Origin of the sequence: Pseudoalteromonas sp. ECSMB14103, assembly GCF_000813065.1 — a bacterium.
GTDB lineage: Bacteria > Pseudomonadota > Gammaproteobacteria > Enterobacterales > Alteromonadaceae > Pseudoalteromonas > Pseudoalteromonas marina.
This window is the reverse complement of sequence record NZ_JWGY01000003.1, coordinates 346,027-403,697: the sequence shown is the minus strand read 5'-3', so window position 1 is coordinate 403,697 and position 57,671 is coordinate 346,027. Positions and strand designations below refer to the sequence as shown.

The following is a 57,671-nucleotide window of genomic DNA, read 5'->3' as shown; positions in this document are numbered from 1 at the left end:
AGATATTGCCGATAACTACGATCACAAACATCAAGCGTTGTCGCTTGACGATCAAAGTGCCGGTTTGTCTAAAATGTCGATTGATATTACGAAGGCATTATTTAGAAAACTCGCTACCCAAGGGGTGACATTTACTAGCGAAACTATTCGTTCATTAAAAGCAACGTACTACCGAATTGGCTTAGATTTTATTGAAACCTACCACAATGATGCATTAATGAACGGACTAACACTGGATGTTCACCAAGAAGAAAAAGCCGTAGAAATGTTTGCACAAAACATTATGGAAGCAGGCCAACACTTTTTAGATAACCCAATGGAAGCGCCATTTGTGCCAAGTTGGAACCGAGTGGTATCGGCTATGCCTGATGTATTTGAACGTTTAAAAGAGGCGGTAGAGCTCGATAACGAAGAATACAGTTAAGTTAAAAAAATAAATATAAAAACGGTTAAAGGAGTCGCGTGTGAGTACAGTGAATAAATTATTTTTACAGCGAGTAGAGCAGCACCTACACATTATTTACCAAGATGTTGAGCTGCCTATATCGATAGCAGAGTTTGCACAGCAACTCATTAAAATTATTTTAGGTGACAGTCCACTTCGCGACCCAACTCCACACACTAACCGATGGGATGAGCAAGATATTGTACTGATTGCTTATGGTGATTCGATTATAAAGCACGACGACACTGAGTTTGCGGTAGCAAACCCAATCGAAGCACCACTAAAAACCTTGCATCGATTTATAAAAGAGCAGTGCGATATGCAAATTAACGCCCTGCATATTTTACCTTTTTACCCGTATAGCTCTGACGAGGGGTTTGCGGTGATGAACTACGTGCAAGTCAACGAGTCGTTAGGTGATTGGGAAGACATAAAACGCATTGCTAAAGATGTAAAGCTAATGGCTGATTTAGTTATTAACCATTGCTCAAGCCGAAGCGTTTGGTTTGAAAATTTTTTAAATGATTTACACCCCGGCAAAGATTACTTTAAAACTGCAAGCTTAAGCGATGATTTAAGCCAAGTTGTTCGTCCGCGCACATCGTCTTTACTCAATACAGTAAAAACTCCCAGTGGTGAAAAGCATGTATGGTGTACGTTTAGCCATGATCAAGTTGACTTTGATTTTGCAAACCCGGAGGTTTTGAAAGAGTTTGTAGGCATTATTCGTCATTATTTAGATAACGGTGTGAGGCTTTTTAGGCTCGATGCAGTGGCGTTTTTGTGGAAACAACTTAATACAAGTTGTATTAACCTGCCACAAACCCACGAAGCCGTTAGGCTAATGCGCACACTTATTGAACATGTTGAGCCAAGTGTGGTGATCATCACTGAGACAAACATACCAAACCAAGAAAACCTGTCGTATTTTGGTAATGCCAATGAAGCGCATGCTATTTATAACTTTGCTTTACCTCCATTACTACTGCATACCTTATTAAGTGGTGATAGTTCGGCACTCAAGCATTGGATGATGAGCATGCCACCTGCGCAAAACGGTACCGCATACTTTAATTTTATTGCGTCTCATGATGGTATAGGGCTTCGTCCAATTGAGGGATTATTGCAGCCAACTGAAGTGGCGTCGCTGGTCAGTACAACCATGCAATTTGGTGGTCGCGTTTCAATGCGAACCAGTAATGATGGCACCCATACACCATATGAGTTAAATATTGCGTTATTTGATGCAATGCAAGGAACACATAATGGGCCTGACAAATTTGGCTTTGAGCGTTTTATGTGCGCGCATGCCATTATGTTCGCGCTTGAGGGGATACCTGGCTTATATATTCATAGTTTACTTGCCACAACCAATGATTATGAGCGTTTTGAAAACTCGCAACACAACAGGGCAATTAATCGCCATCGTTGGCAAGAATCAAAACTGTTAGCCGCAATTGGCGAAAAATACAGCCATCATCACAAAGTGTTTACTTCAATTAAAAACTTATTAGGTGTGCGTAAAAAACAACGTGCATTTCATCCTAATGCCACTCAGTTTACGTTACATCTTTCTGGTGGATTATTTGGCTTTTGGCGCCAGAGTATAGACCGCAGACAAAGTATTTTTTGTGTATTTAATATTAGCGATAAACCGCAAACACTTTTATTAGCTGACTTAAATTTAATTAATACTCAGCAGTGGTTTGACTTAGTGTCAGGAAAAACAATAGAGGAAGGGCAGTTAACAATTGAACTTGAACCGTATCAATGTGTTTGGCTAAGTAATATAAAATAATAAATAGGCCGGGCAAGCGTTGCCTGGCCTATTATTCACTTTAAATTAAAGCTTGTAAGAAAAGCTTACATAACCAAAGCGGCCAATGTTATCGTAGCTTGCGCTACCGGCGCCTGTACCGCGTGTACCGTATGGTAGTTCACGGTTAAATAGGTTATCTACACCTACTTTAACGCCAACACCGCTATCGAAGCTGTAACCTACAGTCATATCGGTAATAAAGTATTTACCGTAGCTCATGTTGCTATTAGGGTTTGAGTTTTGAGCAAGTTCAACATTTGTATAAAGGTCTACTTCGTCAATAAAGCGTGTTTCAACAGTGCTGAAAAAGCGGTCAATTGAGTAGCTTACAGATAGATTTGCTTGCCATTTAGCTTCGCCAGAAGTACCTGCTGCTTCAATAAAGTTGCTTGGATCATCTTGGAAAGGGTAGTCTTTTCGTTCAATTAAGTAAGTACCAATTAAACGTGTTTTAAAGCTACCTTCTAGGGCTTCAAAATCGTAGCCTAGTTCGAAATCAACACCTGATGCTTTTTGACCCGCCACGTTTAATACAGAGTTTTGGATTAACGAAATTTCGCTGTTTGCATCGCGCGTAATTAAATTACAGTACTGGTTGTTGATGCCAGTAGTGCTGTCTACACAGCGGTCAAGAATATCTTGCGCGCTGATTGTATCAATGGCATCTTCAAGTTCAATTTCCCAGTAATCGATAGTTAATACTGCGTTGTCAATAAACTCTGGTTGGTAAACAATACCTACCGTTGTACTTGTTGACTCTTCACCTTTTACGTCACGGTTACCGCTTGTTAAGCCATTTAAAGACGCTGAATCGTAGTCTGAGTTAAAATCATTTGCTACACCTAATGCGGCACAGTTAGCGCGGCGGGTCGTACTGTTTGACAAGTCATTTAGGTTTTCAGCACGACATGGATCGTCAACACTATAGAAAGTTTGGCTAGGTGCGCCAAAAACTTCACCAATATTAGGCGCTCTAAGGGCAGCAGATTGCGTTACACGCACGCGTAGCTCGTCGTTTACTGTCCAATCAAGGCCTAGTTTCCAGCTAGTTGCTTCGCCAATCGTACTGTAATCGGCATGGCGTACTGCGGTATCAAACACTAAGTCTTGAATAAGCGGTAAATCAGTTAAGATAGGCATTGAAGCTTCAAAAAATACTTCACGCACGTTAAACGAGCCTTTATCTTCGCCTAGTGCGTTAAAAAATGTACCTTCTGCGTTATCTGGCTCGTTCGTTTCGCTTTCTTCTTTACGATACTCTGCGCCAAAAGCAATACCTACATAACCGGCTGGTAGCTCAAAAATAGCGCCGTTTGCAAGCGAAGCTGATACAACAGTTTGCTCAATGGTGGAGTCGCCAATAGACACTGTGTTTATGTAATCAATGGCTTGTTGGCTTGGTGCGCCAAAGCCCATAATATTAACAGGTACACAGCCATCAGCTTGCGCCTCTGCGCTACGACACACAATATTACCATTTGCATCTTCAATGGCATCAAGCGCATTAAAGTAGTTTGCTAAAATCATGTTAGCGCCATTTTCGCGCTCTAATTCTGTTTTACCGTATACGATTGATGTATCTAGTTCCCAATCTTCAAATACAGTGCCTTGTAAGCCTGTAACAAAACGGGTTGTTTCACGGGTGTTGTTTTCAACGCGGCGGCCCAAGTCAGTCATCATGCGGTTAACCATGATTGACTCAACACCTTCTTCTTCCATAAGCGCTTTAATGCTTGGGTCTAGGTATGGGTTATCTAGCTTAATGCTGTTGTCGCTGTCAAAAAAGAAAAACGCAGGTTGGCCTATGCTTTCGCCTTGGCTATTTACATATTTAGCGTCGAAGTAAGCATTTAAATCATCAGTCACATCGTAGTTAACTTTAAAGTTTACGTTGTAACGTTCAAACTCAGGTTGAATTTCTTCAAACTGACCTAGGTTAAAAAAGTCACAGTTAGCACATGAAAGGCCGTCAACATTGTCACCAATGTATAAATCGCGAGCGGTACTATCAGGGTTGAAGCTATTTGTGTAACCATTTTCTAATGCATAAACACCTGCGTTGTTGATCGCGTAGTAACCAGCGTTAGGTGTTAGTATTTTGTCTGGAAAGTCTGCGCTGTCTTTGTTTTCATCGGTTTGCGCCTGATTACGTAGGCTTCTGAACGATGTGCTAGTCCAAGGGTGGTCTAAAGCATTTAACGACTCTTGTGAAGAATACTCTACTGCAAAAGCTGCATTACCACGATCATCATTAAAGTTTGAACCGTATGAAAAAGTCGCTTTTTTGTTGTTATAGCTATTTAGGTCGGCAAAGCCACGGGTTAGGCTTACATCTAAACCTTCAATATTATCTTTTAAAATAAAGTTAACTACACCCGTTACGGCGTCAGCACCATATACAGCAGAGGCGCCACCAGTAATAATTTCAACACGTTCAATCCATACGCTTGGAATTGTATTAGTGTCAACTGATTGAGAGCCCGCAGAGCTTGATACGTGACGTTTACCGTTTACAAGTACAAGTGTGCGGTCTGTTCCCATATTACGTAAATCAAGGATGTTTAAACCTGCAGTACCTATAAAACGACCAGAGTTAGCCATTGAATAAGTGCTACCCAGTGCAGGAAGGTTATTTAATGCCTCACCAATATTAACAGCGCCACTATTTACAAGTTGATCGCCACTGATTACGGTTACGGGTGCCGGTGCAATTGCGCCTTCACGTAATATGCGTGAGCCTGTTACTTCAACGCGTTCTATTTTTTTTGCTACTTGCTCATCTTGAGCTAATATTGTGCTACTCGCTGTTGCAGCAGCGGTTAGTAGTGCACATTTAATGCTGTTGGAAATTAAAGAATAATGTTTCATGAGTTCCCTAATGGGTGTTTGTTATGAAAAAATGCTTAACAAAATTGGCATAGTTAAAGAGCAACATTGTCATCACATTTGGCTAAAGAACTAACGATTATTACACGCTCGTAAATAAGATTAAACCCTCTGAAAGCCTCTATATTGTTGCATTAAGGTTTGAAATTAATTTTATTATATAGTGTTTTAAGTTGTTACTTTTGTTTAAATTATGATGACAATAAGATAGGGTTTTTCTTGGTTGTTTACCTTTTTTGGCCACGTTGTTTACATTGAGTTATTAATATTAAAATTGGCGCGGTATTTTTGATCTATTTGCTGTTTATTTGACTCGTCAAAGTGATAGTTAAATTGCAGATGTAATTAACAGGTGTGTTTGTTAATTGTGCTATTAAGTTACTTAAATGTATATTTTTGCTGATTTAGCGAGCGGGGCGTTCAATGGTGTTATTAAAATAAATGTTTAAATTGAGTAAATTTCATCATCTTTATTAAATGTGTCGTTATTCATTTGTTGATCTAGATATATTCAATGTTAGTAAGATAGGTAGTTATTTGATTTTAACTTAATGCTGACAATTACCAATAATAAGTTGTAAACCCCCTTTACAGCATATAAAGAGTGATTGCTGATTCGTTACTTTATTCTGTTTACTTGATACAATTTGTATTATCAGTTTTTTTAGGGTTTTTCATGAAATACACTTACCTCATTATTGTCATTTTATTTAGCTCGCTCAGTTATGCTAGCGAGACTATTGATCTAGAATTAAACATGAAAAACACAGGGCTTGCTTATAAAAAAGCGGTACAAGCTAGCCAGTTAACAGAGTTTAATACCGCAATTGATGAATTTATTAAGCTGGTTGAAGTAAGCAAAACGGCAAAGTTTTACAAGAAGCCCGAACAGTCGGTTAAGGGGCTTGATAAAGTGCTTACACAAGCAAGGCTTGCTAAACAAGCGGCTAATCAGCAAGGGCTTACTGCTGCTAAAGTACCGCTTAAACGCATTGATGATTTACGAAAAAAATATCATAAACTACATGAGCCACCAGGCTTTTTTGAATTATTGTTTGGAAAGTAAGGAATAGTTATGGAAATTTCGGTTTCATTATTAGAAGGCCAAAAGCAAAGTGCTAAATTTGGTGATTTGGAAGTCATTAGCGATCAGAGTATTTCGGCTGGTGGTGGTGCAGAGCACCCAGAACCATTTGACTACTTTTTAGTGAGTATGGTTTTGTGTGCAGGGTTTTATGCGCGAAAATTTTGTGAGCAACGTGACATTTCTACAGAAGGTATGACACTTACACAAAACAACGAAAATGTAGATGAAAATGGTAAAAAGTTATTTTCAATCGAAATTAATTTGCCTGATGGTTTTCCTCAAAAGTATAAAAAAGCATTAATTGCGGCAGTAAATACATGTACTGTTAAAAAAGTAATTCAAGCTGTGCCTGAGTTTTCTGTTGTTGTAAAATAAATCCACCAATATGTAGGTAACTTTAACGAGTTACCTCTTTCATTTTAATACCCTTGCCTTGCCGCTTACCCTAAAATACGACGTTTTTAGATAGCTATAAACACAACAATTACGAGTTGTAATTTGGTGTATTTTTTATTGGCTTTTCAATATGTGATGCTTTTATAAACACTCCTGATGGCTATTTAAACAAATAAATCAAAAAGTAATCACTTAGTTCAAAAATACTGGCTATTCATGTTTAGGCTGTTATAACTATAAACACAACAATAAAAATAGTTAAACCATATTTACAGTAGGTACTGAGGTATTTTATGAGCGACGCAATACAACAAGAACAAATAGATCAAGGGGTAATGGAGACCTTAAGAGAGCGCGACCATAGTGCCTTAGCACAGCAAGTTAATCATCTTGGCTGCGATAATAACGACATTATTGAGCTACTAGCTCATTATATGGCGTTGAGCGAGCAAGAAAATGATGAACTATTTGATGACTGGTACGATAATCTATCAAAAGACCAACATACTGTTTTAAAAGTATTTGAGGTATATAGAGGCCAATACGAACATCAAAATTAAATCTTTATTTAATTAATAGCTTGTATTGGTTGTGTACTAAGATTTATTGATAAAGATTATACGGCGGTTAATTTGAGTAAGAGTTAATACAAGTTAGCTTTTAACATTTTGTCGATAACATTACTTATATTACAGATAAAGGCGTGCTTTAAAGTGCTAAATTCAGAATCGATAAAAGCGAGAAACAATGTAAAGGTAATTGGTAGCGGCTCTAAAACATTGCTATTTGGACATGGATTTGGATGTGACCAAAACATGTGGCGTTTTTTGACTCCTTATTTAGAAAAGCAGTTTAAAATTGTACTGTTTGATTATGTGGGTTCAGGTAATTCAGACATATCTCAATACAACAAACAACGATACAAAAAACTAGAAGGTTATGTCTTAGATGTAATCGAGGTGTGCACAGAGTTAAATTTATCGGATGTCGTATTTGTTGGCCATTCGGTAAGTGGAATGATAGGCGCGCTTGCGGCAGTTGAAAGGCCTGATTTAATTAGTAAATTAATTATGGTGTGTCCTTCTCCTTGCTTCTTAAATTTTCCGCCAGATTACCAAGGCGGGTTCGACAAAGAAGACCTACAAGAATTGTTAAGCTTAATGGATAAAAATTATATTGGTTGGGCTGACTATTTAGCACCACTGGTTATAGGTAATACTAACTCAGCTGAGTTGATTGGCGAGCTTTCAGGTAGTTTTTGTTCAACAGATCCTGTAATAGCCAAAAATTTTGCAGAGGCGACCTTTTTTTCTGACTATCGTTTTTTACTCACAAAAATTATACAACCTACACTCATTTTACAAAGCGAAGATGATGCACTCGCTGATGTTTCTGTTGGCCAGTACATTGAAAAGGAAATACAATCGAGTTCACTCATTGTTATAAGTGCACAAGGCCATTGCTTGCAAATGACTCATCCAGAGATTGTAAGTCAATATATTATTGATTACGTAAAGCAATAAGCGTGAAATTCATTAAAACAGAAAACAAAAAAGCATCTTATTCAGCTGACTGTTTTCTCAGTGGTGCCTTGATCACAGATTCTAAAAATACGATTATTTATGTAAATAGCTATTTTGAAGAGCATCTTTATTGGAAAAGTGATGAATTAGTGGGTCAAAATATAAATAAAATTTTGACCAAATCATCAAGAATATTTTTTCAAAGTTATCTTATTCCTACTTTGCTTCACGAAAAAACATCCGAAGAAATGCAGCTAATTATTTTTAATGGACAAGGGATAAAAACCCCCATGACCATTAATGCTCAAATAAATGAAGAGGGGACGGTGTTTTGGAGCCTTTTTAATTCATCAAAGCAGGATCAACTTTATGATGAGCTAATAAAAACGCGAGAAAAATTAGAAGAGCAGGCTGAAGAGTTAAAGTCATTAGCTTCTACTGATGAGCTAACTAATTTGTTAAACAGAAGAGAAATGAATTACCGCAGTACTTTACTGTTAGAACAATCGTTAAGATCAAAGCAGTCTGTAGCCTTGCTTGTTATAGATATAGATAATTTTAAATTAATTAATGATACTTTTGGCCACTTAGAAGGCGATCGTGTTTTAAAAGAGCTTGGGCAAGCACTAAAAAGTTTTGGACGACAAACCGATTTAATTTCCCGCTATGGTGGTGAAGAATTTTTAATCATGCTACCAGACACAGATAAAAAAGGGGCCTTACTATTTTGTAATAGATTGCATGCCATTATTGCGGACATATTAGTCGATAGTAAGCCTGTGACTGTGAGTATAGGTATGACCATAAGTAATACAATAAACACATTTATAGATTTATTTACACAAGCAGACAACGCTGTTTACCAAGCAAAATCGCTTGGTAAAAATAGAACTCAGCTGTTTGGGGACGATAACACTATTTAATGATTAGTATCGTTGTTGCATGTATTGTTGAGGAGTGAATTGCTGGGTTGCCAAATTCTATCCCATATTTTATCCATATCATTGAAGCTTGGACGTTGACTTATTTTGTCAAAATTACTGGCTGTGAGTCCCTCAGAATTTATTTCACCTACTTGAAAATTAAACACATACTGACATTCCATTCCCATGCGCAAGTCTGACAAAATCACTTTGTTTTGCTGCTCTCTTACTGAATAGAACCCTTTTGTAAACCATTGCAAGCGTTTTACACCCCATTCATTTTTAATGTTATTTAATAGCGAGGGATTTGTAGGATATGCACTAAGTGTTACCTCGTCGGGTTCATCAAATACAGAGGCATAGCCTTCATAGTAATGATCGTCAGACATAACAACGACTCGCCAAAGCAAGGTAGTAAGTGGCGCTGGTGTGCTTATATACTTCTCATACGTAATGTTTTTGTTGTTTAGCGCCGTTTTTACTTTGCCATCAATCATGACTTTCAATGCAAAAGACGTACATAAATAAAGTGAGCTTAATCCAAGCGCAATACTATTAATTTTGTAGGCGGTGTTTGATGATACTTTAGGAAGTAACGTACACACGACTCCTAGCAATAATGGAAGTGTATAAAGGGGATCAATTATAAACATATTTGATAACGCAAAAGGGTGCTCAGTAAACGGCCACATTAATTGGGTGCCATATACGGTAAAACTATCTAGCAATGCGTGGGTTGATAAGCACAAAAACACTAACCAAAACCATCTCACTTTGTAAGTTTGCATGCCAGAGTGTAATTTTAATATAAGCCATACGATAAGTGGGCTTATTAATAAATGGATAAAGAAGGAATGGCTAAAACCGCGATGATAAGTAAATGACTCTACAGGGCCGCCATAAGGTAAAAAAACATCTAAGTCGGGCAAGGTGCCAAGCGCTGCACCCCAAAATACCGCTTTACGACCAATTTTATTGCCTAGCACGGCGTAGCCAACAGCACTACCCAAAGCAACCTGTGTTAACGAGTCCATATCAATCCTTTATTAATTATAAGTCTGTTTATACTGATTAAAAGCGTAAAAAGGCCACTTATAATGCAAGCTTTGGTTTTATAAAATCTAAAAATGCAACAATGCGAGACGACACCGCACTGTTTTTGTAATAAACGGCTTGTATATCTTCTCGGTGGTTTGGTGTTTTAATACTATTTGGTAAAACATTGACTAACCTACCAGCTTTTAAATCGTTTCCAATCATAAAATGCGAGAGTAAAGCAATGCCTTGGTTTGCTATACATAGTTGTCTAATTGTTTCGCCGCTGCTTGCTGTGATTTCAAACGAAAGCTTTGAGGGAATGTTAAGAGGCCAGTTATTGAGCGCGGGTGAGTCGGTAAAGCCGATAAGTTTATGTTGGCCCAAATCGCTTGCTTGAGTAAGTTCAGGTGCGTTTTTCAAATACTCAGGGCTTGCGACCAAATGCAATTTACTGGCCCCCAACTTTTTTGCATACAGGTTTGAATCTTTTAAATCACCAATACGTATGGCTAGGTCAGTTTTATGCTCTAGTAAATCAATAATGCTGTCGTGAGAGGTAATATCAAGCGTAATGTGGGGGTACTGCATATTAAACTCAGCAATCAAAGGTACCAATTGGTGCAGTACAAAAGGGCTTGCTGCATCAATACGTAACTTTCCACTGGGCGACTGTTTTAATAGTTTGATTGCCTCTTCGCCGGTTTGTAAGGTGTTTAAGCCATCACGAGCATATTTAATAAAGGTATGGCCCTCTTCGGTTAGCTCTAATCGGCGGGTGGTCCTGTTTAGTAACGTACACTGTAGCGTATTTTCAAGACGAGACACGGCACGCGACACTTTTGCTACTTGCTGATTAAGCAAGTTCGCGGCTGCTGAAAAACTCCCGCTATCTACTACCGTTAAAAACATTTCTAAGTCTTCGGTTTTTGCATGCTGAGCCATATTTTAGCACCTTACTTTTGCATTTATTACAAAAGTATTTTGTCACTAATGCTATTTTTTGCAAACACATTTTTAGTCAAACTGTAAGTCTTAACTAATAATGAGGATTTAATTATGCCATTGGCTTTGTGGGCGCTCACCTTAAGCGCATTTGCAATAGGAACAACCGAGTTTGTAATAGTGGGATTAGTGCCTACTATTGCAAACGATTTAGGCGTAAGCCTACCTTCAGCGGGTTTGCTAGTGAGTTTATATGCGGTAGGTGTGGCTATTGGTGCACCGGTACTTACTGCACTCACCGGGAAATGGAATCGTAAAATTGTACTTATAAGCTTAATGGGCTTATTTGTGCTGGGGAATTTATTAGCATGGCAAGCGCCAAGTTATGAAACATTAATACTTGCGCGTATTTTAACAGGCTTAGCCCACGGGGTGTTTTTCTCAATTGGTTCTATGATTGCCACAAGCTTAGTAAGTAAAGATAAAGAGGCCAGCGCTATTGCAATTATGTTTACGGGACTCACGGTTGCACTTGTAACAGGAGTGCCATTAGGAACGTGGATAGGCCAGCATTTTGGCTGGCGTGCAACATTTTTAGTGGTATCAGTGTTGGGCTTAATTGCTTTGGTAGGAAGTGCTATTTTGGTACCCAAAAACTTGAAGCAGTCTATCCCTGCAACCTTTAAAGAACAGCTTCAGGTTATTGTTAAACCGCGCTTATTACTCGTATATTTAATGACTATTTTAGGTTATGGCGGCACGTTTACAGCATTTACTTATTTAGCGCCGATTTTAGAGCAGGAAACTGGCTTTGCACCCTCAGCTATTGGTTTAATTATGCTGGTTTATGGTGCATCTGTAGCGGTAGGCAATATTTGGGGTGGAAAACTTGCGGATAAACGGGGCCCAATAAGTGCACTCAGTATTATATTTAGTGCTCTTAGCATTATTTTATTGGCACTTACATTTACCATGGATAATAAAGTAGCTGCCGTACTTACAATTTTAGTTTGGGGCGCCTTTGCGTTTGGTAACGTGCCAGGCTTACAGCTTTACGTTGTAAAACAAGCACAAAAACATACACCTAATGCTGTGGATGTTGCATCTGGATTAAATATAGCCGCTTTTAATATTGGTATTGCACTTGGCTCAATCATTGGTGGAAGCGTAGTGGAAAGTATGACTCTGCGAGACACAGCATGGATAGGCGCCGTCATTTCTGTATTGGCACTTATAGTGACTCGTTACAGTGGCTTGCTTGATAAGCGTGAAATTCAGCGAGCATAAAGTGTAAACTTTGTATCATTAAACCCTTGAAACGCATTTTTATAACCTCATAGCTACTGTGAGGTTATTTTTTGAGAAAGTAAAAGGTGTATTTTTTAACGCTATTCAATAGCTGTATTTTAAACCAACGTATAAGGACAGATTCATGACACAACGTGTAATTGAAATGCCGAATTTAGGTGTTGGAACATTTCGTTTAGAAGGCGATACTGCATACAACTCGGTAAAAATGGCATTAGATGTCGGGTTTCGCCATATAGACACAGCGCAAATTTATGGTAACGAAGAGCAAGTAGGCCAAGCTATAAAAGATAGTAACATTCCGCGCAGCGAAATATTTTTAACGACTAAAGTGTGGAATAACAAACTCAATAAAACTGATTTTATTGCAAGCGTAGAAAAGTCTTTAGAAAAGCTGCAAGTAGACTCTGTTGATTTATTGCTTATTCATTGGCCTGCGCCATCAAACGATGAGCCAATGAGTGAGTACCTAACTGAGCTTTTAAAAGCTAAACAGCTTGGTTTAACAAAACATATTGGCGTGTCTAATTTCACTATTGCAAACTTAAACGAAGCAATGCAAACGCTAGACTCGCGTGAAATATTTACTAACCAAGTTGAGGTACATCCGTACTTAACCAATACAAAATTACGTGCGTTTTGCGCTCAGCACGGTATACACGTAACGGCTTATATGCCGTTTGTGGTCGGTAAAGTACTAAAAGATGAAACGATTCTTGATATAGCGAATAAGCATAACGCTTCACCTGCGCAAATTGTAATTGCTTGGGAAAACGCAAATGATATGACTACTATTCCATCGTCAACCAAGCGTAAAAATTTGGAAGATAACTTTAACGACCATGTTAAGTTAGACGATGAAGACATTGCCCGTATTGATGCACTTGATTGTGGCGACCGCCAAGCAACGCCTGATTTTGCGCCGCAGTGGGATCAGTAATAAAATACGCAAAACAACATTAGGTGTAGCAAAACTGCACCTTTGTTTTTAAAAAGGACTGATCATGTTAACAGTAATCGCCACAATCGCGAGCAAAAATATTGATGCAGATGTTGTATTAACTGCACTCGAAAACCTGCAAAAGTACTCGCGCCAAGAAGTTGGCTGTCTACGTTATGAGCTATCGGTAAAAAGTGATGCGCAGCAAACGACTTATTTGGTGACTGAACAGTGGGCATCAGATGAGCATTTTGAATCGCATAAAAACGAGCCACATTTTAAAGCTTTTGGAACACAAGTTACCGGGCTTCTAACAAGCAGTAATATTGAAGTTTACAACACCATTGGCTAGTAAAAAGCACTCTTATTAGTTAGTTAGTAAAATACAGTGGCGACGTAAACTTATATCGCCATTTGCGTTACTCTGTATTTTAAACTCCAAGCTTGTATAAATCTCAGCCGTATTTATATTTATTTAATCGATAAATCGTACTTTAAAATAAGTGCATCTATGTAACGGGCACGCAATGTGTGTTGTTTTTCGTGATCAGCCCCGTGCCCTAATGCTTTATTGAGCAGCTTCATAGCGGGGTGAAGCTGCGTACGCTCTTGTTGGTTTAAACTTCCTTTAGTGCGCAATTCAGTAATATCGTCTACCAGCAAGCGGCCTATATCCACACATACTATTTCGTCAATTAACCCGTTTTGTGTCAGTACACCGTATTTGCTGCATAAAAACTGTTGCCACACTTGCTGTAAATGCTCGTCTATTTCGCAGCCAAATAATTCTTCATTAAAATTAAAGCCTTGCTGAGCAAGTTTACTCAGGCTTGCTGTGTACTGCTGCGCAAAGTAATTAAAGGCATTGCTTGAGGATTCAATTTTTTGTTTTATTAGCCCTTGCCCCCAATTTACACAACCTCGCGGGTAATAATCATCGTACTCTTCACATTCATACAAACCAGAATACGAGCTGCAACTTAACTGGCTTTTTATACAATAACTTGGTTTAGGAAAAATGCTTTGCTGCTGCCACGTATCTAGTTGCTCGGCGTCAATATTTAAAGCATGGCAAAGCTCATCGGTGGTATAAAAATGAGTGGCTAAGTAGTCAGATAAACGCATAAAGGCTCGCTTAAAGTTAAAAACACAAACACTGTTTAAATGTACAGTATTGTATTTTGTATTATCAAACTAAATAACACAAGCCATTTTACGTTTATTATTAGCTTAGGCCTGCAAAAATGCGTGTAAGTATGTTACAAATAGCGCAAGTTTTATAAATAATGAATTTTTATGCGCACCCTAGAACAAATTAAACAAGCAAGCTTAATTACTGCTATTAAAACCCCGTATTTAGCTAATGGTGAAATAGATTTAGTCAAGTATGATGAACTCGTCGAAATACAAATTGCAGCGGGTGTAGATGGCATTGTGGTTGGTGGTACAACCGGCGAAGGTCAGTTAATGAACTGGGAAGAGCATTTAATGCTTATTGCGCACAGCGCAAACAAGTATGGCAATCAGTTACTAATTGTTGGTAATACAGGCAGTAATAATACACGCGAGGCAATAAAAGCCACTAAATATGGCTTTGCAAGTGGAATGCATGCAGCGCTGCAAATTAATCCATATTATGGCCGTACGTCTATTGCGGGTGTAAAAGAGCACTTTAAACGCGTGCTCGATATAGGCCCTGCGTTTATTTACAACGTAGCTGGGCGCACAGGGCAAGATTTAACACCTGATATTATTGAGCCATTAGCAAAACACCCTAACTTAATTGGTGTAAAAGAATGCGGTGGTAACGAGCGAATTGCACATTACGAGCAGCAAGGTATTGCGTGCTGGTCTGGTAACGATGACGAAGCGCACGACGCACGCCATGTACACAAAGCCCACGGTGTTATATCGGTTACCTCTAATCTTATTCCTGGGTTGTTTCGCCAGCTAATGGATACTAAAAATGATTCGTTAAATAGCTCATTACAACCTTTAATGAACTGGTTGTTTTGTGAGCCTAACCCGATTGCAATAAACACGGCATTGATGATGACGGGCGCGGTAAACCCCGTATTTAGATTGCCGTATTTACCACTGAGCGATGAGCAACAAGCACAAGGCGAGGCTTTAATAAACGAGCTTAACGTTGATGATATTGCGGGCAATAAAGCTAAGTGTATAAAACAAAGTGATATTGCTTTGCTTTCTTAGGTTATATGAGCCAGCGCTGAACAGTTAGTAAGTGCTGGCATTTATTTAATGAATATTTTACTTTTATTGCTAATGTCGGTAAAATTCTCGCCCCCTTACTTACTAAATAACGTTTATTTGTGAAATTTGTTGTTGAAGAACTCGCTACATGGATTAAGCCTGAACAGCGACAAGCCCTCTTTGAAAATTGGTATGACTCATCACCAATAACATTAGGCTGGGTAACTGCAATGCAGCGCAGAAGGATGACGCCATTTGTGAAAATGGTTTTACATAGTGCGTACCAGGTTACAAATGAAAAACCGTATGAAAATATGCCTGTTGTTTTTTCGTCACGACATGGCGATTTTCATAAAACAGCTAACTTACTAGGTGACCTCGCTGAGCAACTGCCCTTATCACCGACAGGCTTTGGCTTAAGTGTGCATAATGCTGCTATTGGGATGTACAGTATTATTAGTGGTAACACCCAACCTATGATTGCTATAGCAGCGGGTAAGGATAGCTTTGCTTGCGCTTTAATAGAAGCATACATAAAGTTAGTAGAGTTTAAGCAAACACATATATTAGTTGTTCATACTGATGAATCACTTCCTGATCCCTACACGACATTTGCTGATGAGAAACAAATAACTCATTCTATTGCGTTAGTTATGCGATTAGCTACAGAAAATGAAGCTCATTTTAGTCTAACCAAACAGGCGGCTAATAATTGTGGGCATTCAACTACTCCTTTAAGTTTAGAGTGCGCAAAAGCAATGTTTAACAAACAAAGCGCCAGTGCTAATGGTTGGTTGCTAAGCCACTATGTTTAACACAATAATAAGAGTAATAGGCCTTATTTGGCGTATTATAGCCACTGGCCTTTGTTTTAGTTTATTTGGTTTAGGTGGTCTATTTTTAGCGTTACTTATATTCCCTGTTCAACGTTTTTTTCAACGCTGTCCTGTAAAACAAAAAGAAAATGCGCGTACGGTAGTGCATTATAGTTTTAAATTTTTTGTCGGTTTAATGCATCACAGTGGCGCTATCCGTTTTCATATAAAAGATAAAGCCCATTTAGCTAATTTGAAAGGCGAGCTTGTTTTGGCTAATCACCCATCACTTATTGATGTTGTGGTACTTATATCGGTCATTAAAAATGTTGATTGCGTTGTAAAAGCACACCTTTTTACAAACCCTTTTATGCGTGGTGTGATAAAAAGTACAGGTTATATAAGCAATGAAGACCCGCAAGAACTATTAAAGGAATGCGAACAAACATTAAAAAGAGGGAATAACTTAATTGTATTTCCTGAGGGAACACGTTCAGTACCTCATAATACGCTTAAATTTAAAAGGGGGGCTGCAAATATAGCCCTTAGATGTCATGCTCCTATAACAACCGTATTGATTAAAATGAAACCTAACACGTTAACTAAAGGGACACCTTGGTACAGAGTAGCCCCATACCAAGCGCATTTTTCTATGCAACTAGCACCACATTCTTTCAAAAGCGATATTATTTATACAAGCGACGTACCTGCAATACAGTCTCGCTTGCTTACGAAAGGCTTACAACAATACTTTACAAAAGAGCTTAGCTATATATGAGTGAATTAAAACAACAAATTAAACAATTGATTATTTCGAGCCTAGATCTTGAAGATATGACCACTGCCGATATAAAAGACGACGAGCCATTATTTGTAGACGGTTTAGGGCTAGATAGCATAGATGCGCTAGAACTCGGGCTTGCTATCAAAAAAGAATTTGACGTAAAAATTGATGCAAATTCAGAACAAACTAAAGCGCATTTTGCGAGTGTTAACTCTTTAGCGCATTTTATAGAACAATCACGTACTTAATTAACACACACTAGGAATAATAATGAAAACCGCTGCTGAAATTTATGATGTATTACACGGCATTTTAGAAAATGAATTTGAAATAGATGCTGAAGATATCTCTTTAGAAGCTAACCTGTACGAAGATTTAGACTTAGACAGTATCGACGCTGTAGATTTAGTTGTTAAGTTACGTGAAATTACAGGTAAGAAAATTGAGCCTGACGCATTTAAACAAGTTCGCACTGTGCAAGATGTTGTATCTGAAATAGAAAAGCTCGTTAAATAAGCATGTTTAAGGCATTTTTAACAGCGTTAATAATGATTTTTTTAACGTGTTACCCTTTCATTGTTTATATAGGGCTGACACGTTTCAACAGTTATTTACTCACTGTGATTTTATTAACACTGTTAATAATAAGGCTTTGGTTAAGCAAGCCTTTATTAGCTAAAATGCCATGGATAAAGCCAGCCTCATTACTTGGAATTTTAGCTATTGGCTTATCAAAAGCTATCGGCAGTGATTTTGGTATTCGGCTTTATCCGGTTATTGTAAATACTGTTATGTTTTTTGTTTTTGCTTACTCGCTTTATAAGGGTCCAAGCATCATAGAAACGTTTGCGCGTATCACTGAGCCAAAGCTTGATAAGAGAGCCATTTCGTACACTAAAAATGTAACTAAAATATGGTGCGTTTTTTTTGTTTTTAACGCCAGTATAGCGTTATACACTAGTGTGTTTACAAGTCTTGATGTGTGGGCATTTTATAACGGTTTTATTGCATACATTATTATGGGTGTTTTATTTGCAGTAGAGTGGTTAGTAAGGAAAAAAGTAAAAAGGAATGCAGGTGTTTAATACTTTAGATAACGCAAGCATAAATATTCGATTTAATCATAGCGGCTCAGCGTTATCTGAGCGTCAATTTGTTAATGATATTAATCAAGTTTTGGCTAAAATTCCGCAATCGCCTACTAAAGCATCGGCAGTGCTTTTCAACAGTAGTAGCTATGATTTTGCTGTAAACCTTTTTGCATTGGCGCATAAAGGTTGGACTATAATTTTACCGCCTAATGGTCAAAGCGAAACACTCAATGCGCTTTTAGAGCAAACCCCTTACTATTTGGGCGATAGTGATTTGGTCGAGCATGCGACTACGCCATTTGAAAATATTGGTAATTTAACAACTACACCTAACTACACACCGTTCAATAAAATTGCTTGGCCGAGTGAAGGTAACCTTGTTTTTTATACTTCAGGCTCTTCAGGTCAAGCTAAGCCTATTTTTAAATCGTGGCGAGTGCTTAATAAAGAGATAAAAACGCTCAACAGTACGTTTGCTTTAAAACGTAACCCTGTATTTATTGCCAGTGTTTCGCATCAGCATATTTACGGTTTGTTATTTAGAGTGTTATGGCCGCTTAGCAATAACTACATAATTGATACAGACTTGCTTAACTACCCCGAGCATATTGCTACTAAACTTAAAACAAATACACAGGCCGTGTTTATATCCAGTCCGGCACAGCTAAAGCGGCTGCATCAAGATAACGTTTTAATAGAAGAAAAGTCACATTTACAGTGGGTTTTCTCATCCGGTGGGCCGCTTCAAAATGAAGACGCTGTCACTTTAAATAAACAGCTAAATAAACCCATTACTCAAGTATTTGGCAGCACCGAAACTGGCGGAATTGCATATCGTCAGGTTGTGTCTTTAGAGAACGTTAGTCATTGGCAGCCATTTTTAGGGATCACATTACACAGAACCTCTGAACAACGATTAGTGTTGAATTCGCCTTTAGTTGAGCAAACAAACTATTTATTAGATGACCGAGGTACATTATTTAAAAATGGCCAATTTGAATTACTAGGTCGTTTTGACCGTATTATAAAGCTTGAAGAAAAACGCTTAAGCCTTGACGAACTAGAGCTACATTTATGCAAAAGTGAGTGGGTGCAGGAAGCTAAAGTAATAACGCTAAATGGGAAACGTTTAGTATTAGGCGCTGTTATAGTGCTTACACAGAAAGGGCAAGCATATTTAAACGCCAATGGAAAGTTAGCGACTAATACGCTTTTAAAAACACATACATTGAATCGTTTTGAAGGGATCTGTACGCCTAAAAAATGGCGTTTTCTAAATCAATTACCCTACAACACGCAAGCTAAAATAAATTTAAAAGTATTGGAGTCTCTTTTTGTCAAAGCTGATTAACACAAAGCCTGAACTTGTTAACTGTGTATCGTCAACACAGGGTCATTGCCTAACGCTTTTTATACCGCCAAGTTTAGATTATTTTAAAGGTCACTTTAGTCAAGGCCCTATTTTAGCAGGTGTAGTGCAGCTCGATTGGGCCGTAGATGCCGTGCGAAAATACTTTAATGTTAAACGTGAAGTAAAAGATATTGAAGTGCTTAAGTTTCAGGTTGTTATTACCCCTGGTCTAACAATTAAATTAACTGTAGAAGAAAAACCGAGCGGTAAGTATGGCTTTTCGTATCAATCAGATAAAGGCCAACACGCCTCTGGGCGCATAGTGTTTAAAAGTGATACAGATGAATAATTTTTGTATTGTTATACCTAATTTTAATCATGTAAGTGTTATTGATGAAGTACTTGCAGCGTTAACTGAGTATACGCTGCCGATAATAATGGTTGATGATGCCAGTAGTGTGCAGGCTAAATCTCTTTTTGCTACTCTTGAGAAAAAATATGCCCACCTCACTCTTATATCGCATGAGCAAAACGAAGGCAAAGGCGGTGCGGTACAAACAGGATTGCGCTGCGCGTATGAGCAAGGTTATAGCCATGCGATACAAGTAGATGCAGATGGTCAGCATAATTTATCAGATATCAAAAAGTTGATTGAATTTTCAAATACACACCCACAGGCATTAGTTAGTTGTTGCCCAGTGTATGATGAATCGGTTCCTAAACATCGTTACTTAGCACGTTATTTAACCCATGTGTGGGTATGGATAGAAACGCTCAGCTTTAAAATTGTTGACTCAATGTGTGGTTTTAGAGTGTACCCCTTAAATGTGACTAATAAGCTTATAAGTGAGGTTAAGCTCGGTAAGCGTATGGACTTTGATCCAGAAATACTAGTTAGGTTATATTGGCGCAACGTGCCATTTGTTTTTTTACCAAGCCAGGTTGTTTACCCAGAAAATGGCTTGTCACACTTTCAGCCACTTCAAGATAATGTGCGCATTTCGTGGTTACATACGCGTTTATTTTTTGGCATGCTGCTTCGTTCACCTGTTTTACTATGGCATAAATATAAGAGACGTTATGGCCGTTAAACATTGGTCTAAAATGCAAGAGCGAGGTAACTTTTTAGGTATACAAATATTACTATTTGCCCATAAAGTACTTGGTCGTAAAGGGCTGTGGGTTATTTTGTTCCCGGTTGTTTGCTATTTGTTTATTACCGGTAAAGTTGCACGCGCGGCTTCTAAGCAGTTTTTAGCTCAAGTTAATAATTACAATAATGTTGAGCGTAAAGTAACTTTTAAACAACAGCTTATGCATTTTTGTAGTTTTGCCGATAGCGCCCTTGATAAAATTGATGGTTGGCTCGGTCGAATTTCAAAAAAGGATATCCAATATACTAATGAACAGCTGTTCATTGATTTAAATGAGCAACAGCAAGGGGCCATTTTTATTGGCTCTCACTTGGGTAACCTTGAAGTATGTAGAGCATTGAGCCAGCATCGCAGCAGTAAAAAAATTAATGTGCTTGTATTTACTCATCATGCTGTAGAATTTAATAAAATGCTTAAAAAAATTAACCCCGCGGTGTCGGTTAACTTAATTCAAGTGAGCGATATGGGGCCTGATCTAGCCATTTTATTAAAAGATAAAGTAGAGCAGGGTGAAATAGTCGTTATTGTTGGTGATAGAACAAGCGCTACAACGGGTGAGCGTTCCACACGTGTTGAGTTTTTAGGTAAGCCTGCATCTTTTTCTCAAGGGCCTTTTATATTAGCTGCATTGTTAGATTGCCCCGTTTACTTTTTATTTTGCTTAAAAGATAAAAAAACAAAAAAGTATCATGTGATTTTTGAACATTATAGCCAAACATTAAAAATACCCCGATCACAAAGACAAGGTCTATTAACCACTGTAATTACAGATTTTTCTGCACGTTTAGGCTTTTATGCCGCGCGGTATCCTTATCAGTGGTTTAATTTTTATGATTTTTGGCAAAACGATCAGCAAGTAGAACGCAGCAATGCAAAGGAGAAGTAGAGTGTCAGCTCAGGAAGTACAGCTTTTTGGAAACCAACAACTTTCTATTGAAGATATTGTTAATATTGCACATCAAAATACTCAGGTGCAATTAAGTGGCTGCGAGCAATTTAGCGCAAAAATTGATAGCGCGCTTAGCTTTTTAGACTCTCTACTCAAAGAAGATGGTGTGATTTATGGGGTAACTACAGGCTATGGTGACTCAGTCACGGTTCCTGTGCCACTTAACTTAGTTGATGAGCTGCCATTACATTTAACGCGCTTTCATGGTTGTGGACTAGGCGATGTGTTTAATAAAGTACAAGGGCGTGCAATTTTAGCTACGCGCTTAGCATCACTTTCACAAGGCTATTCTGGCGTAAGCTGGGAAATGCTTAATCTTCTCAAAGACTATTTAAACCTTGATATAGTACCTGTTATTCCTCAAGAAGGTTCGGTAGGCGCTAGCGGTGATTTAACCCCACTGTCGTATGTAGCAGGTGCTATGGTTGGTGAACGTGATGTTTTTTACAAAGATAAAATACTTAACAGCGCACAGGTAATGCAAGCGGCTGGTTTAAAACCTTTAACGCTTCGCCCAAAAGAGGGGCTTGCAGTTATGAATGGTACAGCTGTGATGACCGCACTGGCTTGTTTAGCGTTTGATAGAGCCAATTATTTAGCAAAACTTGCAAGTAGGATTACAGCATTGTCTAGCCTTGCTCTTAAAGGTAATAGTCATCATTTTGATGAAATTTTATTCTCTGTTAAGCCTCATCCTGGGCAGCAACAAGTTGCTAAATGGATACGAGATGATTTAAACCATCATGACCATCCTCGTAACGCTGATAGACTACAAGATAGGTACTCTATTCGCTGTGCACCGCATGTTATTGGTGTATTGCAAGATAGTTTGCCATTTTTCAGGCAGATGATAGAAAACGAGCTTAATTCTGCAAACGATAACCCCATTATTGATGGCGAGGGTGAACATGTACTTCATGGTGGCCATTTTTATGGCGGCCACATTGCAATGGCAATGGATAGTATGAAAACGGCGATTGCAAATCTGGCAGATTTAGCCGACAGGCAAATCGCTTCATTGGTCGATACTAAATTTAATAATGGATTACCATCAAATTTATCAGACAGTGAGGCTGAACGTCGTTACATAAATCATGGCTTTAAAGCCGTGCAAATAGGCGCCAGTGCCTATACTGCTGAAGCGCTTAAGTTAACGATGCCTGCAAGTGTATTTTCTCGCTCTACTGAGTGCCATAATCAAGATAAAGTAAGTATGGGGACTATTGCCTCACGTGATTGTTTGCGTATTTTACAGCTTACAGAGCAGGTTATTGCAAGTACGTTACTAGCAAGTATTCAAGGGGTGAGGCTGCGTATTAAACAAGGCGAACTTGAATTTTCAAGTTTAACTGCAGATATGCAAGCGATGTATACTGACATAACTCATTATTTCGAAAACCTAACTGAAGATAGGCCAATGGAAGCGGTGCTTAGACAAACCATTAGTTATATTCAGGAAAAACGTTGGGCTTTATATGAATAGTAGAGGCGCTTTGCTAACTCATGAAGTGGAAATTGAAATTCCATTTCATGACTGCGATCCGATGAATGTTGTATGGCATGGTAATTACCCTCGCTACTTAGAGGTGGCTCGCTGTGAGTTACTGCGATTATTTGATTACGACTATCCTCAAATGATGGAGTCGGGTTATGCGTGGCCAATAGTGGATATGCAAATTAAGTACGTGGCATCCGCCATATTTACCCAAAAAATTAAAGTGACCGCGCATTTAAAAGAGTTCGAAAACCGTTTAAAAATTGATTATGTAATTACAGATGCCATAACGAATAAGCGTATTACTAAAGCGACTACTACTCAAGTTGCTGTTGAGATATCGACTAAAGAAATGCAGTTTGCCTCACCAGCGGTGATAGTTGATAAGCTTGCAAAAATACTTAGCTAATATTGGATGATGCTATGAATTATTTAAAAAATTGTGTGTTTGTTAGTGCTCTTTATTTTGTTTTTTTTAGTGCCAGTTTATTAGCTGCTACGACAGTTTCGGGTGAATTTAAGCAATTAAAGCATTTTGCCGGCTTCTCTAAACCATTCATCTCTAAAGGGGAGTTTACACTTGAGGGGGAAAAGCTGCTTTGGTATGTAAAAACACCAGTGCAAAGCACATTACTAATCGAGAATGGCCAAGTATTTGTTAAAAATAAAGAGGGTGAGCTTACTCTTCAGCCTGGCAGCGAGCAGTTTGTAGGCTTATTAACTGACTTACTCGCATTAGATATGAAAGCCTTATATGAGCGTTTTGATGTAACAAACCAAACAGACTGTTTATTATTAAAGCCAAAAGATACGCTATTAAAACAGCTGTTTAGCCATTTTATTCTTTGTGAAAATAACCAGCGTGTACAAAGTATAACTTTAAATGAGCACTCGGGTAGCAACACAGTAATAGAGTTTTCTTATGCAAATACACCTAATAATTAATAAGTGTAAGTAACCTTCGGAAGAGTGATGTGATTAAACGTATTAGTGTACTTATTACATGGTTTGGTTTTTTAGCTGTTTTACTTTGTGCTGCTTTGTATATCACTAAGCCTGTATTAAATGCTGACATGTTTAGTTTATTACCAAAATCACATTCTCAATTGGCGTACGGCGAAGAGGTCTTTTTTAAAAAAAATGCAAACCGTATTATGTTTTCATTTACTGGTGATAGTAAAAACTTAGCACATGACGAGCTTAAATCATGGCTGTTAAAACGTGATATAAAAAATAGCTTTGAACTGCCAAGCATTGAGCAGTTATCTTCAGTGTTCTCTGCGTATCAACATGCGCTGCTCAGCGACAATTATAAAAATAGTATGGTTGATAAAGCACAGTTTGAGTCATTTTACCTTACTCAATTAAATCAATTAGGAAACCCTTTTGTAAGTGCCACACTAAAAGCCGATATTAGTTTAAGTCTTGCTGCATTTATAGGCGATAATTTAAAACAAAGTCAGTTATTCTCTTTAAGAAATGAGCGGTTAACGCGCCGTTTAAACCATAAGGATTATGCTGTTATATTGGCTACCATTCCTAACAATAGCCTTCCAATTGATGAGTCTATTAAGCTTGCGAGCAGCATTAAAAATAAGCTTGAAAGTTTAAATATTACTTACCCACGGACCACTATTCGCTATTCAGGTGCTATTTTTCATACAGCTGAAAACGCTCAGCAAGCTAAGTATGAAATGAGCTTATTTGGTGGCCTTAGTGTAATCGCATTACTTTTAATGGTGTTCTGGGTATTTAGGCAAGTCAGTAGCATTTTACTTGCAAGCTTAACCGTACTTAGTGCACTGGCTGGTGGTGCTACGGCCATGGTATTTGTGTTTAATTCGATTCATTTATTAACACTGGTTTTTGCTGTAACCCTAATTGGTATAGCTATTGATTATGCATTTCATGCGATGACTGATTTAGCGTATGGCAACAGTTTTTACCAAAGTAGTGGGTTAAGCAAAGGCACAAAAACAGCTTTGCTTTTATCTTTTATTACAACAGGCCTAGGCTATAGCTGTCTATTAGGTGCGCCAATTTCACTTTTATCGCAAGTAGCAGTGTTTGTAATTGCTGGGCTTGCGAGCGCTTGGTTATTCACATTAATTATATTACCTATCTGGCAATCTAAGCTTGTGCTCTCTGAGCGAAGTTTGATTAAAAGTCAGAAGTTATTAGGTTTAATGGTGCGATTTAACCGTTATAAGCAATCGGTTTTACTCGTATTGGGGCTGGTGTTAATGTTTTTGTTTTATCTTAAACCCATTTTATTTAACAACGATGTACGTTTACTAAATGCAAGCCCACAGCAACTAATACTTAATGAGCAAAAGCATTTAACTTTAATGGGGCAATTAGATAGTCACATTGTGTTTTTATTTGCATCAAATGCTGAACAACTACTGCAAAAGCAAGAACGAATAATAGGTGATTTAAAGCGTATTAACCCGCATCTTAAACACAATGCTATTAAGCGTTGGTTACCTAGTAAGCGCACGCAAGAAAATAATTTAGCGCTCTTTAATGGGGCTGTTAAAAACGATGTGTTAATTATTACTGAAAAATATACAGGGATAAAAGTTGAGTCAGCTAACACAGAACTTTTGAGTTACGACGCTTTAGCAAATAGTCATTTTTCAGTACTTTTAAATGCACAAATGTTTGTTGAGCCTAATAAAGCTGTTACTTGGTTTTCTGTATCGGGAGTATCCACGCAAGCGCTAACTTCTAACGTTAATGCTTATGAAGATGCGTTTATATATAACAAGCCTAAGCAAATCAGTAGCCTACTTGAAAACTACAGCCAGTATTTATTGCTTACATTGGGTGTGGCCATTGTTATTTGCTTTGTTTTATTTAGCTGTAAATTTGGTCTTCGGATTGGCACTGTGCAGGTGATAACATTAAGTGCCAGCCTGTTGACTATGCTTTGGGTATGTAATGCAGCGCAAGGAAGTATCTCAATTTTTAATCTGCTAGGTGGCTTACTCATTATTGGCCTAGCCATAGATTATTTAGTGTTTTACCAAATTAATAACTTAACGGCGGTAAATGTATTGGCCATTAGCTTGTCGGCCGCCTCTTCTATGTGTGTATTTGGTATGCTCGCCTTTTCAAATACCCCTGCCATTTTTAGTTTTGGTCTTACTGTTATGGTAGGGATTTTAGCCGTATATATTTTATCTCCATTAAGTGTATTAAAGTCTCAAAAGGAATAATAATTTGAACAACCTTGAGCAGTATGATGTTGTGGTTATAGGAGCAGGGCCTTCAGGTGCACTTGTAAGTAGCTTATTAGTACAAAAAGGCTGGAAAGTGCTGGTGCTAGAGCAACAATTATTTCCTCGATTTTCAATTGGCGAAAGCTTATTACCTCAATGTATGGAATATTTAGCTGATGCTGGGCTAGTTAAAACAATACATGAACATGCAGATGAGCTTGGCTTTCAATTTAAAGATGGTGCTGCGTTTCATCGTAATGGCCAAAATACAGCTATAAATTTTACTGAAAAATTTAGCCCAGGCCCGGGTACTACTTTTCAAGTTAAACGGGCTGATTTTGATAAGCTGATTGCTGATAGAGCGCAGCATCAAGGCGTTGAAATTCGCTATCAGCATAGTGTTATTGGTTTTACTGATGAAGCTGCTAGTGCGACGCTGCAAGTGCAAAATAATAAAAAACAAACGTATGACGTAAGGGCTAAGTTTGTACTTGATGCGAGCGGTTTCGGCCGAGTTTTACCAAAACTTTTAAATTTAGAAAAACCTTCTACTTTTCCTGTGCGTAGTGCTTATTTTAGTCACTTTAATGATGGCATTACTGACGAGCTGTTTGATAGAAATAAAATTTTAATAACCGTTCACCCTAAATTTAATGATGTTTGGTATTGGCTCATCCCCTTTAGTGATGGCACGTCCAGTATTGGGGTTGTGGCAAAGCAATCGCGCTTTAATGAGAGTAGCGAAGCTGACACCTTAAAACAGTTTATAGAACAAGACCCTTACTTAAAAAAACTTTTAGCTAATCGCGTACCTATAACACAGGCGCGTAGCGTTAGTGGTTACTCTGCTAATGTATGTACGCTACATGGAAAGCATTTTGCTTTACTAGGCAATGCGGGTGAATTTTTAGATCCAGTGTTTTCATCTGGGGTGACTATTGCTTTAAAGTCTGCACACTTAATTGCCCCCCTTATTGATGATTATTTAAATGGAGAAGTGATTGATTTTGATGAATGTTACGCCAAGCCATTGCAGGCAGGAGTTGATTGTTTTAAAACCTTTGTTAAAGGTTGGTACGATACCCGATTTCAAGACGTTATTTTTTATTCAGAACAAAACTCGCAGGTTCGTGAAATGATCAGTGCTATTTTAGCGGGTTACGCATGGGATAAAAATAATCCATTTGTTGCTCAAAGTGAGCGTCGTTTAAATGTATTAGCGCAGCTATGTCAAAATTAATCCCAGTTATTGAGGCTCATATCAGACACTTTTTAAGAGGTACTTTTATAGCTTTAGTGTGTGGTTGCATAGCAGCATGTAGTAGCACATATAAAAGCAGTGAGCGTGTTGATATTTCTGCAACCACTACACTTGATATTTCGCATGTGCCTGTGCAAATGTTTGATCAAAATTGGCAGCATGTTTTATATATTCAAAACAATGAGAAAGAGCATACTTTATTAGCACAATTAGAAATAAACAAGCAGGGTACTATCAACTTATTATTAATGACTACACAAGGCTTACCTATTTTAAAGCTTGAAAAACTAAATAATGAGCCACCTAATGTTACTAAAATGATAGTAGGTGTCGATTTAGACCCTGCTTATATATTGGCAGATATTGCTTTAGTGCATTGGCCTGTATTATTTCTTAATGAAAAAATATCTGGAGCGGTTATGGAGCAGATAGCCACAAAAAGGCGTGTATTAAAAGATAACCGCTCGATTATTACAATAAATTATACCGATAATAAAATAGTACTAAATAATAGTGAGCGACATTATCAAATTACATTTGAGAAGGTAAACTAGTGACTTTTTGGTTAAATGATTTAGGCATTGTAAGTGCAATGGGCAAAGGTATTGAAGATACAATTTTTAGCCTAAATAACTTACAACATAATGAAGCACCACGGCTTTTAAAGACAAAAAAATTAAGCACAGAGGATCTACCATTTTATGTTGGGCATGTAGACTGCGTTCCTCTAAATCAAAAGCGCCGTATTAATACGTTAATTGATATAGCGCTTGAGCAAATACTCCCAACACTTAACAGTTTTTCACATATTGATAAATCACGAATTGCTGTTGTGGTAGGTACAAGTACATCAGGGGTGCATGATGGCGAACAAGCTCGAGCTGATCACGACAGTAAAGGTGTGTGGCCAAGTGACTTTTTATATGCTGATCAAGAACTTGCCACTCCTTCGCATTACATAGCCCAAAAAGTAGGGGCGTTAGGTCCCTGTTATAGTATTTCAACGGCATGTACCTCAAGTGCTAAAGCTCTTATTAGCGCAAAAGCCCTAATAACCGCTGACTTAGCAGACGTTGTAATTTGTGGTGGCGTTGATAGCCTTTGCAAACTTACCATTAATGGATTTAATGCCTTGGCATCAATGAGCACAGGAATGTGTAAGCCTTTTTGCGATGAGAGAGATGGTATTAATATAGGTGAGGGTGCTGCGTTATTTGTTATGAGTAAAGAAGCACCGTTAGAAAATGGCGTTATGTTTTTAGGTGGTGGTGAAAGCTCTGATGCTCATCACATTTCGGCGCCAGACCCTAGCGGTAATGGTGCAAAATCGGCAATGAAGGCTGCTCTGGCCGATGCTGATTTATTACCTAGTGATATTGACTATATAAATGCACACGGTACAGCAACAATTAAAAATGACGAAATGGAAGCCCTTGCAATTAATAGCGTGTTTGGCAACAATACATCGCTGAGTTCCAGTAAGTACTTAACTGGACATACTTTAGGTGCGGCTGGTGCAATTGAAGCAGGTATCTGTTGGCTGTTGCTCAGAGGCAGAGGGAATATTACTTTGCCTTTTAATAAATGCTCACAAAGAAATAAGCTGGCTGATGTTAACGTTATTGAGCAAGCTAGTACGGTTAAATTAAATTACTGCTTATCTAACTCATTTGCGTTCGGTGGTAATAATGCGAGTTTGATTTTAGGTACACATAATGAATAATTATTCTATAGAGCAGGTTGTACCCCATGATGCTCCTATGATTTTAATAGAACAGTTAGTTGAATACAGCGATGAGTGTGCAACCTGCTCAGTGACTATTACACCTCAAAGCCCTTTTTATAATGAGCAAATTGAGGGAGTGCCAAGTTATATAGGTATTGAATATATGGCCCAGTCTATAGCTGCTTATGCTGGAGCATTAGCTAATGATATTAATGAAGCGGTTAGAATAGGTTTTTTGATCGGCACGCGAAAATATAAAACCCATGAGGCCAGATTTTGTAAAAACAGTAAATTAACTATTTATGTTCACAAGCTTTACCAGGAAGAATCTGGTTTAAGTGTGTTTGAATGCCAAATAAGCGAAAATAAAAAAATACTGTGTGATGCAAAAATAAATGTATTTCAGCCAGAAGATCCGCTGGAGTTTATAAGAGAAAACCAATGAATAAAAGAATTTTAGTAACCGGCTCTAGCCGGGGGATAGGTAAGGCTATTGCACTTAAACTTGCAGCTCAAGGCTATGACATTACTGTTCATTGCAGAAATGGTTTAGAGCAAGCTCAGCAAACATGTGCAGAAATACAGGCACTTGGACAAAGCACTACACTACTACAATTTGACGTATGTGATAGAGCTGCGGCGAAGCAACAAATTGAGCAAGATATTACAAACAATGGTGCTTACTATGGGGTGGTGTGTAATGCGGGCATTACTAACGATATGGCTTTTCCGGCAATGCAGGGTGATGATTGGGATAGCGTAATTAGAACTGGGTTAGATGGCTTTTATAATGTTGTGCACCCAACGGTTATGCCTATGGTACAAACTCGTAAAGGTGGCCGCATTATCACTATGGCTTCAGTGTCGGGTATTGCGGGGAACAGAGGACAGGTAAATTACAGCGCAGCGAAAGCGGGTATTATTGGTGCTACCAAAGCCCTATCGCTGGAACTAGCAAAGCGAAAAATTACTGTAAATTGTGTAGCGCCTGGTTTGATTGAAACAGAAATGACGGATGAGCTTCCGGTTACTGAAATGATGAAAATGATTCCCCTTAAGCGAATGGGAACAGTGAACGAAGTGGCAGGTACGGTCGCATTTTTAATGTCTGATGATGCAGCCTACATTACTCGCCAAGTTATTTCGGTTAACGGTGGGATGGTTTAATGAAACGTGTTGTTGTTACAGGGATGTCGGTTATAACCGCATTAGGCGATGATTGGAATGAATTTAAAAGCGCATTGATCAAAGGTGAAAATGCAGTTGTAACAATGAGTGAATGGGATAATGCTGATGGGCTTAATACGCGCTTAGCTGCACCTGTCACTCATTTTGAAAAACCTAACCATTATAAACGTAAGCAAATACGCTCAATGGGTAGAGTTGCACTTATGTCCACTAGTGCAACTGAGCGTGCGCTTGAGCAAGCTGATTTACTTGAACATAAAAGTCTTACAGATGGCTCTACCGGTGTAGCATATGGCTCATCCACCGGTTCAACACCGCCGCTTCTCGCATTTGCGAATATGTTGGAAAGTGGCTCAATGTCTGGGGTCACAGCTACAAGTTATATTCAAATGATGGCACATACAGCGCCAGTAAATGTAGGCGTGTTTTTTGGCTTAAAAGGACGAGTGATCACTACAAGCTCGGCATGCACGTCTGGCTCGCAAGGTATTGGTTACGCCTATGAGGCAATTAAGTTTGGTCGTCAAAAAGTAATGGTAGCAGGGGGGGCAGAAGAGCTTTGTATTACCGAAGCAGCTGTATTTGATACGCTGTATGCAACAAGTATTAAAAATGACACCCCTAAAAATACGCCTCGCCCATTCGATAAAAACCGTGATGGCTTAGTTATAGGAGAAGGTGCCGGTACTTTAATACTTGAAGAGTATGAGCATGCTAAAGCTCGAGGGGCTAATATATTGGCTGAGGTTGTCGGTTTTGGCTGTAACTCTGATGGACAACATGTTACTCAACCATCTTCAGATACCATGCAAATAGCCATTGAAATGGCATTGCAAGATGCCAATTTATCACCTGATAAAGTAGGTTATGTCAATGCGCATGGTACCTCAACCGATAGAGGCGATATTGCTGAGTCTCATGCCACTTTTAATGCACTAGGTGTTAAGCCTATTAGCTCTTTAAAAAGCTATTTAGGGCATACTTTAGGAGCGTGTGGTGCAATAGAAGCATGGGCTACTATTAATATGATGAGCGATAATTGGTTTGCACCTACAATAAATTTAACCGACATAGATAATGATTGTGCTGAGCTTGATTATATTAAGATGCAAGGGCGAGAAATTAACACCGATTACGTCATGAGTAATAATTTTGCATTTGGTGGGATTAATACATCTCTTATTTTTAAACGGTATAAGCAAGATTAATCAAGTTTATAAACACTAATCACTAACTGTTGGCTCATTTTTACTGTATAATTTGCGACCCTTGATAATGTGGCCGTAGGTTATACAGCATGAATTTTAAATCTTTTAGTTTCGCACCTGAAATCATCCAGGCATTAGACGAACTCAACTATCACACTCTTACGCCCATTCAACGCGCAGCAATTCCAGCTGTTCGTAAAGGTAAAGACGTTTTAGCCAGTGCACAAACTGGTACCGGTAAAACTGCCGCGTTTGCTTTGCCTATTATCCAAAAATTAATTGAATCAGACTTAAGCACAACCAATGCACCTACTGCTTTGGTTTTAGCACCAACACGAGAATTAGCAGAGCAAATAGCCAATAACTGTAAAGAATATGCAAAGCATACCTCACTAAAAGTAGTGAGTTTATTTGGTGGAGTAAATACCGCAGGCCAAGAAAACGCATTAAAAGCAGGCGTTGATATCGTAGTCGCAACTCCGGGTCGTTTATTAGATCACATTCGCCTAGGTAACTTAAGCTTGGCCAATGTAAAGCACCTAGTACTTGATGAAGCCGACCGCATGCTTGATATGGGTTTTATCACAGATATGCAAACTGTGATTAAAAGCTGTGCTGATGACCGTCAAATTTTATTACTTTCGGCTACATTCCCTGCAGCTATTAAACAATTTGCTTCTAAGGTACTTAAGCAACCTGAAATTGTGCGTGTTGACCAAACTAACAGTACCGCATCTACTGTACAGCACGTTGTATACCCTGTGGAAGAGCGCCGCAAACAAGAACTTCTTTCTGAGCTGATTGGTAAAAAGAACTGGCAGCAAGTACTTGTGTTTGTAAATATGAAAGACACGGCGGATGAGCTTGTTAAAGAACTAAACCTTGATGGCATTCCTGCAACCGTTTGCCACGGCGATAAGTCTCAAGGTAACCGACGCCGTGCTTTACGTGAGTTTAAAGAAGGTAAGGTACGTGTGCTAGTGGCTACGGAAGTTGCTGCACGTGGTATTGATATTGATGGATTACCGCGTGTAATTAATATTGACTTACCATGGCTTGCTGAAGATTACGTTCATCGTATTGGTCGCACAGGCCGTGCTGGTAATCAAGGCCAAGCAATATCGTTTGTAAGCCGTGAAGAAGAAAATACATTATTTGAAATCGAAGCATTAATCGGTCAAAAAATTAAGCGTGTTTACCTTGAAGGCTATGAAGTGAGTAACCGCGAAGTGCTTATTGATAAAATAGGTAAAAAGCCGGCTCACTTACGTCGTACTCGTTCTAATAAGTTATCAGGGCAAGCAACGGGCGAAGCTCGCGCGGTAAACCGTTCGCGTATATCTAATGTGCGTAAAAGCTTAAAAGGTGCAAAGTTGTCACTTAAAAAATAACAACTCAAATCAGAATTAATAAAACCTGAGTTTTTACTCAGGTTTTTTTATGGGTGAAATAAATACTGCGTCGATTATTTGAGCATGCTGATAGGCCGCCTGTGGCTGGTTTTTATTTGCAATAATAGATAACCCAACAGGTAGTCCACTAACTTGACCAGCAGGAAGAGTAATATGAGTTGTGCCGGCAATTGCTGATAAAGAACTACTACTGCCTTGAAAGTTATCACCATTTACTAAGTCTGTTTTCCATGCAGGTGATGTTGTTGGGGCAATGACAACATCCACATTATTATTTTTGTATAAATTAGTAATTGCAGCTGTGGCCAGTGTGCGGTAACGGTGTTTAGTTTTTTGGTATTTGTCTGTTTGTGTTAAGTCGACAGCATTGGCTTGTATTAAAATATCTTGCCCAAAATGAAGCATTTCAGCTGCTTTGTTTTGTTTATTAAAATCAATCAGTGCACTTAAACTTTTTACCTTCACTTGGTCAGAGGTATTTGCTAAGTACTGGTTTATTTCTTTATTAAAATCATAAAGTAATACGTAATATTCATCGACAAAAAGCGTAGCTAGATCATCAGATATATCAATATTGACTACTGTATGACCTGCCTGTTTGAGCGCTGAGAGCTGTTTTTTGTATAAACGCTGGGTCTCTACTGTAAACTTATCACTGGGCAACGCACCAATAACTAATGATGGTTTTGTAACTTTATATTGTGCTTGCAATTCAAAGCTATGTGTTGAAGTATCAAGCGCATCGCGTCCTTGTAGGACAGATAATACAAGACGGGCATCTTTTAATGAGTGTGCCATTGGGCCAACACTGTCTTGGCTACTAGAAAGTGGCACTACACCAGAGCGCGATACTTGGCCCATGCTTGGTTTTATAGCATAAACGCCATTTACAGAAGCGGGGCAGGTAATAGAGCCATCGGTTTCTGTTCCAAGGGCTAAAGGGGCAAAGTTAAGTGCGATGGCAACCGCTGATCCTGAGCTCGAACCACAGGGATTTCGGGTTGTATCATGCGCATTGTGTGTTTGCCCGCCAACTGCACTCCATCCAGACGATGAGTAAGACGATCTAAAATTTGCCCACTCACTTAAATTGGTTTTACCTAAAATAATAGCGCCCGCATTTCTTAACTGCTTAACAACAAATGCATCGTTATTAGTTATATTATTTTTAAGAGCTAAAGAGCCAGCTGTTGTTGGTAATGATCCAGTGGTTTCTATGTTATCTTTTAAAAGTACGGGTATTCCATGAAGAGGCCCAGCCCAAAGCCCTTGAGCACTAAGTTCATCAATTTTTTTTGCTTGCGTAACAGCTGTAGGTTCAATGTTAATGACGGCATTAAATTGAGGGTTAAGCTGATTAATTCGTTTAATATAGCCTTGAGTAAGTTGTTGAGCGGTAATTTTATTATTTTTATACGCCGAGTGGATCTCATCTATTGTTTTTAACTCGTGAGCTGAAATATTAAAAGCAACGACCCAGATTAATAACCCTAATAATTTTTTTATCATAAAAAAGTACACAAATAATTTTTTGGTTACTTTTAACACAAAAAAGCCCCACAATGTGAGGCTTTACGACAATTAACTAAATAGCGCGTTTAAGCGTTTTCAAGCATTGAAAGCGCAACAGCTTCGGCAGCTTTAATGCCATCAATACCCGCTGATAATATACCGCCAGCGTAACCTGCGCCTTCACCTGCAGGGTAGAGTCCTTTGGTGTTAATGCTCTGAAAGCTTCTGTCGCGTTTTATACTAATGGGTGATGACGTGCGCGTTTCAACACCCGTTAGTAATCCATCATTAGTAGAAAACCCACGTATTTGCTTATTAAAAGCAGGAATAGCCTCACGTAACGCTTCAATAGCAAACGCAGGCAATACGTTACTTAAGTCAGTTAACTTAATTCCTGGTGTGTAAGAGGGTTTAACATCGCCTAAATCAGCAGAAGATTTGCCTTTTAAAAAGTCGCCGATAAGCTGGGCTGGTGCATCATAGTTTTCGCCGCCTAGCTTGTAAGCTTGTTCCTCTAATTTGCGCTGCAACTCAATACCCGCTAAAGGATGGCCTGGGAAATCTTTTTCAGGTGAAATACCCACAACAATAGCACTATTTGCATTGCGCTCACTGCGTGAATATTGGCTCATACCATTGGTAACAACTCGGCCTTCTTCAGATGTTGCCGCAACGACAGTGCCACCAGGGCACATGCAAAAGCTATATACAGTGCGTCCGTTATTACAATGATGCACGAGCTTGTAGTCGGCAGAGCCTAAAATTGGGTTGCCAGCATTTGGTCCAAAGCGACACTCGTCAATCATTGATTGCTTGTGTTCTATTCTAAAGCCAACTGAAAAGGGCTTGGCTTCTACATAAATGCCTTTATCGTGAATCATTTTAAAGGTATCGCGTGCGCTGTGCCCAACGGCAAGAACAACGTGTCGTGTTTCAACATGTTCACCGTTAGAAAGGGTTAAGCCTGTTACTTGACCGTCATCTAAGTGAATATCATCTACACGGGTACTAAAGCGAATTTCACCACCTAACTCTATAATACGAGCGCGCATTTTTTCAATCATTGTCACAAGTTTAAACGTACCAATGTGAGGCTTACTTACATACAAAATTTCTTCAGGTGCGCCTGCTTCAACAAATTCGGTAATAACTTTACGGCCATAATGCTTTGGATCTTTTACTTGGCTATATAATTTGCCATCTGAGAATGTACCCGCGCCGCCTTCACCAAACTGCACATTTGATTCGGTGTTTAGTGCTTTTTTACGCCAAAAGCCAAAGGTATCTTTGGTACGCTCACGTACTTCTTTACCACGTTCAACAATAATTGGATTAAATCCCATTTGTGCAAGCACTAAGCCTGCAAATAAACCACAGGGGCCAAAACCTATAACAACGGGGCGCTCTGTGATGTTTTTATTTGCTTGAGCTACAAATTTATAGGATGTGTCGGGCGCTGTTTTAACATGTTGATCTTTTGCAAATGCAGCTAAAAGCTCAGCTTCGTTATCAACTTCTATATCAAGGGTGTAAATGAGTAATATGGCTGTTTTTTTTCGCGCGTCGTAGCCACGTTTAAATACGTTATAACTGTGTAATTGTTCTGGTTGTATTTTTAGTTTGTTGATAATGGCTTGGCCAATGGCATTATCATCATGATCAAGTGGCAATTTTATTTCAGTTAAACGTATCATTAATATCTCTATTTGGTGTCTTAGCGGTTGTATATCCGCTCACAATAAGAAAGTGTAGGGCGCGAATTGGCTTTACATTAAGGGCGCATATACTACGTTAAATTGGCTAATTATGGCAGTTATTTATTGTATTTTTGAGGTGAAAGGGTATGATCGCGCACTATTAAATTAGCTTTATGGTACAAAAAATTTATGGCGTTTGTAGTTACTGAAAATTGCATAAAATGTAAGTACACCGATTGCGTATCAGTGTGTCCTGCCGATGCATTTTTTGAAGGCCCTAATTTTTTAGCAATTAGCCCAATTGATTGTATTGATTGTGGATTATGCGTACCGGAATGCCCAGCTGAAGCAATTTATCAAGAAGATGAGTTACCCGACTCTCAAAAAGAGTTCACTGAACTTAATGCAGAGCTTGCCTTAATTTGGCCGCGCATTACCCAAGTCAAATCTGCCCCAGATGATGCAGACACATGGAATGGAGTTGAGAATAAGCTAAAGCTACTCGACACCTAACCGTCCAATTAAAATAACCCTTTATTATTAATTAGTTAATATTCAGCGAAATTTTGTTTGCAAGGTATTAACAAATGTACTCGCTTAAATTACACTCCGGCTTAGAAATTACTCATATTGGGTAAAGTTGTTCTAAATGGATGTTTATGCAATACTTTATAACTATAAAAAAACCACTCACGCTTTTACTTTTATCCTTTTTTCTCCTATTTAATAGCTTCTGTGTATTTGCAGAAAAAGAGCAGGTATCGCTAGCACGAATCAATCAAAATATTAGTGTTGATGGCGTACTTGATGAAGCGCAGTGGCAAAAAGCGACCTACGTTCCTTTACTCGTTCAAGATGAGCCTAATGAAAGAGGCACGCCTCCGGTAAAAACCGATGCCTACATGTACGAAGATGGCACAAATTTGTATGTTGGTTTTATTGCTTACGATCCGGAGCCAGATCAAATACGTGCTTCACTTCGTGACCGAGATACCCTTTGGCAAGACGACACTGCCATACTCGTAATAGATACCTTTAATGATGAGCGCTCAGGCTATGAGTTTTTTGTTAACCCGTTAGGTGCACAAGGCGATTTACGCATGAGCGATACCGATGGTTGGCAGTCTGATCCGTCGTGGAATGCAATTTGGGATAGTGCCGGAAAAATTACCGATGAAGGTTATGTAGTTGAAATGCGTATTCCTTTTAAAGCATTGCGTTTCCCAGAAGATAAAAAAGACTTAACGTGGGGGTTTTTGTTAATGAGGAATTACCCACGGGACGTGCTCTATCAAATATCTAACATGGGGTTCGACCGCGATGTCAAATGTAGCCTTTGCCAGTTCGATAAGTTAACGGGCTTAAGTGAAATTGAATCAAGTAAAAATGTACAACTTACCCCAACGCTTACCGCGCTTCGTCACGATGATAAAGCGCAACTTCCCGGTGACTGGGAGAACGGTAACATAGATACTGAAGCCGGTTTAGATTTACGCTGGGGAATAACAAAAGACGCGGTATTAAATGCGACTATTAATCCTGATTTTTCGCAGGTAGAGACTGATTCACTAGAGCTTGATGTGAATACAACCTACTCAATCTATTATGCAGAAAAAAGACCTTTCTTTTTAGATGGTGCCTCATATTTTAAAAGTAGCTTATTTGAGCTTTTATACACCCGAACCATTGCAGAGCCAACTTTAGGGGCTAAGTTAACCGGTAAAACAGATGGGCATAGCTATGCACTTATGTTAGCTGATGATGAAAACAGTAATATTCTACTACCTTCAAATCAAGGCTCTGGTTTTGCTTCATTAAATGAAAAAACACGGGCAGCAGTAGGCCGTTATCAATATGACTTAGGTGATCAAGGAACGTTGGGCGTTTCAAGTACACACCGACAAAGCGATAATTATCGTAATACGGTACTATCAGTTGATGGCAGTTATTGGTTTAATCAGTCAGATACATTGCTTTATCAGGTTTCGTCAGCTGATACACGAAATTCTGACTTTTTGGTTGATAACTATGGACTATCCAAAACGCAATCTGATCAGGCATACGCAATTGAGTTAACGCGTGACAAGCGAGACTATAAACTTTACACATCTTATGAAAATATTGGTGAGGATTATCGCACCGATTTAGGATACCAAGCAAAAGTTGATTATGAAAAAGTGCTAATTGGTGGCGGTCAAACGTGGTATCGAGATGAGTTAGATTTAATTACTTCATGGTCTTATGAAGCTGATTGGGATAAAACCTGGTCGCAAAGTGGTGACTTGCTTGAGGAAGAATACGAAGGCTTTTTAAGTTTTAAGGGGCAAAAGCAGTCTTTATTTAATATTGGTTTTATCCATCGTAAAGAAAGTTATTACGATGAATTTTACAATCAGAATATAGGTTATCTTTACACTTCGCTTAAACCGACAAAAGACTTGAACTTATCGTTTTACTTAGAATATGCAAGCCGTATTGACTATACAAATTTAGAGCTTGGCGATGTAATTAATACACAAACGCAAGCAGTTTGGGATATAAACGATCATTGGCAAGTGGATATAAGACACAGTTATAGTAAGTTAGATAACCCACGAGATGACCGCGTTTACACAGCTAATTTAGTCGATTTTAGACTGCATTATAAATTTAATATGCGATCAATGTTAAAGCTGATTTTACAGGTTGAAGATATAGACAGAAACAAAGACGCTTATTTTTATCAAGTAAGCAAAACAAATAAAGACTATGGCAGCCAATTAGTTTACTCGTACAAAATTAATGCTCAAACATTATTTTATTTAGGCTACTCAGATAAAAGCTATCAAGACGATTCCCTAAAACACGTTGAAAGAGATCAACGCACATTTTTTACAAAAGTTAGCTATGCATGGCAACTTTAAATAACCATTAAAAGGATGAATATGAATACAATAAAAATAACTATCGCAGCTGCAATGGTAGCAACCCTAGCGGGTTGTGCTGCTAAGCAAGATATAACTCGCTTTGACACTGTGAAACCAGAAGTAGTATGTATAGCTGAACATAAGGCAGTTAAAGAAGGCGTTGTCACAGCAATGGAAGAAGGGTTTGCAAAACATAACGTCAAAACACGTGTAATTGCTGCTAACTATGTATTGAAACATCAGGAGTATCAAACTGAATTACCTAATGCTGACATCGCAGGGTGTAATGCCGTTGCTTATTACGTGGCTAACTGGCATTGGGATTTAGCGTTGTACATGTCATACGCAAATATTTGGGTTACAGACGCTCAAACCAATAAAAAAATTGCGCAAGCATCTTATCGCACCGGCGGTGGTTTGGATAAGTTTATAGACGCGAAAGAAAAAATTATCGAACTAATCGATGGTATGTACTAAATACTTGTAATATTAGTTTATTCAAACATTTTAAGCTTAAGGTTTATTTTTATTCATCACACTCTATAATTAGCTAATTATTAAGCATTAATTTATTCTTTTTGAGTACAGTTCTAAAAATTTTAATGAATAAGGGCTGTGCTATGGCTTGCTTAGTACTAAAAATAGACGATATAATCGTCTTTTAGTAACGGGTTTATAGGATAAGTAATTTAGATGGATTTTGTTGATGAATAAATTTAAACCCTTAGGCAGCATTTTTTTTGTATTTATCTTATTTTGCTTTTGTTTAAACATCGAACTAACAAACCAAATTAACCGCATTAATTTATTCAACCCTGACATAGATTTGCGCCACTTTGATATTGTAGATACAACGCTCGAAATGGCGCCTTGGTATAACCCTATGCTCAATGGGCACTATTTAATACACCAGCCTTCTGCCGATTTTTTGTTAGTTAAAACTACCGACACGGAATTTATCGCTGCAAACTCAACAAAGCTTATTTTAATGACGTTAACGTCGCCAATAAACTTTATATTGGTGTGTATGGTATTGTTTGTTGGCTTTACAATTATTCGTAAAGAGCGTAAAAAAATCTCTTATCAGCATCAAATTGCACAGCTAAATAACAACGCTAATCAATTGCTTGTAGCCTTTAACCTACAACCCCAACACGACAACCCGTCAGGGCTTGGCAATTTAAGCCAGTCAATAAACAATTTAAATACCCATGTCGCTAATTATTTAAAGCAAACACAAACAAGCATATGCCAAGATAAATTAACACAACTCATCGATAGACATGCCTACATTGAGCATATTGGAAGGCACATAAATCAAACCGGTCAAAAAGAACTCAATTGTGCATTATTGTTTATAGATTTAGATGGGTTTAAGCAAGTAAATGATTCATTTGGTCATAGTTTTGGCGACGAAATATTGGTGCAAGTTGCCACGCGATTAGCTAATGTGTTGCGTCACCATAAGTTGAGTAATATCAATTCTGCAAACCAGTTAGAACAAAATTTATCGCGTTTAGGCGGTGATGAATTCTCTATATTTATTGAATCGTTGGACGAAAGTGACAAAGTAGTCGACATAGCCAAGCAAGTACTTAGTGAGCTTGAAAAAGACTTTGTGCTTGGCAATAAGATTGTAAAAATTAGCGCAAGCATTGGTATTGCTACTTATCCAGAAAGCGCATCTACACCACAAGCACTATTACAACTAGCTGATGTAGCAATGTATCGTGCTAAAAGTGATGGTAAAGGTATTTTTAAAGTTTATTCTCCAGAAATGGGTAATAAAATGCGTCGCTATCATTACTTACTTGAAGAGCTTCGTTTAGCCATTGCATGCAAAGACTTTTATTTGTCTTTTCAGCCAATTGTGCACGTAGAAGATTGCATGATTGACTATTTTGAAGCGCTCACTCGATGGAATCACCCCGTTGAAGGTATGATCTCTCCCGCTGAATTTATTCCTATTGCTGAAGAATCAAATTTAATATTAGAGTTAGGTGATTGGATTATGCTTGAGTCATGCAGACAAATGGCTGCTTGGCACAATGCGGGTATGCGTAAAGTAAAAATATCAGTGAATATTTCCGGTATTCAGTTAAAACATCGTGATATATACGATTGGATCACAAAAATCCTCAAAAGTACGGGGTTACCGGCAACGTCTTTAATGCTTGAAGTAACAGAGTCTACCTTTATTCAGGCAAGCTCTAGAATTATTGATGAGTTGAGCAAGCTAAGAGAAGACGGTGTAACTATTGCTATAGACGATTTTGGTACCGGGTTTAGCTCTTTAAGTACGCTAGCAGATTTACCCATCGATGTTATAAAAATAGATCGCTCGTTTATTGCACAAGCTAACAAAAGCAAAAAATATAACGATATACTCAATACAATTAGTGAGCTTGGGCAAAGATTGGGGCTTAAAATTGTCGCAGAAGGCGTTGAAGAAATCGCCCAGTTTGAGCTTGTGAAAAAATTAGGTGTGAGTTCAGTTCAAGGTTATTTAGTCAGTCGACCTGAGTCGTCAATTAATGTAGGAAATAAAGTGTTACGTAATAATAACGCTAATTTATCTGCATCTGGCTCTAGCGCCTGGGAAATTTCTAAATGAATGTGTTGCTAGGGCGTTTACTGGACAATTTTTTAATTAAGGCATAGCTTTAGTTAAACTAATAATAAAAACGAATGTAAAGGCTTAGATAATATGCATCGAAGCTCCCTAATCAAAGAAAACCTTAATGATACCGTTAGATTGCTTTACGAGAACGCTTATTCAGGTTTACTCGTCTCTTTATTTGCCAGCGCATGTATTGCTTTTAGTTTTAATAAAGGCGGATTGTTAAGCTATAACGACAAGCTAGTTTGGTGGCTTATTATGCTGCTTGCTTTGGGGATCCGTTTTTTAGATATTCGTCTATTTTTAAAAACAAACAAAACGGCTACTCAATTAGACCTACTAAAGTTTTCAACAGGGGTTATTATAACTGCCATTATATGGTGCAGTTATGCCTTGTATTTTCACACTTCTTTTGCCCCCCTAGAAGCCACAAGTATCATAATTATATTATCCGCTCTTGGTGGTGGCTCTGCCAATGTTTTGTCAGCACATAAGCTGACCTGTTTTGCTTACGCTTTTATTCTGTTATTTCCCTACGCTTTAGTGCTAATAATGTCTGAAGACTATTACGAAAATGTACTCGGCTTTTTGGGTATTGGCTATGGCTCAATTACCTTGTTAACTCTAAATAAAGCATCTGCATTTACACAACATGCAATACATTTAAAAAATCAAAACAGCGATTTGCTAGAAAGAATGGAGCTAAGAGTTGACGCGCGTACTAAAGAAATAATGCATTTATCAAACTCTGATTCGCTAACTCAATTATTAAATCGAAATGCATTTTTAAATGATGCAAAAAAGAGAATTAAGCATTATCCAGACCCACCTTTTGCGCTATTTTTTATAGACCTAGATGGGTTTAAGAATATAAATGACGTGATGGGTCACAAGGTAGGCGATAATGTTTTAAGAAGAACAGCGAAACGTATTTCTGACGTGTGTGCTCATAATCAGCAAAAGTGCCGCTGGGGTGGCGATGAGTTTTTAATTTTAAGTGATTTTGTATGCAAAGAAAATACTTACGATTTTGCTAAAGAAATTATTGATGCAATTACGCAGGATCATCCAGAAACAGAGCACGGTGCACGGGTAGGGGCAACCATAGGTATTGCACTTTACCCAGAGCATGGTAAGGATCTGGATGCCTTAATTTTAAATGCCGATATGGCAATGTATCATCAAAAGAGAATGAATCGTGGGCAAATAAGTTTTTTTAGCGAGTCGCTTCGTTCAGAATTAGAAAGAAAGCGCCTACTTAGCGAAGAGCTTTTAACAGCGCTCATCAACAATTGTTTTTCGTTAGTATACCAGCCCATTATTGACTCTAAAACACATGATATTTATGCGATTGAGGCGCTTATACGTTGGCAATTGAAAGGAGAAAACATTCCTCCTGACGAGTTTATACCTATTGCTGAGCAGTATGGGTTAATTTCAAAAATAGGTTTTTGGGTACTCGAAACGGCATGCCAACAAGCACTTACTTTTCAAAAATTAACTCCAGATTTATCAGTCAGTATTAATGTATCTGTAATGCAGCTTAAAGAGATAGAGTTTGCCAGTAAGGTTAAAAGCATTTTGGCGGATTTAAATTTTCCTGCTCATAAGCTTCATTTAGAAGTAACTGAATCTGTATTTGCAAACGATAAGCATACATTTTTGTATGTGGTTAAATCATTACAAGAGTTGGGTGTTAGAATTTCAATAGATGATTTTGGAACCGGTTACTCTTCTTTATCAAGTATGCTTGATGTTGGTGTAGATATTGTAAAAGTAGATAAAAGTTTTGTTCAAGATGAGGATGAAAGAGGCTTAAGCATTGTTAATGCAGTAGTGCAAATGGCAAGTTCGCTTAATTTTAATGTTATTGCTGAAGGGGTTGAAACACCTTTGCAGTGCAAAAAGCTTACTCAACTTGGCGTAACGCATTTGCAAGGGTATTACTTTTCAAGACCGCTGACCTCAAGCGCATTAATTGAATATTTAAACAATAAAAAAGCCTCATAAAGAGGCGTTTTTCAGTTTAACGAACCTGGGTTGTGGTTCGCTAAATTTATGTACAGAGTTAAAATTAATTAATCTTTATAAATCAAATGTTCTTGAAATTGCTAGCACGATGCGCTCATCGGCGTAATCGTAGTCAAGGCTAGTATTTTCAGCTGCTACTTCAATACCAAAACCTTCGTAACTTGTTTGATAAGCAAGACGGTAGTGATTATACGATTTCTTTTGGTTTACATCCCAAGCCCATTTTTCACCGTCAAGTGAATTAGAGATATCAAAACTTGCACGTATTGCATGATTTGGTGCAAGTTCATAAGTATGAGCAATCATTGAAACTACATGGCCCGCACTTGTTCCAAAATAATCCCAGCTGTACCAAAAGTTAAGCTCTGTTTGGCCGTAGTCACTTGCGTAACCAAATTTAGTATAAACCTCTGGGTAATTTCCATCACTGTTATTACCTTGGTATGTATAGTATGCAATACCGTAGTCAACGCTAAACTTGTCGTTTAATTGTACATATCGACCAACATAGCCATCTAGTTCAAAATCAGTATCGTCACCAAAGTCAACGTTTGACGCCCATACACCGGCATACACGCCATTATCAAAAGCATAATCTAAACTTGCTTGTAAGGCAGGGTCGTTATCTGTTTGGCTAACACCATTAAAAGTGTAATCTGATGCTGCTGTAATAGTTGTTGACCAGTCTGCAGCTGCCGTTGTTGATAAAAGTGCTAGTGGCAATGCTACTGCAAGTTGTTTTAGTTTGTTGTTCATTATAAATCCCTAACTTTGTGTCTCAATTTTAGTGTAGTCAATCTTGTTTGCTTTTGGTGAGCTATCAATACTATTAACGGTTTTAAATTTGCTATAGCCAATGAAGCCAGCACATAGGAAAAACAAGGCGATCACCAATGCGCCTACCCACTGTATTTGTAAAAACTCTAGCTTGAACAATAATGTTAATAATGAAAGAGCAAGTATGTTTCCAATCATATACTTCGCTTTACCAAAGCGTCTTACAGTGATGTTTAAATTATCTGTGTATAAACGCACTAACGAATCAAGTGAATTAATTACAAACACAATACCTACAAATACCATCGCAAAGTTTTTAATGCCTTGCGTTGGAATGCCCGCTTCATGATAGTGGTAAAGTACGCTGAACCAAATTGCGATTGGTATTGAAGGGAAAATCAACATAGCGCCAAGTACTTGGTAAGTTTTTAACCCGCCAACAAAACGAGAAGTAAACTGTCCAATCATAATACTCCAAGCAAACCACCAAAATAGGTAAAACTCATGGTAATCGTTAAGCGGTAAAACAAATTCATTTATGTTGGCAAAGTATGTGCCGATAGAGGCTAAGTTATCTGTGAATGCTGACATTTGACTGTCACCCAACACAAAGGCACCTGCCCACATAAACCCAATTAGTGCTATGAATAACCAAGTTGTAGAAATACTTAAAAATCGTACGTACTTAATATCAGTACTTGAATATACCGCAAAACAAATTGCTGCAAATACAATTAAGTAAAACTCAGAAACGACACTTGAACCATCACCAATTTCAGGTAAATACCATGGAAGGTTTGAAAGTAAAAGGTATGCGGTAAAAGCACACGTACCAATAATTACTACATTATTGATAAATTTAACCCAAGGAATTTCGAAAAATTTAACTTTAGGTTCTATTACACAGAAATAAAAACACGTAAGAAAGTAAAATCCCCAGATCAAAAATCCCCAGTAACCAAACTCAATGGCCAGTGGATTTGCAAACGCGTATTCTGGGCTTGCTTTTATGTCTGCATAACCTGCAAACTCAGTTAAAGGAAACATTATAAGGCCAACATCAAGGCCTGAGGTAAAGAGTATTGCTATAAAAGTAAGTGTTTTAACTGGTGTAACACCAACAACACGTACATTACCCCATTTTAATAAAATGATTGTAATTGCAAGTAGGGTAAAAATAATACCAGCATTAAGCCAAATGGTCATTGCTACCCTCCAATAGTGAGTTATTCATAAGCACTCCGTTTTTTATTGTTCAATCTTGCATTATTACAACATAACCAATTTATGTTGTTCGCCACTGCAAGGCTCATAGGGTTAGTCTGACGAGGCTAACCCTATAAGTAGCTGATTAAATTTTTGCTGCACGCTGTGTTTCTCGCCAATTTTGAGTCATAGCAACATCAGCATTTGCTTTTTGTAATGCCACATTTCCTAAAATGATGTCTGCCGCTTTTTCTGCAACCATAATCGTAGGCGCATTAAGGTTTCCGTTAGGAACCGTTGGAAAAATAGAAGAGTCAACAACACGTAAGCCTTCAATACCATGTACTTGGGTATTTGAATTAACTACGGCCATGTCGTCTTCACCCATTTTGCATGAGCAAGAAGGGTGGTAAGCACTCTCTACGGCTTGGCGTACAAAGGCATCTATTTCTTCATCTGTTTGAATATGTTTACCTGGTTGAATTTCTTCATCACGGTAATCATCAAAGGCACTTTGCTCAATAATGTCGCGAGTTAAACGCACACAGGCTCTAAAGCCTTCAATGTCGTCTTTGTGCTGTAAGTAATTAAACAAAATTTGTGGCGGTTGCTCAGGGTTAGCTGATTGAATAGTAACGCTGCCACGGCTTTTTGGTTTGTTATGACCTACGTGAACTTGAAAACCATGACCTGCAAATGCACTACGCCCATCGTATCGCATAGCGGCTGGTAAAAAGTGATACTGAATATCAGGCCATTCAACTCCAGGCTTTGAGCGGATAAATGCACATGACTCAAAGTGGTTAGTAGCGCCTAAACCTTTTCGAGTAAGTAACCATTTAGCGCCAATTAAGCCCTTGGAAATAAGACCCAATTTGCCGTTTAGTGTAATTGGCTGCTTACATTTATATTGAAAGTAAAATTCAAGATGATCTTGTAAGTTTTGACCCACACCCGGTAAGTGGTGACTAACTTCAACGCCTGCTTTTTCAAGGATGTCTTTATCGCCAATACCAGATAGCTGTAATATATGCGGAGAGCCAATAGGGCCAGCACTTAAAACAACCTCTTTTGCTGCATGTGCTGTTTGAACATTACCGTTTACCTTGTACTCAATGCCTGTGGCTTTTTTACCGTCTAGAATAACTTTTTGAGCAAGTGCGCCAGTAATGACTGTTAAATTACTACGTGATTTTACAGGGTCTAAATATTCACGAGAAGCCGAGCTGCGTACACCGTTTTTAACGGTCATGTGCATTGGGCCAAAGCCTTCTTGCTGTGACGCGTTATAATCGTCTGTACTAGCGTAACCGGCTTCTACACCTGCTTTTATAAACGTGGTGTACAACGGGTTTTGCATTTCGTTACCGTTATTAACGCCAAGTGGGCCTTTGCCACCTCGATATGCGTTTTCACCAAGGTAAAAGCTTTCCGCTTTTTGAAAATACGGTAAACACGATTGGTAGTCCCAACCATTAGCACCGTGCTGTTGCCACTCATCAAAATCTTTTGCGTGGCCGCGTACGTACACCATGCCATTAATCGATGACGAGCCACCGAGTACCTTACCGCGAGGGCAATGCATTTTTCGGTTATCTAAATACGGTTCTGGTTGAGTATGAAATTGCCATGCGTACTTGTCAGTATTCATAGGAATAGACAACGCCGTTGGCATTTTAATAAAAATACTTTTATCACTGCCACCGGTTTCTAGTAGTAACACTTTGTTGCTTGAATCTTCAGATAATCGGTTAGCTAAAACACAACCCGCAGATCCCGCACCAACAATAATATAGTCGTAATGATTACTCATAAAAGGGCGCCTTAAAATGGGCTTTCTATGTCGGCCATACCAACATAAATAGACTTGGTTTGCGTGTAATGATCAAGTGTTTCTATGCCATTTTCACGGCCAATACCAGATTGCTTATAACCACCAACAGGCATTTCAGCAGGTGAGTTACCATAGGCATTAATCCAACAAATACCGGCTTCTAATTGATGAATTACGCGGTGTGCGCGTTTAATATCACTAGTAAACACGCCTGCAGCTAGGCCTAGGTGAGTACCATTAGCCCGTGCAATTACATCGTCTTCGTCTTCAAAAACGAGTACGCTCATTACTGGGCCGAATATTTCTTCTTTAACGATAGTCATTTCATCGTTGCAATCAATAAACACGGTAGGTGCAACAAAGTAGCCATTAGGCGCAGATTCAGGTGAAAGCGTTGAACCACCGGTAAGCAGTGTTGCGCCTTCTTCAATCCCTTTATTGATATAACTCATCACTAAGTCTTGATGCTTTTTAGAGATGAGCGCACCAAAGTTAGTGTTTAAATCTTGCGGGTCGCCCGCAATAATATTTTTCTCTGTTCGCGTTTTAAGCTCATCAATAAATTGCTGATATATATTTTTATGAACGTAAATGCGTGTACAGTTAGTGCAAATTTCGCCTTGGGTATAAAAGTTACCTAGCATGGCAGCGCTTACTGCTTGCTCTATATTTGCATCATCAAACACAACAAGCGGCGACTTACCGCCAAGCTCCATGGTTACGTCTTTTAATGTACCTGAAGCACTTGCGACTACCTTTTTACCTGTGCCTACTTCGCCAGTGAACGACACTTTGTCAATCTCACTATGTGCAGTTAGCCATTGGCCTACTTCACCCGCACCTTGTACTACATTAAATACGCCAGCAGGTACGCCCGCTTCTACAAAAATTTCGGCAAGTTTAATAGCGCCTAGTGGCGTTTCTTCAGATGGTTTAAATATAAATGCGTTGCCAGCAGCAAGGGCTGGGCCTGATTTCCAACATGCTATTTGTAGCGGGTAGTTCCACGCACCAATACCGGCACAAATTCCTAATGGCTCTTTACGTGTATAGTAAAAGTCTTCGCCTACCATTTGTTGTTGGCCTATTTGCGCAGGGGCTAGGCCTGCAAAGTATTCAATTACATCGGCGCCGGTTTCTATATCAACACAGTTTGCTTCTTGCATTGGCTTACCGGTATCAAGCACTTCTATTAAGGCAAGCTCATCGTTACGTTCGCGAAGTATTGCCACAGCGTTTAATAAAATACGGCTGCGTTCAATAGGGGCCATTTTTGACCACTGTGCAAAACCTTGCTTTGCACTTTCAATGGCTGCGTTTTGAACAAATTCATCGGCAACTTCAACACTGTAAATAACTTCACCTGTTGCAGGGTTAGTTACATCAAAAGTTTCACCGCTTTGGTTAGCAAGAAAATGGCCATTAATAAAATTTTGATAGACTGGTGTGCTCACGCTAGGCTCCATATTGCTTGATGAGTGAATTTACATAGCTTTTTGCTAGAGTTTCACTGTGTTTAAACTGGTTTTTGTCTGATTTACTCAATACTGCTCTCAACCATAGGCCATCAATCATAGCGGCGCTAAGTTCAGCAGCTTGTTTTGCTTGCTCAATAGGCATTAATTGCTTAAATGAGAATGCTAAATTACTTTGCAAGCGTTTACTGTTTACATTTTGCAGTCGGTGAAGTTCGTCATCGTGCATTGATTGCGCCCAAAAGCTCAACCAAGTTTTGGTTGTATCACTGCGCTGTTGTACAAGCGCAAAGTTAGCTTCAACAATAAACATAAGGCGCTGTGTAGCGCTGGTGTTGTTGCACACTTTTTCAATAAGGTCTTTTTTAAGATTAGAAAGCAAATAACGAACAGTTGCTTCTATTAAACCCTGCTTACCACCAAAGTAATGACTAATAATGCCTGACGATAAACCTGCATTTTTACTAATGCTGTTAATGGTAGTTGCTTGTAATCCACGCATCGCCACTGACTCAATTGTTGCGTCAATTAACTGTTGACGCCTGACAGGTTCCATTCCAACTTTAGGCATAATTTTTATTAATTGAACGTTCAATAAAGATAAGCTTAAGGTAATAGCTCTAACAATTCAAGGGTGAAGTAAATAGTCAGATATTAAAATGTAGATGAATTATTAATAAAACCAACAGGAGAAGTGCTTAAGCAAATAGATGCAATAGATGGTTAATTGCTATTTAAAACAGTGATTTAAATGTTATTTTAGAAATGTTTAAGAGTGTAATTATATCTTTACTCCTTGTTATCAAATAAAAGATGAATAAATTTATTTGAATGGTAATAATTAGAGTACTAATAGTATTTTTTTAATCCAAGTGAGCACAAACACAACAATTACTTAGTGCACTAATAACTTAAGGAAGGTTAGTATTACTAGGGGCACGGTAAGGCAACTAGCTCTGGCTAAATAATATTAACCACGCTAATTTGGAAATTACCTGAGGCTTTTTATCTGGCTTGTGTAGATGTTATTTAGTATAAATAATAGCTATTATTGTTCGCTAATCACGCCTTTGAATAGCAGGGGGTAACGTCTTAGGCGATTTCCAATATAGTCGTCAGCTAGTATTTGTTCACAAATAAAATTAACATCATCACTTGCCTCAAATACCCAGTCAAAGCGTTCAATTGCGAGTAAAAACCCCCGTTTTAAATGGCGTTGGCTTCTGTATTGTTCCAGGTTATCTTGAATGACGGCGAGTTTTGATGGATCTGATTTAAGCGCAGCTATTACCTGATTAATAAAGGCTGTATTGAGCTTGCTGTCGCTGCGCTTTCTTACTTTTCTTGGATACATTATTCCTCGTTGGCGATATTGTGTAATTTTTTTAAGAAATCATCTTTATGTTTATCGTGCTCGTAATCAAGATGATAAGTGTTATGAAAACCAAAGCGTAATAGTACGCCACTACCTTGTAAATAAATTGTGTATCCATCTATATCTGAAAATGCAGTAACACCTTGATAATGCTTACCTTCATCGTTCGCTTCTCCGCGTTTTTGTATTCGCTCGTACACGGCAAGTATTTGTTTATTGTCGAGTTCATTTTTCATATATCACACCTTTAATTTAATATTCAATACGTGTTAGATATGAGGGTCGATCAGCTTAAAACAACAGATAAAATTGATTGATAATACTTGGCGATTTACTGTTTATAAATTATGCTCATGGTTCATTTTTTATTGAGCTTTCACCATGATAGACAAGGCGTTACTGCTTAAAACTCGTGAGTTATCAGACCAACTAATTGCACTTCAAACACCTATTCGAATTCTTGATGCAATAAATTGGGATAAACAGATCAAAGAGGAATTTTTTAGGCAAAAGTGTCAAAAAAACCCTCTAATAGATCGTGCATACTACCAACAGCGCGATTTAGGCTTTGTGCCTAGCGAGTTGCGTCAAGCGTTTTCAACATTACACCGAAACATTATTAACCAGTTAGGTCAGTTAAACCCCATTTCTCAATATATGGGTAAAATGTGTGGCGAATATAAAACGGTATTAAGTATGTTGGAGTACCGAGGTACTCCTGAATTTCATGATTTATCAGTTGAGCTTTTTGGTCATCCTAAAGATTTATTCCATGCGGGTGAGCCCTCACTCTCCGAGCTTGCGAATATGCTAGAGCAACCACTGCAAAATTTATTAATGGCCGACATTTTACCCGATGATCCTAAAAATATAGATGCTAGCGACGCGGTGCGAATTTTATCAGAGCAAGTTAATGCCAGTATGCCAGGTATAAATGTAGAGGTTATGTTGAGCGATGGGATTGTAAGCGACGCAGCAGCAGGTGCTAACAATATAAAGCTAAACCAAGATGTTAAATTTTCACAACGTGAATTAGATATATTAGAAGTACATGAAGGGTGGATTCATGTGGGCACGACTCAAAATGGTTTAGCCCAACCTTATTTAACCTGTTTAAGTAAGGGCACACCAAGCTCAACAGTAACACAAGAGGGCTTAGCAGTATTAACTGAAATTATTACTTTAAAATCTACCCCTAGGCGCTTATCAAAATTAGTTAACCGTATTCAAGCGGTTACCAAGGTGATAGATGGGGCTGAGTTTGTAGACATATATAGAGATTACGTAGCTCAAGGAATATCTAAAGACGATAGTTATACGTTGGCTCAGCGTGTATTTAGAGGCAGCACAGCAACAGGATTACCGTTTACTAAAGACATTGCCTACATAAAAGGCTTTGTTTTAGTGTATAACTTAATACGTGTGGCAATTCAGTTAGGGCGAATCGATCAGTTACCGTTGTTATTAGTCGGTAAGTTGTCTATTGATGATTTTAGATTAATTTCCCAGCTTCATGATTTAGGTGTGATTGAAAGCCCTAAGTTTGTTCCCCCGCATTTTAAAGATTTACGCGGACTAGCAACATGGTTGAGTTTTGGGCGCTTTATTGGTGACTTATCTTTTGAACAACTAGAAAACGACTATAAACCCTTGTTTTTATGATGTAGGTATTTTATCTGCATGCTTAAGTTCGTGAGCATAAAAAAAGCCCGTAAGGGCTTTTTTTTGTTTTCATCAAATTAGCGTGCGTTAGTGCTTTCAAATATTTTATCAGCTGAAGCTGCAACAAAGCCTGTGTAAAGTTCACCATCAGCTTTAGGGTAACGTATTGCAAACTCATAAAAACAGCTAGGAATGCGCATGTCGCCGTCGCTAAAACTGACAGCGTATTCATCTGCTAGTGTTGATGATTGCTCCAGTAGCACCTCTGGCGAGCCTTTTACTTCGCCGCCTGATGTATTAAGCGCAAAGCCTGCATCTTTAAGCGCTTGGTTAACATCGTGAATGTTATCAAACTTGGCAAGCATATTAATATTTACAGTAAAGTGGTTTGCACGGTAGCCCCATGCCGACATCCACGCAGCATATTCGCTTTCTGCTAATAACTGCTTGTAGGTTTCACCGCTTACTTGCCAATGTGTACCTGAATATAAAAAGTTATCAGCCGTTACAGCACTTTCATCAATTTGATTTACCATATCGGTAACAATAGCTTGTAACTCTGGCGAGCACTTTTCTACTAATAACTCAGAGATAAATACTTTAGGTTGCTTAGGATCGCTGTGTTCGTAGTGTTTAGCGTATAGCTTTTTAGCTTCAAAGTGGTATTCGCCGCACTCTGTGTAACCTAACGCTAAAAAGTGTGCTGCTAGTTTTTCAAGGCCTACTTTTTCAATATTGAACGTACGTAGCGCAATATGGTCGTTAATTATGTCGTCTTTTTGGGTTGAACCTAAAAGGTCATGAATTTTATCTGCCGATGGAGTAACGGCTAAATAGTTATCCCATAGGTTTCCAAATAATGTATTTACGTTAGTATGCATGTTAAATCCTTAAAAATGGGTATTATTCTATTACTAAGCCAGGTGCTAAAGTTTGCGGTAAATTCACTTTTTCTGATTCAACCGACGCAACAGGGTAAGCGCAGTAATCTGCAGCATAATAAGCGCTAGCACGGTGATTACCACTTGCACCAATACCACCAAACGGTGCAGCACTAGATGCACCCGTAATAGGGCGGTTCCAATTGACAATGCCAGCACGAATACGCTTTAAAAAGTGGCTGTAATCATCTTCGTTATCGCCAAGTAAGCCTGCTGATAAACCAAAGCTGGTGTTATTAGCCTCTGCTATTGCGCTGTTAAAGTTGTTGTAGCGGTAAACTTTTATAAGCGGGCCAAAGTGTTCTTCATCGGCCATGTTAGCGATATGTGTAACATCAATAATACCTGGGCTTACAAAGCCGGTGCCTGCTTTTAGCTGCTTAAGCTCAACGAGTATTTCGCCGCCGCTTTCAACTAATTCTTTTTGCGCAGTAACCATACCAAGGGCTGCTTTTTCGCTTATCATTGCACCCATAAATGGCTGGTCAGTTGCAAAACTGTCGTCAACAACAATATTTTTAGTCGCGCTAATTAGTTTTTCTAAAATGGCATCGCCATTGGTTGAATTCTCGATAAAGACGCGGCGGGCACAAGTACAGCGCTGGCCAGAAGTAATAAAGCCAGACTGAATAATATCATGCACTGCAGCGTTTACATCGGCTACATCTTTAACTATTAATGGGTTATTACCGCCCATTTCAAGTGCTAATATTTTACCTGGGTGGCCTGCAAACTGTTTATGTAATAAATGGCCGGTGTTTGAGCTGCCGGTAAAAAATAAGCCGTCTATGTTTTGATGTGAAGCAAGTGCTTTACCTGTTTCTACTTCACCTTGCACTAGGTTAATGACACCCGCTGGTAATCCTGCTTTTAACCAAAGTGCTAAAGTAAATTCAGCAACGTGAGGTGTAAGCTCAGACGGTTTAAATACCACGGTGTTACCCGCTAAAATAGCCGGTACGATATGGCCATTAGGTAAATGCCCAGGGAAATTATACGGGCCAAATATAGCTACAACACCGTGTGGTTTATGGCGTATAAAGGCTTTAGCACCCGGCATTGGGTTTTCTGTTGTGCCGGTGCGTTCATTATAGGCTTTGATAGAAATGGCTACTTTACCTGTCATAGCGCCTACTTCTGTTCGTGTTTCCCAAAGAGGCTTGCCGGTTTCGCGCGCTATAATGGCTGCAAATTCTTCGCTGTGCTCTTTTAATTGTGCTACAAAGTTTTCAAGTATGGTAATACGCGACTCAATTGGCGTATCGGCCCACTGTACTTGTGCGGCTCTAGCTGCATTAATTGCAGAATCTACTTGCTCGGCATTTGCGCCATTACCTTGCCATACAACTTCGCCGTTACTTGGGTTAACAGAGTTAAAAGCGGGACCTTGGCCTGTATGCCATTGGTTATTTATAAGGTGTGTGTTCATATTTGTTTTACAGGCGGAAAAAACGCGCTGCATCTCCTTGGGATAGATTAAGGGCATCAGCCACTTCTTGGCTTATTACTAATGTGTGCTTAGCGTGGTTATAGTGGGCGTGCTGGGTAAAGGTTGCTCTAAACCCACTTACACCTTGATTGCAAACGGCTAAAGTATCTGAGCTGTGCTGGCTAATATGTTCCAGCTCGCCAATTGTAATAGGGCATACTTGAGACTCACGAACACTGCGAATATTACCAAGCTTAGCTTCTACCGTTGGCCCTGCATCAAACAAATCAACGTAGCCACGATGCTCAAAACCTTCTTTTTCGAGCAGTTTGAGCGCCGGTTTAGTTTTATCATGCACGTTGCCAATCACTGCTTGGGCTTTTTTACTGAGTAAGTTGACGTAAATAGGGTATTTAGGCATTAATTCACTAATAAACACTTTATCGCCAAGTCCCACTAAGTGATCAGCCTGAGGAAACTCAATACTAAAAAAGTGCTCTTGCAACCACTGCCAGAAGGGTGAATGGCCTTCTTCGTCGCTTACGCCGCGCATTTCAGCAATCACGGTATCGGCAAAACGTTCGCTATGCTGCGCCATAAATAAAAAGCGTGAACGTGATAAAAATCGACCGGTTAAACCTTTGCGGCTGTTTTCGCGCAAAAACAAAGTACATATTTCAGAGCATCCGGTGTAATCGTTACACATGCTTAAAATATCTACGGTGTTATAAACATTAAGTGTAGGCGAGTGGTGTACTGTTTTACCTAAATGGTAATGGTACAGCGGCACCGATAAGCCAACCGCGGCTTCTATGGCGGTAGTACCAATGACTTCACCTGTTTCGCTATCTTCTAAAACAAATAGGTAGCTTTCATCTAACGGCTGATTGATATTTTTAGCAAAGCTTTTTTCGGCGCGGTCTATTTTTTCTTTTAATTGCTCATCGTCCACCGGAAGTGAGGTAAACCCATGGCCTGACTCGATTGCAATTTGCTTAAGTGCGGCAAAATCTGCAGTGGTAATAGGACGTAATACTTGCATTTATTACTTGCTCCAACAGCGCGCCCTAGGGCGCGCTTAATTAAATTAGCCGTTTACTACGTCGCTTACTGCTTTTTCAAAGCGTGCTAGGCCTTCTTTAATATCTTCAAATGGAATAACTAAAGAAGGGGTAAAACGAATAACATTCATGCCTGCAACAAGGTTCATTAAACCATTGTTAGCACTGGCAACTAAAAAGTCACGTGCGCGGCCTTCATATTTATCGTTTAATACCGCACCAATTAGTAAACCTTTACCACGTACTTCGCTAAATACGTTGTATTTTTCGTTTATTGCGTTTAAGCCATCACGGAATAACTGTTCGCGCTCTTTAACGCCGTTTAGTACATCAGGTGTATTTACGGTATCAAAGGCAGCTTCTGCTACTGCACAGGCAAGTGGGTTGCCACCGTACGTAGAGCCGTGCGTACCTATTTTTAAATGCTCTGCAATAGCAGTGCGTGTGATCATAGCACCTATAGGAAAACCACCACCTAACGCTTTAGCGGTTGTTAAAATATCGGGTACTACCCCTAAGCCTTCGTAAGCGTATAAATCGCCAGTGCGGCCAACGCCTGTTTGTACTTCATCAAAAATTAGTAGTGCATTGTGTTTAGTACATAATTCGCGTACTTTTTTAGCAAATTCGTCGGTAGGTGAAATAATGCCGCCTTCACCTTGAAGTGGCTCCATCATCACGGCACATGTTTTATCACTGATAAGTGCTTCAAATGCTGCAATGTCGTTGTAATCACAATGCATAATGTCACCAGGCTTAGGGCCAAAGCCATCAGAGTAAGCAGCTTGTCCGCCCACCGTTACAGTAAAAAATGTACGGCCGTGAAACCCTTTGTTAAAGGCGATTATTTGTGATTTTTCTGCGCCGAACTTATCAAGTGCGAAGCGACGAGCAAGCTTCAGAGCCGCTTCGTTAGCTTCTGCGCCTGAGTTTGCAAAATACACTTTATCAGCAAATGTAGCTTCAACCATTTTTTGTGCTAAACGCAGGGCAGGCTCGTTAGTCATTACATTTGATAAGTGCCAAATTTTCTCACCTTGCTCTTTAAGTGCATTAACAAGCGCTGGGTGACAGTGGCCTAAACAATTAACGGCGATACCACCTGCAAAATCAATAAACTCATTGTCATTTTGATCCCATACACGTGAGCCTTCGCCTCGCACTGGAATAACAGCAGAAGGGTTGTAGTTTGGCACCATTACATCATTAAATAAGTCTCTTGTTACTTGCATTATCTACACCTAAAAATTGTGAAAGTTGAATAAAGATTAGCAAAATAAAAACGTTAGCGTTTTCTCAGCTAGATAATTTTTGTTATTAGTGGTTATTATCGAAGGTTATAGGTTAAATTTGCAGTGCTATTTTGTGAAAATTGATTACAATAAAAGTCAAAATAACGAAATCAATAAGCAATATGATAACTCCACAAGATGAAAAGCTACTTTCTGTTCTTAAAACCAACGCCAGAGCGAGTATTTCTGACTTAGCTAGAATCCTTAATTTATCGCGTTCTACAGTGCAAAGTAGAATGCTTAAATTAGAAGAAACGGGTGTTATTAAAGGCTATAGCGTTGATTACGGCGATGCTTTTTTAAGTAAAATGGTATCGGCGCATGTGTCAATAAAGGTGATTCAAAAGCTTACTACTAAGACGAATATTGAGCTAAAGCAAATTGATGCTATATCACAGCTTTATGCTATTAGTGGTGAGTTTGACTTAATTGCAGTTGTACAAGCACAAAACTTAGAAAAACTCAGCCACTTACTCGATGATATTGGTAATTTAGATGGTGTGGAACGCACAACTTCTTCGGTTATTTTAGAAACCAAGTTTAAACGTTGATGTACTTCCTATGTGAATTTATGTTTTTGCACTATGGGAGAGCGCGTTTAACAACCACTTTTTTTGCTTTATCAAGTTTTATAAAGTAGGCATTACCACCAATTCCTTTAAACTCTTCGTCGG

General features: G+C 38.7%; 56 protein-coding genes (2 of these 56 only partly in view). 38 read left to right on the top strand and 18 right to left on the bottom strand.

Annotated features, from left to right (window positions below):
• Window positions 1–424, top strand: partial view of a hypothetical protein gene (locus tag RF53_RS09585; RefSeq protein ID WP_006791735.1) — the end only. It extends 797 nt beyond the left edge of the window; 424 of the gene's 1,221 nt are visible here — the last part of the coding sequence; the start codon falls outside the window, past its left edge; its stop codon occupies window positions 422–424.
• Window positions 425–464: 40 nt separating this feature from the next.
• Window positions 465–2,243 (top strand): sugar phosphorylase, encoded by a 1,779-nt coding sequence (locus RF53_RS09580; RefSeq protein ID WP_039037454.1) that lies wholly within the window; start codon window positions 465–467, stop codon window positions 2,241–2,243.
• A gap of 45 nt (window positions 2,244–2,288) precedes the next feature.
• On the opposite strand, the gene RF53_RS09575 is transcribed toward RF53_RS09580, so the two are convergent.
• Window positions 2,289–5,132 carry a TonB-dependent receptor domain-containing protein gene (locus tag RF53_RS09575; RefSeq protein WP_039037453.1) on the bottom strand — a complete coding sequence of 948 codons (2,844 nt, stop codon included), beginning with the start codon at window positions 5,130–5,132 and terminating at the stop codon, window positions 2,289–2,291.
• A 694-nt stretch (window positions 5,133–5,826) separates the two neighbouring features.
• Between RF53_RS09575 and RF53_RS09570 the strand changes: the two genes are divergently transcribed.
• The 5 genes from RF53_RS09570 (at window position 5,827) to RF53_RS09550 (ending at window position 9,079) form a co-directional block, all read left to right on the top strand.
• Window positions 5,827–6,216 (top strand): cytochrome b562, encoded by a 390-nt coding sequence (locus RF53_RS09570; RefSeq protein WP_039037452.1) that lies wholly within the window; start codon window positions 5,827–5,829, stop codon window positions 6,214–6,216.
• Window positions 6,217–6,225: 9 nt separating this feature from the next.
• The gene (locus RF53_RS09565) at window positions 6,226–6,612 is read left to right on the top strand and encodes an OsmC family protein (protein WP_008127939.1); all 387 of its coding nucleotides are present in this window, start codon (window positions 6,226–6,228) and stop codon (window positions 6,610–6,612) included.
• Window positions 6,613–6,926: 314 nt separating this feature from the next.
• Window positions 6,927–7,193: a hypothetical protein gene (locus tag RF53_RS09560; RefSeq protein WP_006791740.1), complete on the top strand. Its 267-nt coding sequence runs from the start codon at window positions 6,927–6,929 to the stop codon at window positions 7,191–7,193.
• Window positions 7,194–7,346: 153 nt separating this feature from the next.
• Entirely contained in the window at window positions 7,347–8,156 is an 810-nt protein-coding gene (locus tag RF53_RS09555) for an alpha/beta fold hydrolase (RefSeq protein WP_039037451.1), read from the top strand.
• Window positions 8,157–8,158: 2 nt separating this feature from the next.
• Window positions 8,159–9,079 (top strand): diguanylate cyclase, encoded by a 921-nt coding sequence (locus RF53_RS09550; protein WP_039037450.1) that lies wholly within the window; start codon window positions 8,159–8,161, stop codon window positions 9,077–9,079.
• Here the strand turns inward: RF53_RS09550 and RF53_RS09545 are convergent.
• Together RF53_RS09545 and RF53_RS09540 are read right to left on the bottom strand one after the other, a co-directional pair.
• The gene (locus RF53_RS09545) at window positions 9,076–10,113 is read right to left on the bottom strand and encodes a metal-dependent hydrolase (RefSeq protein ID WP_039037449.1); all 1,038 of its coding nucleotides are present in this window, start codon (window positions 10,111–10,113) and stop codon (window positions 9,076–9,078) included. The genes RF53_RS09550 and RF53_RS09545 overlap by 4 nt on opposite strands.
• A 58-nt stretch (window positions 10,114–10,171) precedes the next feature.
• Window positions 10,172–11,059, bottom strand: a complete 888-nt coding sequence (locus RF53_RS09540; protein ID WP_008127930.1) for a LysR family transcriptional regulator — start codon at window positions 11,057–11,059, stop codon at window positions 10,172–10,174.
• 114 nt (window positions 11,060–11,173) lie between these two features.
• On the opposite strand from RF53_RS09540, the gene RF53_RS09535 reads away from it, so the two are divergent.
• The 3 genes from RF53_RS09535 (at window position 11,174) to RF53_RS09525 (ending at window position 13,659) form a co-directional block, all read left to right on the top strand.
• Window positions 11,174–12,346 carry an MFS transporter gene (locus tag RF53_RS09535; protein WP_039037448.1) on the top strand — a complete coding sequence of 391 codons (1,173 nt, stop codon included), beginning with the start codon at window positions 11,174–11,176 and terminating at the stop codon, window positions 12,344–12,346.
• Between the two features lie 145 nt (window positions 12,347–12,491).
• Window positions 12,492–13,307, top strand: a complete 816-nt coding sequence (gene dkgB / locus RF53_RS09530) for a 2,5-didehydrogluconate reductase DkgB (RefSeq protein WP_008127928.1) — start codon at window positions 12,492–12,494, stop codon at window positions 13,305–13,307.
• Between the two features lie 64 nt (window positions 13,308–13,371).
• Window positions 13,372–13,659, top strand: a complete 288-nt coding sequence (locus RF53_RS09525; RefSeq protein ID WP_039037447.1) for a putative quinol monooxygenase — start codon at window positions 13,372–13,374, stop codon at window positions 13,657–13,659.
• 119 nt (window positions 13,660–13,778) lie between these two features.
• On the opposite strand, the gene RF53_RS09520 is transcribed toward RF53_RS09525, so the two are convergent.
• A complete protein-coding gene (locus RF53_RS09520) occupies window positions 13,779–14,432 on the bottom strand; it encodes a DUF6058 family natural product biosynthesis protein (RefSeq protein WP_008127925.1) in 654 nt (217 codons plus the stop codon).
• 171 nt (window positions 14,433–14,603) lie between these two features.
• Here RF53_RS09520 and dapA point away from each other — a divergent pair, with 171 nt between their 5' ends.
• The 21 genes from dapA (at window position 14,604) to RF53_RS09415 (ending at window position 33,158) form a co-directional block, all read left to right on the top strand.
• Window positions 14,604–15,521, top strand: a complete 918-nt coding sequence (dapA, locus tag RF53_RS09515) for a 4-hydroxy-tetrahydrodipicolinate synthase (RefSeq protein WP_039037446.1) — start codon at window positions 14,604–14,606, stop codon at window positions 15,519–15,521.
• 119 nt (window positions 15,522–15,640) lie between these two features.
• The gene (locus RF53_RS09510) at window positions 15,641–16,336 is read left to right on the top strand and encodes a beta-ketoacyl synthase chain length factor (protein WP_082014429.1); all 696 of its coding nucleotides are present in this window, start codon (window positions 15,641–15,643) and stop codon (window positions 16,334–16,336) included.
• Window positions 16,329–17,114 (top strand): lysophospholipid acyltransferase family protein, encoded by a 786-nt coding sequence (locus RF53_RS09505; RefSeq protein WP_039037445.1) that lies wholly within the window; start codon window positions 16,329–16,331, stop codon window positions 17,112–17,114. Before RF53_RS09510 ends, RF53_RS09505 begins: the two co-directional genes overlap by 8 nt.
• Window positions 17,111–17,368, top strand: coding sequence for a phosphopantetheine-binding protein (locus tag RF53_RS09500; protein ID WP_039037444.1), 258 nt, complete (start codon window positions 17,111–17,113; stop codon window positions 17,366–17,368). Before RF53_RS09505 ends, RF53_RS09500 begins: the two co-directional genes overlap by 4 nt.
• Window positions 17,369–17,390: 22 nt before the next feature.
• Window positions 17,391–17,636 (top strand): acyl carrier protein, encoded by a 246-nt coding sequence (locus tag RF53_RS09495; protein WP_004586477.1) that lies wholly within the window; start codon window positions 17,391–17,393, stop codon window positions 17,634–17,636.
• Between the two features lie 32 nt (window positions 17,637–17,668).
• On the top strand, window positions 17,669–18,205 hold the full coding sequence (locus RF53_RS09490) for a hypothetical protein (RefSeq protein ID WP_235420613.1): 537 nt from the start codon (window positions 17,669–17,671) through the stop codon (window positions 18,203–18,205).
• On the top strand, window positions 18,198–19,562 hold the full coding sequence (locus RF53_RS09485) for an AMP-binding protein (RefSeq protein WP_052242884.1): 1,365 nt from the start codon (window positions 18,198–18,200) through the stop codon (window positions 19,560–19,562). Before RF53_RS09490 ends, RF53_RS09485 begins: the two co-directional genes overlap by 8 nt.
• Window positions 19,546–19,911, top strand: coding sequence for an ApeI family dehydratase (locus tag RF53_RS09480; RefSeq protein ID WP_039037441.1), 366 nt, complete (start codon window positions 19,546–19,548; stop codon window positions 19,909–19,911). Before RF53_RS09485 ends, RF53_RS09480 begins: the two co-directional genes overlap by 17 nt.
• A complete protein-coding gene (locus RF53_RS09475; RefSeq protein WP_039037440.1) occupies window positions 19,904–20,653 on the top strand; it encodes a glycosyltransferase family 2 protein in 750 nt (249 codons plus the stop codon). The genes RF53_RS09480 and RF53_RS09475 overlap by 8 nt, the downstream gene beginning before the upstream one ends.
• Entirely contained in the window at window positions 20,643–21,602 is a 960-nt protein-coding gene (locus tag RF53_RS09470) for an LpxL/LpxP family acyltransferase (RefSeq protein ID WP_039037439.1), read from the top strand. The genes RF53_RS09475 and RF53_RS09470 overlap by 11 nt, the downstream gene beginning before the upstream one ends.
• A 1-nt stretch (window position 21,603) precedes the next feature.
• Window positions 21,604–23,148 (top strand): HAL/PAL/TAL family ammonia-lyase, encoded by a 1,545-nt coding sequence (locus tag RF53_RS09465; RefSeq protein ID WP_039037438.1) that lies wholly within the window; start codon window positions 21,604–21,606, stop codon window positions 23,146–23,148.
• Window positions 23,141–23,569: an acyl-CoA thioesterase gene (locus RF53_RS09460; RefSeq protein WP_039037437.1), complete on the top strand. Its 429-nt coding sequence runs from the start codon at window positions 23,141–23,143 to the stop codon at window positions 23,567–23,569. Before RF53_RS09465 ends, RF53_RS09460 begins: the two co-directional genes overlap by 8 nt.
• A gap of 14 nt (window positions 23,570–23,583) precedes the next feature.
• Window positions 23,584–24,105, top strand: a complete 522-nt coding sequence (locus RF53_RS09455) for an outer membrane lipoprotein carrier protein LolA (RefSeq protein ID WP_039037436.1) — start codon at window positions 23,584–23,586, stop codon at window positions 24,103–24,105.
• A gap of 29 nt (window positions 24,106–24,134) precedes the next feature.
• A complete protein-coding gene (locus tag RF53_RS09450; protein WP_039037435.1) occupies window positions 24,135–26,381 on the top strand; it encodes a transporter in 2,247 nt (748 codons plus the stop codon).
• 4 nt (window positions 26,382–26,385) lie between these two features.
• On the top strand, window positions 26,386–27,624 hold the full coding sequence (locus RF53_RS09445; protein ID WP_039037434.1) for an NAD(P)/FAD-dependent oxidoreductase: 1,239 nt from the start codon (window positions 26,386–26,388) through the stop codon (window positions 27,622–27,624).
• Window positions 27,612–28,199 (top strand): DUF3261 domain-containing protein, encoded by a 588-nt coding sequence (locus RF53_RS09440; RefSeq protein ID WP_039037433.1) that lies wholly within the window; start codon window positions 27,612–27,614, stop codon window positions 28,197–28,199. Before RF53_RS09445 ends, RF53_RS09440 begins: the two co-directional genes overlap by 13 nt.
• Window positions 28,199–29,368, top strand: a complete 1,170-nt coding sequence (locus tag RF53_RS09435; protein ID WP_039037432.1) for a beta-ketoacyl-ACP synthase — start codon at window positions 28,199–28,201, stop codon at window positions 29,366–29,368. The genes RF53_RS09440 and RF53_RS09435 overlap by 1 nt, the downstream gene beginning before the upstream one ends.
• On the top strand, window positions 29,361–29,816 hold the full coding sequence (locus RF53_RS09430) for an ApeP family dehydratase (protein WP_039037431.1): 456 nt from the start codon (window positions 29,361–29,363) through the stop codon (window positions 29,814–29,816). Before RF53_RS09435 ends, RF53_RS09430 begins: the two co-directional genes overlap by 8 nt.
• Entirely contained in the window at window positions 29,813–30,538 is a 726-nt protein-coding gene (gene fabG / locus RF53_RS09425; protein ID WP_039037430.1) for a 3-oxoacyl-ACP reductase FabG, read from the top strand. Before RF53_RS09430 ends, fabG begins: the two co-directional genes overlap by 4 nt.
• Window positions 30,538–31,767 carry a beta-ketoacyl-ACP synthase gene (locus RF53_RS09420; protein ID WP_039037429.1) on the top strand — a complete coding sequence of 410 codons (1,230 nt, stop codon included), beginning with the start codon at window positions 30,538–30,540 and terminating at the stop codon, window positions 31,765–31,767. Before fabG ends, RF53_RS09420 begins: the two co-directional genes overlap by 1 nt.
• 89 nt (window positions 31,768–31,856) lie before the next feature.
• Window positions 31,857–33,158 carry a DEAD/DEAH box helicase gene (locus tag RF53_RS09415; RefSeq protein WP_039037428.1) on the top strand — a complete coding sequence of 434 codons (1,302 nt, stop codon included), beginning with the start codon at window positions 31,857–31,859 and terminating at the stop codon, window positions 33,156–33,158.
• Between the two features lie 33 nt (window positions 33,159–33,191).
• Here the strand turns inward: RF53_RS09415 and RF53_RS09410 are convergent, their stop codons facing one another.
• Both RF53_RS09410 and RF53_RS09405 read right to left on the bottom strand, forming a co-directional pair.
• Window positions 33,192–34,688 carry an amidase family protein gene (locus tag RF53_RS09410; protein ID WP_039037476.1) on the bottom strand — a complete coding sequence of 499 codons (1,497 nt, stop codon included), beginning with the start codon at window positions 34,686–34,688 and terminating at the stop codon, window positions 33,192–33,194.
• An 89-nt stretch (window positions 34,689–34,777) separates the two neighbouring features.
• Window positions 34,778–36,385, bottom strand: coding sequence for an NAD(P)/FAD-dependent oxidoreductase (locus RF53_RS09405; protein WP_039037427.1), 1,608 nt, complete (start codon window positions 36,383–36,385; stop codon window positions 34,778–34,780).
• Window positions 36,386–36,577: 192 nt separating this feature from the next.
• Here RF53_RS09405 and fdxA point away from each other — a divergent pair, with 192 nt between their 5' ends.
• From fdxA to RF53_RS09380, 5 genes are all read left to right on the top strand, one after another.
• Window positions 36,578–36,901: a ferredoxin FdxA gene (fdxA, locus tag RF53_RS09400; protein ID WP_006791755.1), complete on the top strand. Its 324-nt coding sequence runs from the start codon at window positions 36,578–36,580 to the stop codon at window positions 36,899–36,901.
• Between the two features lie 146 nt (window positions 36,902–37,047).
• The gene (locus RF53_RS09395) at window positions 37,048–39,291 is read left to right on the top strand and encodes a carbohydrate binding family 9 domain-containing protein (RefSeq protein ID WP_039037426.1); all 2,244 of its coding nucleotides are present in this window, start codon (window positions 37,048–37,050) and stop codon (window positions 39,289–39,291) included.
• A 21-nt stretch (window positions 39,292–39,312) separates the two neighbouring features.
• The gene (locus tag RF53_RS09390) at window positions 39,313–39,771 is read left to right on the top strand and encodes an Sbal_3080 family lipoprotein (RefSeq protein WP_039037425.1); all 459 of its coding nucleotides are present in this window, start codon (window positions 39,313–39,315) and stop codon (window positions 39,769–39,771) included.
• A 229-nt stretch (window positions 39,772–40,000) separates the two neighbouring features.
• Window positions 40,001–41,908 carry a putative bifunctional diguanylate cyclase/phosphodiesterase gene (locus RF53_RS09385; RefSeq protein ID WP_039037424.1) on the top strand — a complete coding sequence of 636 codons (1,908 nt, stop codon included), beginning with the start codon at window positions 40,001–40,003 and terminating at the stop codon, window positions 41,906–41,908.
• 93 nt (window positions 41,909–42,001) lie between these two features.
• Window positions 42,002–43,924 (top strand): putative bifunctional diguanylate cyclase/phosphodiesterase, encoded by a 1,923-nt coding sequence (locus RF53_RS09380; RefSeq protein WP_039037423.1) that lies wholly within the window; start codon window positions 42,002–42,004, stop codon window positions 43,922–43,924.
• 75 nt (window positions 43,925–43,999) lie between these two features.
• Here the strand turns inward: RF53_RS09380 and RF53_RS09375 are convergent, their stop codons facing one another.
• The 7 genes from RF53_RS09375 to RF53_RS09345 all read right to left on the bottom strand — a co-directional run bounded on the left by RF53_RS09375 (window position 44,000) and on the right by RF53_RS09345 (window position 50,848).
• Window positions 44,000–44,701 (bottom strand): TorF family putative porin, encoded by a 702-nt coding sequence (locus RF53_RS09375; RefSeq protein WP_039037422.1) that lies wholly within the window; start codon window positions 44,699–44,701, stop codon window positions 44,000–44,002.
• Between the two features lie 9 nt (window positions 44,702–44,710).
• Window positions 44,711–45,928 carry a BCCT family transporter gene (locus RF53_RS09370; protein ID WP_039037421.1) on the bottom strand — a complete coding sequence of 406 codons (1,218 nt, stop codon included), beginning with the start codon at window positions 45,926–45,928 and terminating at the stop codon, window positions 44,711–44,713.
• Between the two features lie 145 nt (window positions 45,929–46,073).
• Complete coding sequence (betA, locus tag RF53_RS09365) at window positions 46,074–47,741, bottom strand: choline dehydrogenase (protein WP_039037420.1); 1,668 nt, start codon at window positions 47,739–47,741, stop codon at window positions 46,074–46,076.
• An 11-nt stretch (window positions 47,742–47,752) separates the two neighbouring features.
• Window positions 47,753–49,216 (bottom strand): betaine-aldehyde dehydrogenase, encoded by a 1,464-nt coding sequence (gene betB, locus RF53_RS09360; protein WP_039037419.1) that lies wholly within the window; start codon window positions 49,214–49,216, stop codon window positions 47,753–47,755.
• A 1-nt stretch (window position 49,217) separates the two neighbouring features.
• Window positions 49,218–49,793 (bottom strand): transcriptional regulator BetI, encoded by a 576-nt coding sequence (gene betI, locus RF53_RS09355; protein WP_008127893.1) that lies wholly within the window; start codon window positions 49,791–49,793, stop codon window positions 49,218–49,220.
• A gap of 492 nt (window positions 49,794–50,285) precedes the next feature.
• On the bottom strand, window positions 50,286–50,591 hold the full coding sequence (locus tag RF53_RS09350; RefSeq protein WP_039037418.1) for a hypothetical protein: 306 nt from the start codon (window positions 50,589–50,591) through the stop codon (window positions 50,286–50,288).
• Complete coding sequence (locus RF53_RS09345; RefSeq protein WP_039037417.1) at window positions 50,591–50,848, bottom strand: DUF3081 domain-containing protein; 258 nt, start codon at window positions 50,846–50,848, stop codon at window positions 50,591–50,593. The genes RF53_RS09350 and RF53_RS09345 overlap by 1 nt, the downstream gene beginning before the upstream one ends.
• 145 nt (window positions 50,849–50,993) lie before the next feature.
• On the opposite strand from RF53_RS09345, the gene RF53_RS09340 reads away from it, so the two are divergent.
• On the top strand, window positions 50,994–52,274 hold the full coding sequence (locus tag RF53_RS09340; protein ID WP_010556258.1) for a flavohemoglobin expression-modulating QEGLA motif protein: 1,281 nt from the start codon (window positions 50,994–50,996) through the stop codon (window positions 52,272–52,274).
• A gap of 77 nt (window positions 52,275–52,351) precedes the next feature.
• On the opposite strand, the gene RF53_RS09335 is transcribed toward RF53_RS09340, so the two are convergent.
• The 4 genes from RF53_RS09335 to RF53_RS09320 are packed head-to-tail and all read right to left on the bottom strand — an operon-like array spanning window position 52,352 to window position 56,937.
• The gene (locus RF53_RS09335) at window positions 52,352–53,155 is read right to left on the bottom strand and encodes a DUF1338 domain-containing protein (RefSeq protein ID WP_039037416.1); all 804 of its coding nucleotides are present in this window, start codon (window positions 53,153–53,155) and stop codon (window positions 52,352–52,354) included.
• Window positions 53,156–53,177: 22 nt separating this feature from the next.
• Entirely contained in the window at window positions 53,178–54,644 is a 1,467-nt protein-coding gene (astD, locus tag RF53_RS09330) for a succinylglutamate-semialdehyde dehydrogenase (RefSeq protein ID WP_039037415.1), read from the bottom strand.
• Between the two features lie 7 nt (window positions 54,645–54,651).
• Window positions 54,652–55,686 carry an arginine N-succinyltransferase gene (gene astA / locus RF53_RS09325; protein WP_039037414.1) on the bottom strand — a complete coding sequence of 345 codons (1,035 nt, stop codon included), beginning with the start codon at window positions 55,684–55,686 and terminating at the stop codon, window positions 54,652–54,654.
• 45 nt (window positions 55,687–55,731) lie between these two features.
• Entirely contained in the window at window positions 55,732–56,937 is a 1,206-nt protein-coding gene (locus RF53_RS09320; protein ID WP_039037413.1) for an aspartate aminotransferase family protein, read from the bottom strand.
• 182 nt (window positions 56,938–57,119) lie between these two features.
• Here RF53_RS09320 and RF53_RS09315 point away from each other — a divergent pair, with 182 nt between their 5' ends.
• Window positions 57,120–57,548 carry an Lrp/AsnC family transcriptional regulator gene (locus RF53_RS09315; RefSeq protein ID WP_006791771.1) on the top strand — a complete coding sequence of 143 codons (429 nt, stop codon included), beginning with the start codon at window positions 57,120–57,122 and terminating at the stop codon, window positions 57,546–57,548.
• Window positions 57,549–57,579: 31 nt separating this feature from the next.
• Here the strand turns inward: RF53_RS09315 and RF53_RS09310 are convergent, their stop codons facing one another.
• Window positions 57,580–57,671 carry the end of a hypothetical protein gene (locus RF53_RS09310; protein ID WP_039037412.1) on the bottom strand. Its footprint extends 823 nt past the window's final position, so 92 of the gene's 915 nt are visible here — the last part of the coding sequence; the start codon falls outside the window, past its right edge; the stop codon is at window positions 57,580–57,582.

Bases quoted from the DNA above. Each gene is read 5' to 3' on its own strand.
- RF53_RS09575 (WP_039037453.1), bottom strand. From the start codon at position 5,132: ATGAAACATTATTCTTTAATTTCCAACAGCATTAAATGTGCACTACTA.
- RF53_RS09570 (WP_039037452.1), top strand. From the start codon at position 5,827: ATGAAATACACTTACCTCATTATTGTCATTTTATTTAGCTCGCTCAGT.
- RF53_RS09565 (WP_008127939.1), top strand. From the start codon at position 6,226: ATGGAAATTTCGGTTTCATTATTAGAAGGCCAAAAGCAAAGTGCTAAA.
- RF53_RS09560 (WP_006791740.1), top strand. From the start codon at position 6,927: ATGAGCGACGCAATACAACAAGAACAAATAGATCAAGGGGTAATGGAG.
- RF53_RS09545 (WP_039037449.1), bottom strand. From the start codon at position 10,113: ATGGACTCGTTAACACAGGTTGCTTTGGGTAGTGCTGTTGGCTACGCC.
- RF53_RS09540 (WP_008127930.1), bottom strand. From the start codon at position 11,059: ATGGCTCAGCATGCAAAAACCGAAGACTTAGAAATGTTTTTAACGGTA.
- RF53_RS09535 (WP_039037448.1), top strand. From the start codon at position 11,174: ATGCCATTGGCTTTGTGGGCGCTCACCTTAAGCGCATTTGCAATAGGA.
- dkgB (WP_008127928.1), top strand. From the start codon at position 12,492: ATGACACAACGTGTAATTGAAATGCCGAATTTAGGTGTTGGAACATTT.
- RF53_RS09525 (WP_039037447.1), top strand. From the start codon at position 13,372: ATGTTAACAGTAATCGCCACAATCGCGAGCAAAAATATTGATGCAGAT.
- RF53_RS09520 (WP_008127925.1), bottom strand. From the start codon at position 14,432: ATGCGTTTATCTGACTACTTAGCCACTCATTTTTATACCACCGATGAG.
- dapA (WP_039037446.1), top strand. From the start codon at position 14,604: ATGCGCACCCTAGAACAAATTAAACAAGCAAGCTTAATTACTGCTATT.
- RF53_RS09505 (WP_039037445.1), top strand. From the start codon at position 16,329: ATGTTTAACACAATAATAAGAGTAATAGGCCTTATTTGGCGTATTATA.
- RF53_RS09500 (WP_039037444.1), top strand. From the start codon at position 17,111: ATGAGTGAATTAAAACAACAAATTAAACAATTGATTATTTCGAGCCTA.
- RF53_RS09495 (WP_004586477.1), top strand. From the start codon at position 17,391: ATGAAAACCGCTGCTGAAATTTATGATGTATTACACGGCATTTTAGAA.
- RF53_RS09490 (WP_235420613.1), top strand. From the start codon at position 17,669: ATGATTTTTTTAACGTGTTACCCTTTCATTGTTTATATAGGGCTGACA.
- RF53_RS09475 (WP_039037440.1), top strand. From the start codon at position 19,904: ATGAATAATTTTTGTATTGTTATACCTAATTTTAATCATGTAAGTGTT.
- RF53_RS09470 (WP_039037439.1), top strand. From the start codon at position 20,643: ATGGCCGTTAAACATTGGTCTAAAATGCAAGAGCGAGGTAACTTTTTA.
- RF53_RS09460 (WP_039037437.1), top strand. From the start codon at position 23,141: ATGAATAGTAGAGGCGCTTTGCTAACTCATGAAGTGGAAATTGAAATT.
- RF53_RS09455 (WP_039037436.1), top strand. From the start codon at position 23,584: ATGAATTATTTAAAAAATTGTGTGTTTGTTAGTGCTCTTTATTTTGTT.
- RF53_RS09440 (WP_039037433.1), top strand. From the start codon at position 27,612: ATGTCAAAATTAATCCCAGTTATTGAGGCTCATATCAGACACTTTTTA.
- RF53_RS09430 (WP_039037431.1), top strand. From the start codon at position 29,361: ATGAATAATTATTCTATAGAGCAGGTTGTACCCCATGATGCTCCTATG.
- fabG (WP_039037430.1), top strand. From the start codon at position 29,813: ATGAATAAAAGAATTTTAGTAACCGGCTCTAGCCGGGGGATAGGTAAG.
- RF53_RS09420 (WP_039037429.1), top strand. From the start codon at position 30,538: ATGAAACGTGTTGTTGTTACAGGGATGTCGGTTATAACCGCATTAGGC.
- RF53_RS09415 (WP_039037428.1), top strand. From the start codon at position 31,857: ATGAATTTTAAATCTTTTAGTTTCGCACCTGAAATCATCCAGGCATTA.
- RF53_RS09410 (WP_039037476.1), bottom strand. From the start codon at position 34,688: ATGATAAAAAAATTATTAGGGTTATTAATCTGGGTCGTTGCTTTTAAT.
- RF53_RS09405 (WP_039037427.1), bottom strand. From the start codon at position 36,385: ATGATACGTTTAACTGAAATAAAATTGCCACTTGATCATGATGATAAT.
- fdxA (WP_006791755.1), top strand. From the start codon at position 36,578: ATGGCGTTTGTAGTTACTGAAAATTGCATAAAATGTAAGTACACCGAT.
- RF53_RS09395 (WP_039037426.1), top strand. From the start codon at position 37,048: ATGCAATACTTTATAACTATAAAAAAACCACTCACGCTTTTACTTTTA.
- RF53_RS09390 (WP_039037425.1), top strand. From the start codon at position 39,313: ATGAATACAATAAAAATAACTATCGCAGCTGCAATGGTAGCAACCCTA.
- RF53_RS09385 (WP_039037424.1), top strand. From the start codon at position 40,001: ATGAATAAATTTAAACCCTTAGGCAGCATTTTTTTTGTATTTATCTTA.
- RF53_RS09380 (WP_039037423.1), top strand. From the start codon at position 42,002: ATGCATCGAAGCTCCCTAATCAAAGAAAACCTTAATGATACCGTTAGA.
- RF53_RS09375 (WP_039037422.1), bottom strand. From the start codon at position 44,701: ATGAACAACAAACTAAAACAACTTGCAGTAGCATTGCCACTAGCACTT.
- RF53_RS09370 (WP_039037421.1), bottom strand. From the start codon at position 45,928: ATGACCATTTGGCTTAATGCTGGTATTATTTTTACCCTACTTGCAATT.
- betA (WP_039037420.1), bottom strand. From the start codon at position 47,741: ATGAGTAATCATTACGACTATATTATTGTTGGTGCGGGATCTGCGGGT.
- betI (WP_008127893.1), bottom strand. From the start codon at position 49,793: ATGGAACCTGTCAGGCGTCAACAGTTAATTGACGCAACAATTGAGTCA.
- RF53_RS09350 (WP_039037418.1), bottom strand. From the start codon at position 50,591: ATGTATCCAAGAAAAGTAAGAAAGCGCAGCGACAGCAAGCTCAATACA.
- RF53_RS09345 (WP_039037417.1), bottom strand. From the start codon at position 50,848: ATGAAAAATGAACTCGACAATAAACAAATACTTGCCGTGTACGAGCGA.
- RF53_RS09340 (WP_010556258.1), top strand. From the start codon at position 50,994: ATGATAGACAAGGCGTTACTGCTTAAAACTCGTGAGTTATCAGACCAA.
- RF53_RS09335 (WP_039037416.1), bottom strand. From the start codon at position 53,155: ATGCATACTAACGTAAATACATTATTTGGAAACCTATGGGATAACTAT.
- astD (WP_039037415.1), bottom strand. From the start codon at position 54,644: ATGAACACACACCTTATAAATAACCAATGGCATACAGGCCAAGGTCCC.
- astA (WP_039037414.1), bottom strand. From the start codon at position 55,686: ATGCAAGTATTACGTCCTATTACCACTGCAGATTTTGCCGCACTTAAG.
- RF53_RS09320 (WP_039037413.1), bottom strand. From the start codon at position 56,937: ATGCAAGTAACAAGAGACTTATTTAATGATGTAATGGTGCCAAACTAC.
- RF53_RS09315 (WP_006791771.1), top strand. From the start codon at position 57,120: ATGATAACTCCACAAGATGAAAAGCTACTTTCTGTTCTTAAAACCAAC.